The 57450-nt window shown below is 69.5% G+C and carries 51 protein-coding genes and 1 riboswitch (2 of these 52 only partly in view); of the genes, 19 read left to right on the top strand and 32 right to left on the bottom strand.

Annotated features, from left to right (window positions below):
- The 4 genes from BLV57_RS22075 to BLV57_RS22090 all read left to right on the top strand — a co-directional run.
- On the top strand, nucleotides 1-919 hold the 3' portion of the coding sequence (locus BLV57_RS22075) for a zinc-binding dehydrogenase (protein WP_091291614.1). It extends 47 nt beyond the left edge of the window; 919 of the gene's 966 nt are visible here — the last part of the coding sequence; its start codon lies beyond the left edge, outside the window; its stop codon occupies nucleotides 917-919.
- Nucleotides 920-1103: 184 nt separating this feature from the next.
- Nucleotides 1104-2153: an alpha/beta hydrolase gene (locus tag BLV57_RS22080; RefSeq protein WP_091291615.1), complete on the top strand. Its 1050-nt coding sequence runs from the start codon at nucleotides 1104-1106 to the stop codon at nucleotides 2151-2153.
- Between the two features lie 82 nt (nucleotides 2154-2235).
- A complete protein-coding gene (locus BLV57_RS22085; RefSeq protein WP_091291617.1) occupies nucleotides 2236-3300 on the top strand; it encodes an alpha/beta hydrolase in 1065 nt (354 codons plus the stop codon).
- Nucleotides 3301-3383: 83 nt separating this feature from the next.
- Nucleotides 3384-4802, top strand: coding sequence for an amino acid permease (locus BLV57_RS22090; RefSeq protein ID WP_091291618.1), 1419 nt, complete (start codon nucleotides 3384-3386; stop codon nucleotides 4800-4802).
- 79 nt (nucleotides 4803-4881) lie between these two features.
- On the opposite strand, the gene BLV57_RS22095 is transcribed toward BLV57_RS22090, so the two are convergent.
- Nucleotides 4882-5931, bottom strand: coding sequence for a nitronate monooxygenase (locus BLV57_RS22095; RefSeq protein ID WP_091291620.1), 1050 nt, complete (start codon nucleotides 5929-5931; stop codon nucleotides 4882-4884).
- A gap of 119 nt (nucleotides 5932-6050) precedes the next feature.
- On the opposite strand from BLV57_RS22095, the gene BLV57_RS22100 reads away from it, so the two are divergent.
- The 4 genes from BLV57_RS22100 to BLV57_RS22115 all read left to right on the top strand — a co-directional run bounded on the left by BLV57_RS22100 (nucleotide 6051) and on the right by BLV57_RS22115 (nucleotide 9869).
- Complete coding sequence (locus BLV57_RS22100; RefSeq protein WP_091291622.1) at nucleotides 6051-7823, top strand: family 20 glycosylhydrolase; 1773 nt, start codon at nucleotides 6051-6053, stop codon at nucleotides 7821-7823.
- A 119-nt stretch (nucleotides 7824-7942) separates the two neighbouring features.
- Nucleotides 7943-8389, top strand: a complete 447-nt coding sequence (locus tag BLV57_RS22105) for a pyridoxamine 5'-phosphate oxidase family protein (protein ID WP_091291623.1) — start codon at nucleotides 7943-7945, stop codon at nucleotides 8387-8389.
- 67 nt (nucleotides 8390-8456) lie between these two features.
- Nucleotides 8457-8936 (top strand): hypothetical protein, encoded by a 480-nt coding sequence (locus BLV57_RS22110; protein WP_143047117.1) that lies wholly within the window; start codon nucleotides 8457-8459, stop codon nucleotides 8934-8936.
- Nucleotides 8937-9071: 135 nt separating this feature from the next.
- On the top strand, nucleotides 9072-9869 hold the full coding sequence (locus tag BLV57_RS22115) for an SGNH/GDSL hydrolase family protein (RefSeq protein ID WP_091291626.1): 798 nt from the start codon (nucleotides 9072-9074) through the stop codon (nucleotides 9867-9869).
- 50 nt (nucleotides 9870-9919) lie between these two features.
- On the opposite strand, the gene BLV57_RS22120 is transcribed toward BLV57_RS22115, so the two are convergent.
- From BLV57_RS22120 to lepA, 3 genes are all read right to left on the bottom strand, one after another.
- Nucleotides 9920-10408, bottom strand: coding sequence for a beta-class carbonic anhydrase (locus BLV57_RS22120; RefSeq protein WP_091291628.1), 489 nt, complete (start codon nucleotides 10406-10408; stop codon nucleotides 9920-9922).
- A 91-nt stretch (nucleotides 10409-10499) separates the two neighbouring features.
- Nucleotides 10500-10754, bottom strand: a complete 255-nt coding sequence (locus tag BLV57_RS42910; RefSeq protein WP_143047118.1) for a hypothetical protein — start codon at nucleotides 10752-10754, stop codon at nucleotides 10500-10502.
- Between the two features lie 126 nt (nucleotides 10755-10880).
- Nucleotides 10881-12719, bottom strand: a complete 1839-nt coding sequence (lepA, locus tag BLV57_RS22125) for a translation elongation factor 4 (RefSeq protein WP_091291629.1) — start codon at nucleotides 12717-12719, stop codon at nucleotides 10881-10883.
- 125 nt (nucleotides 12720-12844) lie between these two features.
- On the opposite strand from lepA, the gene BLV57_RS22130 reads away from it, so the two are divergent.
- Nucleotides 12845-13417 carry a class I SAM-dependent methyltransferase gene (locus tag BLV57_RS22130; protein WP_245757450.1) on the top strand — a complete coding sequence of 191 codons (573 nt, stop codon included), beginning with the start codon at nucleotides 12845-12847 and terminating at the stop codon, nucleotides 13415-13417.
- Here the strand turns inward: BLV57_RS22130 and BLV57_RS22135 are convergent.
- Together BLV57_RS22135 and BLV57_RS22140 are read right to left on the bottom strand one after the other, a co-directional pair.
- Nucleotides 13414-13788: a VOC family protein gene (locus tag BLV57_RS22135; protein WP_091291632.1), complete on the bottom strand. Its 375-nt coding sequence runs from the start codon at nucleotides 13786-13788 to the stop codon at nucleotides 13414-13416. The two genes, BLV57_RS22130 and BLV57_RS22135, sit on opposite strands and share 4 nt — an antisense overlap.
- 23 nt (nucleotides 13789-13811) lie before the next feature.
- The gene (locus BLV57_RS22140; RefSeq protein ID WP_091291634.1) at nucleotides 13812-14681 is read right to left on the bottom strand and encodes a DMT family transporter; all 870 of its coding nucleotides are present in this window, start codon (nucleotides 14679-14681) and stop codon (nucleotides 13812-13814) included.
- Between the two features lie 167 nt (nucleotides 14682-14848).
- Between BLV57_RS22140 and rpsT the strand changes: the two genes are divergently transcribed.
- Nucleotides 14849-15109 carry a 30S ribosomal protein S20 gene (gene rpsT, locus BLV57_RS22145; protein ID WP_091291636.1) on the top strand — a complete coding sequence of 87 codons (261 nt, stop codon included), beginning with the start codon at nucleotides 14849-14851 and terminating at the stop codon, nucleotides 15107-15109.
- 692 nt (nucleotides 15110-15801) lie between these two features.
- Here the strand turns inward: rpsT and holA are convergent.
- Nucleotides 15802-16782, bottom strand: a complete 981-nt coding sequence (gene holA / locus BLV57_RS22155; RefSeq protein ID WP_091291639.1) for a DNA polymerase III subunit delta — start codon at nucleotides 16780-16782, stop codon at nucleotides 15802-15804.
- A 135-nt stretch (nucleotides 16783-16917) separates the two neighbouring features.
- Nucleotides 16918-17051, top strand: a riboswitch (SAM riboswitch).
- An 11-nt stretch (nucleotides 17052-17062) separates the two neighbouring features.
- Here holA and thrC point away from each other — a divergent pair.
- Nucleotides 17063-18334, top strand: a complete 1272-nt coding sequence (gene thrC, locus BLV57_RS22160; protein ID WP_091291995.1) for a threonine synthase — start codon at nucleotides 17063-17065, stop codon at nucleotides 18332-18334.
- A 1-nt stretch (nucleotide 18335) separates the two neighbouring features.
- On the opposite strand, the gene BLV57_RS22165 is transcribed toward thrC, so the two are convergent.
- The 7 genes from BLV57_RS22165 to nadD all read right to left on the bottom strand — a co-directional run bounded on the left by BLV57_RS22165 (nucleotide 18336) and on the right by nadD (nucleotide 24925).
- Complete coding sequence (locus BLV57_RS22165) at nucleotides 18336-20729, bottom strand: ComEC/Rec2 family competence protein (RefSeq protein ID WP_091291641.1); 2394 nt, start codon at nucleotides 20727-20729, stop codon at nucleotides 18336-18338.
- Nucleotides 20726-21478, bottom strand: coding sequence for a ComEA family DNA-binding protein (locus tag BLV57_RS22170; RefSeq protein WP_091291642.1), 753 nt, complete (start codon nucleotides 21476-21478; stop codon nucleotides 20726-20728). The genes BLV57_RS22165 and BLV57_RS22170 overlap by 4 nt, the downstream gene beginning before the upstream one ends.
- Nucleotides 21479-21653: 175 nt before the next feature.
- Entirely contained in the window at nucleotides 21654-22508 is an 855-nt protein-coding gene (locus tag BLV57_RS22175) for a DegV family protein (protein WP_091291644.1), read from the bottom strand.
- Between the two features lie 9 nt (nucleotides 22509-22517).
- Complete coding sequence (gene octT, locus BLV57_RS22180; protein ID WP_091291645.1) at nucleotides 22518-23228, bottom strand: diglucosylglycerate octanoyltransferase; 711 nt, start codon at nucleotides 23226-23228, stop codon at nucleotides 22518-22520.
- Between the two features lie 19 nt (nucleotides 23229-23247).
- Nucleotides 23248-23862: a histidine phosphatase family protein gene (locus BLV57_RS22185; protein ID WP_091291647.1), complete on the bottom strand. Its 615-nt coding sequence runs from the start codon at nucleotides 23860-23862 to the stop codon at nucleotides 23248-23250.
- Nucleotides 23862-24266: a ribosome silencing factor gene (gene rsfS / locus BLV57_RS22190; RefSeq protein WP_091291649.1), complete on the bottom strand. Its 405-nt coding sequence runs from the start codon at nucleotides 24264-24266 to the stop codon at nucleotides 23862-23864. The genes BLV57_RS22185 and rsfS overlap by 1 nt, the downstream gene beginning before the upstream one ends.
- Nucleotides 24267-24331: 65 nt before the next feature.
- Nucleotides 24332-24925 carry a nicotinate-nucleotide adenylyltransferase gene (gene nadD, locus BLV57_RS22195; protein ID WP_091291651.1) on the bottom strand — a complete coding sequence of 198 codons (594 nt, stop codon included), beginning with the start codon at nucleotides 24923-24925 and terminating at the stop codon, nucleotides 24332-24334.
- A 276-nt stretch (nucleotides 24926-25201) separates the two neighbouring features.
- On the opposite strand from nadD, the gene BLV57_RS22200 reads away from it, so the two are divergent.
- Nucleotides 25202-27307: a RecQ family ATP-dependent DNA helicase gene (locus BLV57_RS22200; RefSeq protein WP_091291653.1), complete on the top strand. Its 2106-nt coding sequence runs from the start codon at nucleotides 25202-25204 to the stop codon at nucleotides 27305-27307.
- Between the two features lie 43 nt (nucleotides 27308-27350).
- On the opposite strand, the gene BLV57_RS22205 is transcribed toward BLV57_RS22200, so the two are convergent.
- On the bottom strand, nucleotides 27351-27770 hold the full coding sequence (locus BLV57_RS22205; RefSeq protein ID WP_245757452.1) for a DUF6292 family protein: 420 nt from the start codon (nucleotides 27768-27770) through the stop codon (nucleotides 27351-27353).
- A gap of 79 nt (nucleotides 27771-27849) precedes the next feature.
- Nucleotides 27850-28284, bottom strand: coding sequence for an Hsp20/alpha crystallin family protein (locus tag BLV57_RS22210; protein WP_091291656.1), 435 nt, complete (start codon nucleotides 28282-28284; stop codon nucleotides 27850-27852).
- A gap of 94 nt (nucleotides 28285-28378) precedes the next feature.
- Between BLV57_RS22210 and BLV57_RS22215 the strand changes: the two genes are divergently transcribed.
- The 3 genes from BLV57_RS22215 (at nucleotide 28379) to argS (ending at nucleotide 32074) form a co-directional block, all read left to right on the top strand.
- Nucleotides 28379-28978, top strand: a complete 600-nt coding sequence (locus BLV57_RS22215) for an HSP18 transcriptional regulator (RefSeq protein WP_091291658.1) — start codon at nucleotides 28379-28381, stop codon at nucleotides 28976-28978.
- A 74-nt stretch (nucleotides 28979-29052) separates the two neighbouring features.
- Nucleotides 29053-30333 carry an MFS transporter gene (locus BLV57_RS22220; RefSeq protein ID WP_091291660.1) on the top strand — a complete coding sequence of 427 codons (1281 nt, stop codon included), beginning with the start codon at nucleotides 29053-29055 and terminating at the stop codon, nucleotides 30331-30333.
- Nucleotides 30334-30373: 40 nt separating this feature from the next.
- Entirely contained in the window at nucleotides 30374-32074 is a 1701-nt protein-coding gene (gene argS / locus BLV57_RS22225) for an arginine--tRNA ligase (RefSeq protein ID WP_091291662.1), read from the top strand.
- Here the strand turns inward: argS and BLV57_RS22230 are convergent.
- A complete protein-coding gene (locus BLV57_RS22230; RefSeq protein WP_091291664.1) occupies nucleotides 32071-33336 on the bottom strand; it encodes an FAD-dependent oxidoreductase in 1266 nt (421 codons plus the stop codon). The genes argS and BLV57_RS22230 overlap by 4 nt on opposite strands.
- A gap of 96 nt (nucleotides 33337-33432) precedes the next feature.
- On the opposite strand from BLV57_RS22230, the gene BLV57_RS22235 reads away from it, so the two are divergent.
- Complete coding sequence (locus BLV57_RS22235) at nucleotides 33433-34029, top strand: TetR/AcrR family transcriptional regulator (protein ID WP_245757453.1); 597 nt, start codon at nucleotides 33433-33435, stop codon at nucleotides 34027-34029.
- A gap of 72 nt (nucleotides 34030-34101) precedes the next feature.
- Here BLV57_RS22235 and proB read toward each other — a convergent pair whose 3' ends face one another.
- The 5 genes from proB to BLV57_RS22260 all read right to left on the bottom strand — a co-directional run bounded on the left by proB (nucleotide 34102) and on the right by BLV57_RS22260 (nucleotide 40327).
- Nucleotides 34102-35208 carry a glutamate 5-kinase gene (gene proB / locus BLV57_RS22240; RefSeq protein WP_091291668.1) on the bottom strand — a complete coding sequence of 369 codons (1107 nt, stop codon included), beginning with the start codon at nucleotides 35206-35208 and terminating at the stop codon, nucleotides 34102-34104.
- A complete protein-coding gene (gene obgE, locus BLV57_RS22245) occupies nucleotides 35205-36647 on the bottom strand; it encodes a GTPase ObgE (RefSeq protein ID WP_091291670.1) in 1443 nt (480 codons plus the stop codon). Before obgE ends, proB begins: the two co-directional genes overlap by 4 nt.
- A gap of 96 nt (nucleotides 36648-36743) precedes the next feature.
- Nucleotides 36744-37010 carry a 50S ribosomal protein L27 gene (gene rpmA / locus BLV57_RS22250; protein ID WP_091291672.1) on the bottom strand — a complete coding sequence of 89 codons (267 nt, stop codon included), beginning with the start codon at nucleotides 37008-37010 and terminating at the stop codon, nucleotides 36744-36746.
- Nucleotides 37011-37025: 15 nt separating this feature from the next.
- Nucleotides 37026-37340 (bottom strand): 50S ribosomal protein L21, encoded by a 315-nt coding sequence (gene rplU, locus BLV57_RS22255; protein ID WP_091291673.1) that lies wholly within the window; start codon nucleotides 37338-37340, stop codon nucleotides 37026-37028.
- 164 nt (nucleotides 37341-37504) lie between these two features.
- Nucleotides 37505-40327: a translation initiation factor IF-2 N-terminal domain-containing protein gene (locus BLV57_RS22260; RefSeq protein ID WP_091291675.1), complete on the bottom strand. Its 2823-nt coding sequence runs from the start codon at nucleotides 40325-40327 to the stop codon at nucleotides 37505-37507.
- Between the two features lie 494 nt (nucleotides 40328-40821).
- On the opposite strand from BLV57_RS22260, the gene BLV57_RS22265 reads away from it, so the two are divergent.
- A complete protein-coding gene (locus tag BLV57_RS22265) occupies nucleotides 40822-42243 on the top strand; it encodes a S8 family peptidase (RefSeq protein ID WP_091291998.1) in 1422 nt (473 codons plus the stop codon).
- Here the strand turns inward: BLV57_RS22265 and BLV57_RS22270 are convergent.
- Together BLV57_RS22270 and BLV57_RS22275 are read right to left on the bottom strand one after the other, a co-directional pair.
- Nucleotides 42240-44357, bottom strand: a complete 2118-nt coding sequence (locus tag BLV57_RS22270; RefSeq protein ID WP_091291677.1) for a S9 family peptidase — start codon at nucleotides 44355-44357, stop codon at nucleotides 42240-42242. The two genes, BLV57_RS22265 and BLV57_RS22270, sit on opposite strands and share 4 nt — an antisense overlap.
- A 20-nt stretch (nucleotides 44358-44377) precedes the next feature.
- Entirely contained in the window at nucleotides 44378-45034 is a 657-nt protein-coding gene (locus BLV57_RS22275) for a DUF4097 family beta strand repeat-containing protein (RefSeq protein WP_091291679.1), read from the bottom strand.
- A gap of 218 nt (nucleotides 45035-45252) precedes the next feature.
- Here BLV57_RS22275 and BLV57_RS22280 point away from each other — a divergent pair, with 218 nt between their 5' ends.
- Nucleotides 45253-45969 (top strand): helix-turn-helix domain-containing protein, encoded by a 717-nt coding sequence (locus tag BLV57_RS22280; RefSeq protein WP_091291681.1) that lies wholly within the window; start codon nucleotides 45253-45255, stop codon nucleotides 45967-45969.
- Between the two features lie 41 nt (nucleotides 45970-46010).
- Here BLV57_RS22280 and BLV57_RS22285 read toward each other — a convergent pair whose 3' ends face one another.
- The 4 genes from BLV57_RS22285 to BLV57_RS22300 all read right to left on the bottom strand — a co-directional run bounded on the left by BLV57_RS22285 (nucleotide 46011) and on the right by BLV57_RS22300 (nucleotide 51128).
- Nucleotides 46011-46838, bottom strand: a complete 828-nt coding sequence (locus BLV57_RS22285) for an ABC transporter permease (protein WP_091291683.1) — start codon at nucleotides 46836-46838, stop codon at nucleotides 46011-46013.
- On the bottom strand, nucleotides 46839-47645 hold the full coding sequence (locus tag BLV57_RS22290; RefSeq protein WP_091291685.1) for an ABC transporter permease: 807 nt from the start codon (nucleotides 47643-47645) through the stop codon (nucleotides 46839-46841).
- A complete protein-coding gene (locus tag BLV57_RS22295; RefSeq protein ID WP_091291999.1) occupies nucleotides 47645-48550 on the bottom strand; it encodes an ABC transporter ATP-binding protein in 906 nt (301 codons plus the stop codon). The genes BLV57_RS22290 and BLV57_RS22295 overlap by 1 nt, the downstream gene beginning before the upstream one ends.
- A gap of 76 nt (nucleotides 48551-48626) precedes the next feature.
- Nucleotides 48627-51128, bottom strand: a complete 2502-nt coding sequence (locus BLV57_RS22300) for a VMAP-C domain-containing protein (protein ID WP_176968745.1) — start codon at nucleotides 51126-51128, stop codon at nucleotides 48627-48629.
- A gap of 76 nt (nucleotides 51129-51204) precedes the next feature.
- Between BLV57_RS22300 and BLV57_RS22305 the strand changes: the two genes are divergently transcribed.
- Nucleotides 51205-51813 carry an adenylate/guanylate cyclase domain-containing protein gene (locus BLV57_RS22305; RefSeq protein ID WP_091291689.1) on the top strand — a complete coding sequence of 203 codons (609 nt, stop codon included), beginning with the start codon at nucleotides 51205-51207 and terminating at the stop codon, nucleotides 51811-51813.
- A 47-nt stretch (nucleotides 51814-51860) separates the two neighbouring features.
- On the opposite strand, the gene BLV57_RS22310 is transcribed toward BLV57_RS22305, so the two are convergent.
- From BLV57_RS22310 to BLV57_RS22325, 4 genes are all read right to left on the bottom strand, one after another.
- The gene (locus tag BLV57_RS22310; protein ID WP_091291691.1) at nucleotides 51861-55169 is read right to left on the bottom strand and encodes a phosphodiester glycosidase family protein; all 3309 of its coding nucleotides are present in this window, start codon (nucleotides 55167-55169) and stop codon (nucleotides 51861-51863) included.
- A gap of 93 nt (nucleotides 55170-55262) precedes the next feature.
- On the bottom strand, nucleotides 55263-55994 hold the full coding sequence (locus tag BLV57_RS22315) for a maleylpyruvate isomerase family mycothiol-dependent enzyme (protein WP_091291693.1): 732 nt from the start codon (nucleotides 55992-55994) through the stop codon (nucleotides 55263-55265).
- Between the two features lie 83 nt (nucleotides 55995-56077).
- Complete coding sequence (ndk, locus tag BLV57_RS22320; protein ID WP_091291695.1) at nucleotides 56078-56488, bottom strand: nucleoside-diphosphate kinase; 411 nt, start codon at nucleotides 56486-56488, stop codon at nucleotides 56078-56080.
- Between the two features lie 56 nt (nucleotides 56489-56544).
- Nucleotides 56545-57450: the 3' portion of an alkaline phosphatase D family protein gene (locus tag BLV57_RS22325; protein WP_091291696.1), read on the bottom strand. The gene runs 639 nt beyond the window's last position; only the last 906 of its 1545 coding nucleotides appear in the window; its start codon lies beyond the right edge, outside the window; its stop codon occupies nucleotides 56545-56547.

The following is a 57450-nucleotide window of genomic DNA, read 5'->3' on the forward strand; positions in this document are numbered from 1 at the left end:
GTCGCTGGTCGTCGGCGAACGCCCCGACCCCGAGGTGCCCGAGGGCTGGGTCCGCGTGGCCGTCAAGGCCGCGAGCCTCAACATGCACGACCTGTGGACGCTGCGCGGGGTCGGCATCAAGCCGGAGCAGTTCCCGATGATCCTCGGCTGCGACGGCGCGGGCGTGCTCGACGACGGCACCGAGGTCGTGCTGCACGCCGTCGTCAACGCGCCGGGCTGGCAGGGCGACGACACCCTCGACCCGAAGCGCACCCTGCTGACCGAGAAGCACCAGGGCACCTTCGCCGACTACGTGATCGTGCCGAAGCGCAACGTCATCCCGAAGCCGGCGGGCCTGTCCTTCAGCGAGGCCGCCACGATGGGCACGGCCTGGCTGACCGCGTACCGCATGCTGTTCGTGAAGTCGGGACTGCGACCGGGCCAGACGATGCTGGTCCAGGGCGCGTCCGGCGGCGTTTCGACGGCGCTGATCCAGCTCGGCCGCGCGGCCGGGTTCCGGGTCTGGGTCACCGGGCGCAGCGAGGAGAAGCGCGCGCTGGCCACCGGCCTCGGCGCGCACCAGGCGTTCGAGTCCGGGGCGCGGCTGCCTGAGCGGGTCGACGCGGTGTTCGAGACGGTCGGCAAGGCGACGTGGTCGCACTCGGTGAAATCGCTCAAGCCGGGCGGCATCATCGTGGTCTCGGGGTCGACCAGCGGGCCCGACGCGCACGCCGAGCTGCAGCGCGTTTTCTTCCTTCAGCTGCGGATCGCAGGCTCCACGATGGGCACCCGCGACGAGCTCGCCGACCTGCTCTCCTACGTCGACCTCAAGGGCATCAAGCCGCAGATCGGCCAGGAGCTGCCCTTCGAGCGTGCCGAAGAGGGCTTCAAGAGCATGTTCGAGGGCGACACAGCGGGCAAAATCGTGTTCACCAAGTGACCTTGACTTGGTCTAGACCCCTTCGTGATACGTCCGTGCCCCGTTAGGGGTACCCCTCATTTCCTCCGCAGGTCAGCAGCCAAAACCGCGTGACCAGCACATACGTATGTCTAAGATCGTTGTGACCTTTTCGTGACCTGTGATCTGCGCCCCAAAAGCAACATCCGATGTCTAACCTAGACACATGACCGCAACACAGCGGCCGGCGCCGGCTTCACCGGCCGGCCAGACGAAAGTGACCGACCCGACGTCCATCAGGGTGACGTACCGGCGTTTCGCCGGTGTGCGCACCCGTGTCCTCGAAGTCGGCCCACCGGCCGCCGACGGCGAAAGCGGGCGCACCACCCGCTTTCGACGCGGAGCAGCGCGGACGCCCAGCCGTCCGACCACTCCCCGTCTCGTGTTGTTCCACGGGTTCTGCGACAGCGCGGACACGTGGCGCCCCGTACTGACCGAACTCGCCAAGGCGGGCGTCCCGGCCATGGCGGTCGATCTCCCCGGCTTCGGCGAGGCCGATGAGCTGCGAGCCGGCGCCATGCTGCCGCAGCTCGACGCGTTCGCCGCCGCGGTGATCCGTGAGCAGTCCGTGCTCGGCCCGGTCGTCATCGCGGGCAACTCGCTCGGCGGCACGACCTGCCTGCGCGCCGCCCAGAACGACAAGCTCCCGATCGCGGGCGTCGTCTCGATCGCCGCGCCCGGTTTCGTCGACTCGTGGGTGGTCCGCGCGGTCGCCAAGTACCCGATCCCGCTGCGGCTGTACTCGTCGCTGCCGCTGCCCGTGCCGTCGTTCCTGGTGAAGACCATCGCCGAGAACGTGGTGCCGCACTTCCTCTACGCCAACGCGGGCTCCGCGGAGAAGGAGCACGTCAAGCGGTTCGTCGACCTGTTCCCCGACTACAAGGCCACCACCGTGCGCCTGGAGCAGGCCAGGCAGATGGTGACCGAGCTGGAGAACGCCTACCAGCTCGAGGCCATCTCGTCGCCGCTGCTGGTCGTGGTGTGCGGCAAGGACAAGCTGGTCAGCGCCGCCTCCGGGCGACGGCTGCACGCGCTGGTCCCGCACAGCAGGCTCCTCGTCCGCCAGGACTGGGGTCACTGCCCCCAGCTGGACGACCCGGCCGAGATCGCCGAACTGCTGACATACTTCGCCGCCGGCGTTACCCGTACGACCAAGTCCGAGCGCAAGCTGGTGGCCGTGTCGGACGTCGCCACCGCGCAGGAAGCGGTCGGCTGAGTCACCCCCCGTCCCACGCACCCGGCGGCCCGATCATGGGCTGCCGGGTGTTTTCGTTCGCCGTCACGAAAGGGATCCACGCATGATCGGCTGGAGAAAGCGCTTACTTCTGGGCGTGCTGAGTGCCGTGCTGGGTTCGGCGCTGCTCGCGCCGCCTGCCGCGACCGCGGCGCCGCCGGCCTGTCAGGACTACTCGGTGCCCGTGCTGCTCGGGCTGCTGCCGCAGACCATGCACGGCAGCCTGTGCGCACCGCCGGGCGCGACGACCGTCCAGGTGCTGGTGCACGGCGGCACCTACAGCGGGTACTACTGGGACTTCCCCCTCCAGCCGGAGGTCTACTCCTACCGCCGCGCAGCCAACGAACGCGGCTACGCCACGTTCACGATCGACCGGATCGGCTACGGCCAGAGCAGCCGCCCGCTGAGCACGCTGCTCACCGGTGTCGGCCACGCTTCGACCGTCCACCAGGTCATCCAGAAGCTGCGCGCGGGCCAGATCGGCGGCACGCCGTTCGGCAAGGTGCTCCTGACCGGGCATTCGCTCGGCAGCGGGACTTCGATCCTCGAAGCGGCCACCTACCACGATGTCGACGGCGTGCTGCTCACCGGCGTCACGCACCACTTGTCGGCCAGCGCGCTGCTCGAGGTCTTCACGTCAGGCGTCTACCCGGCCGCGCTGGACCCGAAGTTCGGGCTCGCGTACGAGGGCTACTACACAACCGTGCCTGGCAAGCGCCGCGACCTCTTCTACGGCCCGCACGACGACCCGGCCGTGATCGCACGCGACGAGCAGCTCAAGGAACCGGTCAGCCTGACCGAGGTCGCCGACCTCACCACGCTCGCGTTCACCGCGCCGGCTTCGCTGAACATCACCGCGCCGGTGCTGATCGCCAACGGCACCGACGACGCGTTGTTCTGCCAGGGCCTGCTGGCTTCCGACTGCGCGTCCGCGGCGAACCTGAAGGCACAAGAAGCGCCCTACTACTCGCCAGCGGCCTGCCTGCGGACCTTCGTGCTGCCCGGATCCGGGCACAACATCGCGCTGACCCCGGACACCGCGCGGTTCCGGGCGGCGGCGCTGGACTGGGCCGACACGTTCGTCGGAACGGACGCCGACAAGCGGCCATTGCCACCAGCAGCCTGCTGAGTTACTCACCCACTAGTACGGTGCGCTGTTAGGTCCGAAACCCGGGCCTGACAGCGCACCGAAGAAGTTGGGAGCCCACCGCCATGACCTCCGGGGTTTTCCGGCGAAAGCCGATTGAACAGATCGAGGATTCCTCGGGTGAGGGCGGGCTGACCCGCACACTCGGGCTGTGGCAGCTGACCGCCATCGGCGTCGGCGGCATCATCGGCGCGGGCATCTTCGCGCTGGCGGGCAGTGTCGCCGCCGGTGACAAGTCGGCTGGCATTCCCGGTGTCGGGCCCGCCGTGCTGATCTCGTTCCTGATCGCCGGTGTCGCGAGCGCGGCGGCGGCGTTCTCGTACGCCGAGTTCGCCGGGCTCATCCCCAAGGCGGGTTCGGCCTACACCTACGGATACGCCGTGCTCGGCGAGATCGTCGGCTGGTTCATCGGCTGGGACCTGCTGCTGGAGTACACCGCCATCGTCGCGGTGGTCGCGATCGGCATCTCCGGCTATTTCAGCTTCCTGTTGCAGCAGCTCGGGCTCGACCTGCCGTCGTGGATGCTCGGCGCGCCGGGCACCGGTGACGGGCACGTGGTCGACCTGTTCGCGGTCATCCTCTGCCTGCTGATCGCCTACCTGCTCAACCTCGGCATCCGCGCGGCCGCGCGGTTCGAGACCGCGATGGTCATCCTCAAGGTCTTCATCGTGCTCGTGGTCGTGCTGGTCGGCTTCTTCTACATCAAGACCGGCAACTACTCGCCGTTCGCGCCCGCCGGGTTCGGCGGCGCGGTGACCGGCGCGGCGACCGTGTTCTTCGCGGTGTTCGGCTACGACGCGATGAGCACCGCCGCCGAGGAGTCCAAGGACGCGCAGCGGCACATGCCCAAGGCGATCCTGTACTCGCTGGGCATCTCGATGGTGCTCTACGTGCTGGCCTGCCTGGTGCTGACCGGTATGCAGAACTACACCCTCATCGACCCGAAGAGCGGCTTCTCGAGCGCGTTCAAGTCGGTCGGGCTGTCCGGGCTGGCCACGGTGATCGCGATCGGCGCGATCGTCGGCATCATGACCGTGCTGTTCACCTTCCTGATGGGCGCGACCCGCGTCGGCTACGCGATGAGCCGCGACGGCCTGCTGCCCAAGTGGTTCGGCAAGACGCACCCGACGCGTCACGTGCCGACCCGGTTCACCTGGATCCTCGGCGGCGCGGCCGCGGTGATCGCCGGGTTCCTGCCGATCGGCGAGGCGGCGGAGCTGACGAACATCGGCATCCTGCTCGCGTTCGTGGTCGTCTGCGTCGCGGTGATCGTGTTGCGCTACAAGCAGCCCGACCTGCCGCGCACGTTCAAGACGCCGGGCATGCCGGTGGTGCCGCTGATCGGCATCGGCTTCTCGATCTGGCTGATCACCTACCTGCAGCCGGAGACCTGGCTGCGGTTCGCGGTCTGGTTCGTGATCGGCCTGGTGATCTACTTCGCTTACAGCAAGCGGAACTCGCTGCTGAACCGCTCAGCCGAGTAGACCGGACCAGCCGGGCGAACAGGTCTCCGACGGGATTTAGCGGGCTTTATCCCGGGAAAAGCACCCGGGATAAAGCCCGCTAAATCAGCTTGGCCGCACGGTCGACGGCCGCACGGGCTTCGTCGCGCAGCCGCGCGACGATCTCGGCGGCCGGGCCGTCGGTCGCGGCCGAGTAGGTCTGACCGGCCCACAGTGACATGGCCTCCGGGTCGTCGGCCTTCGCGGCGGCGGCCCGGATCGGCTTGCTCAGGTTGTTCAGCTCCGGGTACGCCGACGGCGCCTGCGCCGAAAGCTCGGTCATCACCCGGTTGACCAGGCCGCGCGCGGGGCGTCCGCTGAACGCGCGGGTGATGTCGGTCTTGCGGTCCGCGACCGCCAGCGCCTTGACCTGCGTCGGCTGGGTGCCCGCTTCGTCCGCGCGCAGGAACGCCGTGCCGAGCTGCGCGGCCACCGCGCCCGCGGCCAGCACCGCCGCGACGTCGGCGCCGTGCACCAGTCCCCCGGCGGCGATGAGCGGCAGCTCGGTTACCCCCTTGATAAGCCTTAGCGCGGCGAGAACGCCATAGATCTCCCCGCCGGTAGGCGAGTCGGGATCGTCTTTGAAGATCCCGCGGTGCCCGCCCGCTTCGAAGCCCTGCACGGCCAGCGCGTCGGCGCCCGCCTTTTCGGCTTCCAGCGCCTCTTCGGGCTTGGTGACCGTGACGATCACCTTGCTGCCGATCTCATGCAGCCGCCGCACGTCCTCAGGCCTGGGCAGCCCGAACGTGAACGAGACGACCGGCACTCGCTGCTCGACGACCACGTCGACCTTGGCCGGATAGCTGTCGTCATCCCAGGTCGGGGTGCCGGGCTCGACCTCGTAGCGGCTCGCTTCGGCCGCCATGCGCTCCTGGTGCCCGCTCAGGTCGGCGTCCGACGGCTTGCCGGGCACGAACAGGTTCACGCCGAACGGCTCGTCCGTGAGTTCCCGGGTCTTGGCGATCTTCTCGGCCAGCACCCGCGGGCTCAGCATCCCCGCGCCGAGGAAGCCGAAGCCGCCGGCGCCGGTCACCGCGGCGACCAGCTCGGGGGTGGACGGGCCACCCGCCATCGGGGCGGCGATGACCGGGAAACGCAAGCTCTCGAACATGGCCTGAGCGTACCCAGATCCCGAATTTCGTCCTTATTGGTCTAGACCTGTCCGATTCGAAGTGGCAGTATCCAGGCGGTTCCGGTTACCGGGACCTGTATGCCGCCAGGAGGATGTCAATGAAGATCCCAAGAGCGCAGCGCGGACGGAAGTGGGGCGTCGCCCTCGCCGTCGCGACCATGATCGGTGGCCTGACCGCGGCCACCCAGAACCCGGCCATCGCGGCCACCCCGCCGTTGCAGAGCATCGTGCCGGTCCCAGTCTCGGTCCAGGCCGCGGCCGGCGTCACCTTCCCGCTGGTGGCGTCGACCAAGATCTACACCGAGGCCGGTTCCGCACCCGCGAAGGAGGTCGGCGACTACCTCGCGGCCATCCTCCGCAAGTCCACCGGCTTCGCACTCCCCGTCGCCGACGCGCCGGCGACCCCGGCCGCCGACGGCATCACGCTGCTCCTGAACGGCGCGCCCGCGAACGTCGGCCAGCAGGGCTACCAGCTCGTCTCGACCGCCACGACGGTCGTCGTGCGCGCCATCACCGCCGACGGCCTGTTCGGCGGCGTGCAGACGCTGCGCCAGCTGCTGCCCGGCAAGATCGAGAGCGCGACCGTCCAAACCGGCCCGTGGGCGATCCCCGGCGCGACCATCCTCGACTATCCGCGCTTCGCCTACCGCGGCGCGATGCTCGACGTCGCCCGGCACTTCCACCCGGTCGCCAGCGTCAAGCGCTATATCGACCAGCTGGCCCAGTACAAGATCAACAACCTGCATCTGCACCTGGCCGACGACCAGGGCTGGCGCATCCAGATCGACAGCTGGCCCCGGCTCGCCACCTACGGCGGCAGCACCCAGGTCGGCGGCGGCGCGGGCGGGTACTACACGAAGGCGCAGTACAGCGACATCGTGGCGTACGCGGCCTCACGGCACATCACGATCATCCCCGAGATCGACATGCCGGGGCACACCAACGCGGCGCAGGCCTCGTACGCGGAGCTGAACTGCAACGGCGTCGCTCCCCCGCTGCGCACGGACATCGAGGTCGGCTACAGCTCGCTGTGCATCTCGAAGGACATCACGTACCAGTTCGTGTCGGACGTGATCCGCGAGATCTCGGCGCTGACCCCCGGCCCGTACTTCCACATCGGCGGTGACGAGGCCGCGGCCACCCCGCCCGCGGACTACCTGACCTTCATCAACAAGATCCTGCCGATCGTGGCGGCCAACGGAAAGCAGGCCACCGGCTGGCACGACATCGCCAAGGCGACGCTCCCCGCCAACGCGACACCGCAGTTCTGGGGCACGACCACTTCGGACAGTGGCGTCTCGAACGCGGTTTCCCGCGGCAGCAAGGTGATCCTGTCGCCTGCCAACAAGGCGTACCTCGACATGAAGTACAACGCGAGCAGCCCGATCGGCCTGTCGTGGGCCGGTTACATCGAGGTCCAGGACGCGTACAACTGGAACCCCGGCGCGTACCTGAGCGGCGTCGGCGAGTCGGCCGTCCGCGGCGTCGAGTCGCCACTGTGGACCGAAACGGTCAAGAACTCGGCGGACATCGAGTACCTGGCGTTCCCGCGCCTGTCCGCGCACGCCGAACTCGGCTGGTCGCCCTGGTCGACGCACGACTGGAACACGTTCAAGGTCCGCCTCGGCGCCCAGGCACCGCGCTGGAAGGCCCAGGCGATCAACTTCTACGCCTCCGGCCAGGTCCCCTGGGACAACGGCGGCGTGCCCGGCACGTGCACCCAGCCCGCGTGGAACGCCTCGTCGATCTACACCGGCGGCAATGTCGTGTCCCACAACGGGCACAAGTGGACCGCCAAGTGGTGGACCCAGGGCGAGGAGCCCGGGACGACCGGCGAATGGGGCGTGTGGCGCGACGACGGCAGCTGCTGATATTGCCCTCCCGTCTCCCACCACCACCCTCAACGGAGACGCTTCGCGTCACTGGTCTGCCCTTTGAGACGTACGCTCGCCCGGTTCCCTGCAAAGCCGGGCGGGCGTACCTTCATGTCATGGCGGCCGATCTGGATCTTGTCCGGAAGCTTTCCCTCGCCGAGCACGGCTTGGCGACCATCGCGACCACGCGAAGCGATGGCACCGTCCACGCGTCCGTGGTCAACGCCGGGGTGATCGACGACCCCGTCTCCAGCGCCCCGTCGGTCGGCCTGGTGGCCATCGGCGGCACCCGCAAACTCGCGCTGCTCCGCCGCGCGGGCCACGCCACGATCATCTTCCGGCGCGGCTGGGAGTGGGTGTCGGTGCAGGGCAACACCCGCCTGATCGGCCCGGACGACCCCGACCCCGCCTACGACCTCGCCCGGCTCCCCCAGCTGCTGCGCGACGTGTTCACCGCGGCCACGGGCACCCACGACGACTGGGACGAGTACGACCGTGTGATGGCCGAGGAGCGGCGGACCGCGGTGTTCATCGAGGCCTCGAAAATCATCGGCAACCGCTGAGCCCTCTGAAGCGTGTCAAGACTAGGCCGGAGGTGTCGGTCGAGCCTTCACGACAGGGAGCGGACGGATGACTCGAACAAGGCAATGGCGTCAGGTGGCGCCCAAGGCTTGGTGGCGGGCACCCTTCATCGTCGGCTACTCGCTGGCGATCCCGGTCGTCGCCGTCCTCGGTGCGTCGATGGGGGCCATCCAGTTCGCGTGGAGCACCGCGACCGTGGTGGCGATCGCCTACTTCCACTACCGAGCCCGGACGATCGGCATCTACACGAGCGACGACGGCGTTCGGCTGCGCGGACTGGTCAAGTCCCGCGAACTCGGCTGGGCCGACGTCGCGGAGTTCTTCCACCGTCCGTCCCGCTACGTCGGCTTCGAGCCGGTGCACGGCTCACTGTGGGTGGTGCTCGAGGACGGCGAGGAACTCAAGACGCCGGTCAAGATGCAGCCCGAGGGTGAGCCGCCAGGCAACACCACCGCCATCCTGGCGGAGCTCAACGGCGAAGCTCGGCAGGCGCACGCCAGGATCGCTGCCGCGGCGAAGCCGGGCTGATTACCCACGACTTTCGTCGGGACTCACTAACCTGACTGGCCGCATTTTCGAGAACTTTCACCGAACTCCCTTCTCCTGGGTCGGGCGGGTTGCTATTCGTAGTGGCGTCACCCCGACCTCTCCCCGGGAGAACCCTTGCGCGCCTTACGCTTCCTCGTCCCTGCGCTCCTGACCGCCGTCGCCGCACTCGGCGGCACCACGGTCGCGCACGCCGCACCCGCGAAGTACGTCGCACTCGGCGACTCCTACGCCGTCGGCGTGGGCACCTGGACCTATGACAACTCGAGCGACGCGTGCCGCCGTGGCCCGCTCGCCTACCCGCGGCTCTGGGCGGCCGCGCACCCCTCGACCACGTTCGTCGAGGCCTCCTGCTCGGGCGCGCGGACCGCGGACGTGCTCAACACCCAGGTGCCGAAGCTCACCGCCGACACCACGCTGGTCACCATCCAGGTCGGCGGCAACGACGCGGGCTTCGTCGACGTGCTCAAGCAGTGCATCCTCACGATCGACGACAAGGACTGCGTGAACCGCGTCGAGCAGGCCAAGAACATCGCGCGCACGACCGTCTCCCCCGCGCTCGCCACGACCTACGCCGCGGTGCGCCAGGCCGCTCCCTCGGCCAAGGTGATCGTGGTCGGCTACCCGCGGATGTACAAGATCGGCGGCAACTGCGGCATCTTCGGCCTCAGCGACACCGAACGCACCGCGCTGAACTCCGCCGCCGACGTGATCGCCGAGATCACCGCCGCCCGTGCCGCGGACGCCGGCTTCACCTTCCTCGACGCCCGCGGCACCTTCGACGGCCACGGCATCTGCACCTCGACGCCCTGGCTCACCAGCCTGGAGTGGAGCAAGCTCGACGAGTCCTACCACCCGAACACGGCAGGCCACCGCAGCGGCTACCTGGCTCCCCTCACGGCCATCACGGGCTGAGGCTCGTGCGCGTTGCGGACGGGCTCACCGGCCGCAACGCGCACGACCCCTTAGACGACTTCGTTGAGCTTGCCCGTCGCGACGTCGAAGACGAAGCCGCGGATGTGGTCCTTCTTCGGCACGAACGGGCTGTTCTTGATGCGGGCGATGGACTGCCGGACGTCGGTCTCCAGGTCGGAGAACGCCTCCGCGGCCCAGGACGGCTTGACGCCGACGTCTTCCTGGATGGACTTCTTGAACTCGTCGTCGGTGAAGGTGAGCATGCCGCAGTCGGTGTGGTGGATGAGGATGATCTCCTCGGTGCCCAGCAATCGCTGGCTGATCGCGAGCGACCGGACCTCGTCCTCGGTCACCACCCCACCGGCATTACGGATCACGTGCGCCTCACCCTCGTTGAGGCCGAGCACGCCGTAGACGTTGATCCTGGCGTCCATGCACGCGACGACCGCGACATGCTTGGACGGCGGCAGGGGCAGCGGGCCGGTGAAGGACTCGGTGTAGCGGGCGTTGTTGGCTAGTAGCTCGTCGGTGACGGACATCGCGCACACATCCCTGATATTCGGCCAGGTGGACGTCACTGAGTGCACTGCGATATGCGCATGACCGCAAACGTGCCCAGATTGTGGAAGATCAGCGACCGGCCAGCCTCCCGAGCAATTCATTCAGCACGACCCGGGCCGGGAACGGCTTGCCCGCTTCGAACGGTTCATCACCGACGGTTTTGGCCACGCGCTCATAGCGCTCTTCTTCAGGTTCCAGTCGATCAACGCGGTGCTCGGCGACAACACCTCGACGACCAAAATCGGCGTGGCGGGCAAGGTAGCGGCGTCCATCCGGCGGTATCGCTTCGAGGTCGTGCTCTGTCAAAGGAATGTTCGTTCTCATTGTCTCTGTCCTTCCGTTGCCGTGCCCCCAGCACACCAGAGGGGACCGACAGAAAAAGGCCGGATTCGAGCGAGCACGAAAAAGGTCCCCCGAAAGAGTGATCGGGGGACCTTTTTGCGAAGAAGCCTACTTCTTGCCCTTGGGCTCCTCAGTGGACAGTGCAGCGACGAAGGCCTCCTGCGGAACCTCAACGCGCCCAACGGTTTTCATCCGCTTCTTGCCTTCCTTCTGCTTTTCCAGCAGCTTGCGCTTACGCGAGATGTCACCGCCGTAGCACTTCGCGAGCACGTCCTTGCGGATCGCGCGGATCGTTTCCCTGGCGATGATGCGCGAGCCGATGGCCGCCTGGATCGGCACCTCGAACTGCTGGCGCGGGATGAGTTCACGCAGGCGTGTGGCCATCCGGTTGCCGTAGCCGTACGCGGCGTCCTTGTGCACGATCGCGGAGAACGCGTCGACGGTCTCGCCCTGCAGCAGGATGTCGACCTTGACGAGATCGGCGATCTGCTCGCCAGCCTCTTCGTAGTCGAGCGAGGCGTAGCCGCGGGTGCGGGATTTCAGCGTGTCGAAGAAGTCGAAGATGATCTCGGCGAGCGGCAGGTTGTAGCGCAGCTCGACGCGCTCCTCGGACAGGTAGTCCATGCCCAGCAGCACGCCGCGCTTGGTCTGGCAGAGCTCCATGATCGTGCCGACGAACTCCGACGGCGCCAGGATGCTCACCTTGGAGACCGGCTCGTGCACCTCGGAGATCTTGAGCCCGGTCGGCCAGTCGGACGGGTTGGTCACGATGACCTCGTTGCCGTCTTCGAGCACGACGCGGTAGACCACGTTCGGCGCGGTGGAGATGAGGTCGAGCCCGAACTCGCGCTCGAGACGGTCGCGGGTGATCTCCAGGTGCAGCAGGCCGAGGAAGCCACAGCGGAAGCCGAAGCCCAGCGCCACCGAGGTTTCCGGCTCGTAGGTCAGCGCCGCGTCGTTCAGCTGGAGCTTGTCGAGCGCCTCGCGCAGCTCGGGGTAGTCCGAGCCGTCCACCGGATACAGCCCGGAGTAGACCATCGGCTTCGGCTCGCGGTAGCCGGCGAGCGCCTCCTTCGCGCCGTGGCGCTCCGAGGTCACCGTGTCACCGACCTTCGACTGGCGGACGTCCTTCACGCCGGTGATCAGGTAGCCGACCTCGCCGACGCCGAGTCCCTTGCTGGGCTTGGGTTCCGGCGAGATGATGCCGACTTCCAGCAGCTCGTGCGTGGCGCCGGTGGACATCATCTTGATGCGCTCGCGCGGGGTGATCTTGCCGTCGACGACCCTGATGTAGGTGACGACACCGCGGTAGGTGTCGTAGACCGAGTCGAAGATCATCGCGCGGGCGGGCGCGTCGGCTTCGCCCTGCGGGGCCGGGACCTGCTTGACGACCGCGTCGAGGAGCTCGCCGACGCCGACGCCGGTCTTCGCCGAGACGCGCAGCACGTCGTCCGGCTCGCAGCCGATGATGTGGGCGATCTCGGCCGCGTACTTGTCCGGGTCGGCGGACGGCAGGTCGATCTTGTTCAGCACCGGGATGATCGTGAGGTTGTTCTCGAGCGCGAGGTACAGGTTCGCGAGCGTCTGCGCCTCGATCCCCTGCGCGGCGTCGACCAGCAGGACCGCGCCTTCACACGCCTCGAGCGCGCGGGAGACCTCGTAGGTGAAGTCGACGTGGCCGGGGGTGTCGATCATGTGGAGGACGAAGTCCTCGCCCTCGACCTGCCAGGGCAGCCGGACGTTCTGCGCCTTGATCGTGATGCCGCGCTCGCGCTCGATGTCCATGCGGTCGAGGTACTGCGCGCGCATGGCCCGTGCTTCGACCACGCCGGTGAGCTGCAGCATGCGATCGGCCAGGGTCGACTTGCCGTGGTCGATGTGCGCGATGATGCAGAAGTTCCGGATCTGAGCCGGGGGCGTGAAGGTCGTGTCGGCGAACGTCGTCAACGGGTTTCCTCGCGAAGGTCGGGGTGTGCCACCTCTATGGTCCCATGCCGCTCCGGGTGCGATTGGGGGTCATCCCCGATGCGTGACCGTCGCGTCCATGATGACCTCGATATATGACTGATTCCATGACCGAAATGCTGGACAGGGCCTTCGGACACCCCCGTGGCCTGCTGGGCAGGATCGGCGCGCTGCTGATGACCCACGGCAACGGCCCGACCGAACGTCACGTCGTCGAAGTGGCCAAGCTCACGCCCGAAGAAAGCGTTCTCGTCGTCGGGCCTGGCCCCGGCGTCGGGCTCGAGGCGGCGGCCGGGCGCGCCGGGCGCGTGATCGGCGTCGATCCGTCCGAAGAGATGCTCGGCCTGTGCCGCGAGCGCTGCGGTGACGCCGTCGAGCTGCGGAAAGGCACCGCGGAGGACACCGGCGAGGACGACTCGTCCGTCGACGTGGTGCTGAGCGTCAACAACGTGCTCCTGTGGGAGGACCGGGCGGCCGGCATCGCCGAGCTGTTCCGCGTGCTCAAGCCGGGCGGCAGGCTGGTGCTGTCGACGCACGAGAAGTGGTTGCCGGTGTCGCGGCACGTGCTGGCCGAGGAGCTGGAGACCGCTGGGTTCGTCGACGTGCAGACGTGGACGTGGGAGCCGCCGGGCTTCGGGGCCGCGCTCGCCGCCCAGCTTCGGGCTCGCAAGCCGCTCTAACGAAGATCGGTCCTCAAGGGATGCCCTGAGGGGATTTCCACCAGGAAGATCTTGTGGCCATCGGGGTCGGAGAGCCACGCCTCGTACAGGCCCCACGGCTCGACCCGTGCCTCACGGTCCGGCTGGAGCCCTTTCGCCGCCAGCTCGCGCAGCGCCGCGTCGAGATCGCGCACCTGCAGCCAGAGGTTCACATCGGGGCTCGGGCCCCGGTCCCCGCCGCCGACGATCTCCAGGAAGCCCTGGCCGAGGAAGAACACGGTGCCGCCGGGAAACTCGTAGTAGATCGCCAGGCCCAGCGTATCGCGATAGAACGCGAGCGAAGCCTCGTGGTCCTTGGGCCGCACCAGTATCCGGCTGCTCAGCACGTCCATGTGCTCATCAGTACCGGATCGGCTCAGGCGATCGCAATCGCGGTGATGCCTGCCAGCACGATCACCGAGCCCGCCAGCCTGCGGACGGCGTTCGCCTCACCCAGCACCAGCCACGCGGCCAGGCCGCCGAGCACGATGCTGAGCTCGCGGGCGGGTGCGACGAGGCTCACCGGCGCGACCCGCATGGCGTAGAGCACCAGCAGGTAGGCGACAGGCGAGAGCAGGCCGACGACCAGCACTTCCTTGCGATACGCACGCCACAGACGGACGGTTTCGGACCGGCGCCTGAGCGCGTACGGGGCGAGGAGGACGCTCTCCAGCACCGAGCCGAGCACGAAGTAGATGATCGGCGGCACCGCGACGTTCTTCACCGAATGCGCGTCCCACAGCGTGTAACCGGCGATGACGACGCCGGTGAGCAGGCCGTAGAAGACGCCGGCGCGCCGCGCGGCCGGGTCATGGTGCTCCCCCGTGCGCCCGGTGCTGATCACGAGCACGCCCGCCACCACCAGCAGCGCGCCGAGCAGCCCGACCAGGCCGGGCCGTTCGTGCAGGAAGACGACGGCGGCGACCACGGACACCAGCGGTCCCGTCCCCCTGGCCAGCGGATAGACCACGGAGAGGTCGCCCGCGTCATAGCCGCGCTGGAGGACGATGCCGTACGCGACGTGCAACACGGCCGAGCCGAGCGACGCGACCAGCCAGCTCCACTGTGGACGCTCGGATTCCGTGCACAGCAAGAAGATCGCGACAGGAAGGAAGGCGACGGCCGAGGTGGTGTAATAGAGGAAGACGAACGCGGCGCCGCCGTCACCGACCCGTTTGGCGGCCAGGTTCCACAGCGCGTGCACCAGTGCGGCGACGAGGACGAGGCCGAGCGCGGTGCCGTTCACTGATGATCACCCTACGCGGGGTGCCTGACCAGGTTGCAAGCGGTTTTCGGCGTCCTGTTAGGCTGGTCGCTCGTTGCCGTGTGGCATTCCGTCATGGAGGAAACCGGGTTCCCCGGGCCACTACGACGCGGCGGCGAAAACACCGGAAATGATTGAGGAGCGCCCGCGTGGCCAACATCAAGTCCCAGATCAAGCGCATCACCACCAACGAGAAGGCCCGCCAGCGCAACCAGGCGATCAAGTCGTCGGTGAAGACCGCGATCCGCAAGTTCCGCGAGGCCGCCGACGCCGGTGACAAGGACAAGGCCATCGAGGCCCAGCGTGACGCCGCCAAGAAGCTCGACAAGGCCGTCACCAAGGGTGTCCTGCACGCCAACCAGGCCGCGAACAAGAAGTCGGCGATCGCCAAGCGCGCCAACTCGCTCTGACGCACTGGTTTTCTGAAGTTTTCTCCGCTGGGCCCCGCCGTTTCGTTCGGCGGGGCCTAGCGTTTTTCGTACCCAAGGCTTGAGGGACGGGCTCAGGCCCGCGCCTGGACGAACGACACGCGTACGCAGGTAGACGACATGCGTGCATGGATAGACGACACGCGTACACAGGCGGACGACACACGTCCCTGGCTGGACGACACGCGTACGCAGATGGACGACGCGCGTACCTGGACGGACGACACGCGTACGCAGATGGACGACGCGCGTACCTGGACGGACGACACGCGGGCCTGGAGAGTCGGCGCGCGTACCCGGGGAGTCGGGACGCGGGCCTGAGGAGTCGGCGCGCACCCCAGCGGGTCGGCACGCGTGCCAGACGGGTCGCGACGCGGGCCTGAGGAGTCGGCGCGCACCCCAGCGGGTCGGCACGCGTGCCCGGCGGGGCGCGACGCGGTCTGGGAAGTCGGCGCGGGGGCCTGGGAGCGGCGCTCGGGCTGCCGGTTAGCAGGTAGGGCTGGGGAGTCGGCGCGCGTGGGTGTGGGTCACGGCTTGCCTGGACGTGGGACCGCGGTGTCTGGGCGTGGGGCATGCGGTGCCTGGAGGTGGGACACGGGGTGTCTGGGTGTGGGACACGAGGTGCGGGGGTGTGGGACTCGGGGGCGGGGTGGCCCGAGGGGGGCGTGGGTGGGTTAGGGCTCGGATTTGGCGGCGGCTACTTGGAGGACTGCGCGTTCCAGGGCGTAGTTGGCGTCGGCGGCGGCGCCTTTTACGTCGGCGTTGAGGCGGGCGACTATGCGCATGGCGTCGGCTAGGCCTGCTTGGTTCCAGCCTCGGGCTTGGCCTTGGGCCTTGCGGATCTTCCAGGGGGGCATGCCGAGTTCGCCGGCCATCTGGTTGGGGTTGCCCCGGCCCGCGCCGGAGACGCGGGCGATGGTGCGGACCGCGTCGGCGAGGGCGTCGGCGACCAGGACGTGGGGCACGCCGAGCTGCATGGCCCAGCGGAGGGACTCGAGCGCCGCGGCGCGGTCGCCGGAGACCGCTTTTTCGGCGACGGCGAAGCCGGTGACGTCGGCGCGGCCGCGGTGGTAGCGGCGGACCGCCGCCTCGTCGACCTTGCCGCCGGAGTCGGCGACGAGCTGGGAGGCCGCGGACGAGAGCTCGCGCAGATCCGAACCGACCGCGTCCATGAGTGCGACCAGACCTGCCGCGTCGATCTTGCCGCCGGCGAGGCGGACTTCGTTGCGTACGAAGGATTCCCGCTCGGCGGGCTTGGTGAGTTTCGGGCACTCGGTGATCACCGCGCCCGCCTTGCGCAGTGCGGCGGGCAGTGCCTTGGCGGCCTTGCTGCGGCCGCCGCCGGTGGTCACGACGATGAGCACGATGCCTTCGGCCGGGTTCTTGAGGTAGGCGAGCACGGCGTCCGAGATCTCCTGCGAGATGTCCTGCGCCTGCTCCAGCACGATGACCCGGCCCTCGCTGAAGAGCGAGGGGCTGACCATCTCGGCGAGCACGGGCGCTGTGAGTTCGGACACGCGCATCCGGGTGATGTCGGCCGTCGGGTCGGCGGCGCGGGAGACCTCGAGCGTGGCCTTCACGGCACGCTCGATGAGCAGTTCCTCCTCCCCGAGCACGAGATGGAGCGGCGACGGGGAGGCTGCTGACGCGGTCACGGTGACGATCCTGCCACTAGACCCCGACATCGCACTGACGGCTCCTCCGGGCGGGTACCGGTAGCCCGAGCTGATCGCCATGTCGTACGGTGTTACCCGAGGCGGTGCTGACGCAGCACGCCGACAATCGAATACCGCTCATCCAGAGGGGCAGAGGGAACGGCCCGACGAAGCCCCGGCAACCGGCGTACAGCCTGTCATTCCGCGTTCGCGGGATAGCTGACGATCACGGTGCCAATTCCGGCCCGCTTCGGCGGGGCAGATGAGGAAGGACCTCGCGATGACAGCAACCCTCGGCACGACTTCCACCACCAAGCGCACCCCGGACCTGGGCCGGGCCGTCGAGCTGGTGTCGAAGGAAGAGGGTCACCGTCAGCCACTCGCCCCCGAGTTCGTCTCCGCGGAGGACTTCTCCCCGCTCGAGGTCGCTTACGACTTCGGCAAGATCCGCCGTGAGGACATCGAAGCCGGACCCAAGAACATCTGGCGCTACAAGAACCTCCTCCCGGTCCCCTCGAACGTCGAGGAGATCCCCAACACCGAGCCGGGCGGCACCCGCCTGGTCGACGCCCGCAACCTCGCCAAGGCATTGGGCGTGCGCAAGCTCTGGGTGAAGGACGACACCGGCAACCCGACGCACTCCTTCAAGGACCGCGTCGTCGCGGTGGCGCTGGCCGCCGCCCGCGAGTTCGGGTTCACCACGCTGTGTTGCCCGTCGACCGGGAACCTGGCCAACGCCGTCGCGGCGGCCGCCGCCCGCGCGGGCTGGGACTCGGTCGTGCTCATCCCGAAGACGCTGGAAAAGGCCAAGATCCTCACCACCGCCGTGTACGACGGCGCGCTGATCGCGGTCGACGGCAACTACGACGACGTCAATCGGCTGGCGACCCAGCTGGCCGCCGAGAACGAGACCTGGGCGTTCGTCAACGTGAACGTGCGGCCGTACTACTCGGAAGGTTCCAAGACGCTCGCTTTCGAGGTCGCGGAGCAGCTGGGCTGGCGCATCCCCGAGCAGATCGTGGTGCCGATCGCCTCGGGCTCCCAGCTGACCAAGGTGGACAAGGGTTTCCGTGAGTTCGGGCAGCTCGGCCTGGTCGAGGCGAGCCCGTACAAGGTATTCGGCGCGCAGGCCACCGGCTGCTCGCCCGTCTCGGCCGCGTTCCGCGCGGGCCACGACACGGTGCAGCCGGTCAAGCCGGACACGATCGCCCGCTCGCTGGCCATCGGCAACCCGGCCGACGGCCCGTACGTGCTCGACGTGGTCAACCGCACCGGCGGCGCGATCGAGGACGTCAGCGACGAAGAGGTGGTCGAGGGCATCCGCCTGCTCGCCCGCACCGAGGGCATCTTCACCGAGACCGCGGGCGGCGTCACCGTGGCCACGGCGAAGAAGCTCATCGAGACCGGCAAGCTGGACCCGGACGCCGAGACCGTGCTGCTCATCACCGGCGACGGCCTCAAGACCCTCGACGCCGTCGAAGGCAAGATCGGCCCGCTGGCCACCGTGGCGCCGTCCGCAGACGCCGTGCGCGAGGCGCTCCGGAACCGCTGATTCACGGACCGGGGCCCCGGCGGCGCGACACCGCCGGGCCGCCCTGGTCCGCGAGCACGGCCACGTCCCCGTCGGCGTCGGTCCTGGTCACCAAGGCGCCCACCGCGGCCAGGGTGTCCAAAGTGGACTTCGCGGGATGGCCGTATCGGTTGCCCGCGCCCACACTGACCATCGCGACGCGGGGCGCGACGGCCGCGAGGAACTGCGGCAGCGAATAGCGTGAGCCATGGTGCGGGACCTTCAGCACATCGGCGCGTAATGCGTCACCGTCCTCCAGCAGGTCGGCTTGGGCGGCGAGTTCCACATCGCCGGTCAGAAGCACCTTGCCCGCCGCCGTTTGCGCTCGCAGCACAACCGAGGCGTTGTTGATCGCCGTGCCGTCCTGCTGATCGGCGCCGCGCTGGGTGACGTAGTGCGGGCCCAGCACATCGATCGCGAGCTCCGGCCACTCCAGGCGTTGGCCGATGGTGAGCTCGGCGAGCGGAATCCCGTGCCGTCGCGTGGTTTCTTCGACCTGGCGCCAGGCCCAGCCCGGTGCGCGGCCCGGTCCGACGGCGACCGCGCCGACCGAGCGGCCGTCGAAGACCGACGTGAGCCCGCCGATGTGGTCAGCGTGCAGATGACTGATGATCACGAGCGGAATCCTTTCCACACCAAGCCTTTTCAGGCATTCGTCGACCGGTCCCGGCTCCGGGCCGGTGTCGATCAGCACCGCGCGGCCGGGCTCGTCCGTCGCCAGCACGACCGCGTCTCCCTGCCCGACATCGCAGGTGACCATCGCCCAGTTCCCCGGCGGCCACGACGGCGCGACCAGTCGTGGTGGCACGAACACCAGCAGCACCACGGTCAAGAGCACCGCCAGCGCGATCCGTGACTTGCGGCGCCGCAGCACCAGCCAGATCGCCACCAGTACCACCACCGCGAGCACGCCGCCCGCCCAGCCGCCAGGCCACGGGACGACCGCGCCGGGCGCGCGGGCCGCGTGCCTCGCGACGGCGATCAGCCAGTTCGTCTCCGGCTCGGCCAGCATGACCAGCACGTGCGCCGCACCGGGCCAGCAGGTCGCCACGACCGTCGCGAACACGGTGAGCACCGTCGCGGGCGCGACCACCGGCGCCGCGACCACGTTGGCCACCACCGACACCAGGCTGAGCCTGCCCGCCATCCCGGCCAGCACCGGCGCCGTCACGACGAAGGCGGCGAGCGGCACCATCAGCCCGGCCGCGATCCCGGCGGGCACGCCGCGCCTGGTCAGCGTCTCGGCCCAGCGTGGCGCCAGCAGCACCAGCCCGGCCGTGGCCAGCACCGACAGCGCGAACCCGAGGTTCACGGCCATGGCCGGGTCGTAGACCAGGAGCCCGCACACGGCGACCGACAACGCCGACAGCACCGAGCCCGACCGGCCGAGCGCCAGCGCGAGCAGGCCTATCCCGCCCATCACCCCGGCCCGCAGCACACTCGGGTCCGGCCCGGCGAGCACCACGAACCCGGCCAGCGCCGCACCCGCCGCCACGGCGGAGAACCGTGGCCCGAGCCGGAAAACCCGCAGCAGCACCAGAATCGCACCGCAGACGATGGCGACGTTGCTCCCGCTGACGGCGGTCAAGTGCGTCATCCCCGCGGTGAGGAACTCGCGTTCCACCCGCGGCGACAGCGCGCTCGTGTCGCCGACCGCGAGCCCCGGCAGCAGACCGGCGGCCTCCTCTGACAGGCCTTGGCATGCCTTTCTCAGCCCGGCTCGCATCGTCTCGGCCACCCGCTGCCACCAAGGCGCGCCGCTCACCTCCACCGGCGGCCCGCGCACCGACACCACGGCGACCGTGAGCGAGGCGCCCTGGGTCGGCGGCGCGAGCACACCGGTGGTGGTCACGCGCTGGCCGGGCAGCAGTTCCAGCCAGCCCGCGACCGGCGCGATCAGCAGCACCCGCCCGGTCGAGGCCACCGGGCGCCCGGCGACCTCGACCCGCTCGAGCTCCGCCGCCAGCAGCACCGACCGGACGCCCGCCTGCATGCCCGCGAACCCCGCGCCACGGATCGGGCGCGGACGGTCGGTCAGTGCCACCCTGACCACCGCCGTGTCACCACGGGCCGCGAGCGGGCGGACCGCGTCCTGCTCCGCGCGGAGCAGCCGGATGGCGAGCGGGCAGGCCATCACGAGCCCGCACACGAGCAGGGCCGCGCCCATGGCGAAGAAGGTCGGATCACGGCCCCGGAACCTGACGATGACCACGATCGCGGTCAGTGCGGAGAGCGCGCCGCAGACCAGCGCCATCCACCAGCCGAACATCGCGCAGGCGAGGGTGCCCAGCCAGATCGAGATCGCCGCCGGAACCAGCCTGAGGTCGTGATGGGTGTCCGCCGGTTCGGGCTTGGTCCCGAGCTTCGGAGGTTTCATGACACACCCACCTGGTCACGCAGCTTCGAGAATTTCCCTTCTCCTATGCCATCCACGTCGCGCAGTTGCTCGACCGAGGTGAACCGGCCGTGCTTCGTGCGCCACTCGAGAATGCGCTTAGCCATCACCGGGCCGACGCCGGGCAAGGTGTCCAGCTGCTCGGCCGTGGCGGTGTTGAGATCGACCTTGGACGGCGTGCCGTCCGAGGGGGCGGCGCCGGCGGGCACCGGGACGCCGACCGCTATCTGCTCGCCGTCGGCGAGCTTGCGCGCCAGGTTGAGCCCGGCGAGGTCGACGCCGGGCGAGGGACCGCCCGCCTTGGCGACCGCGTCGGCGACGCGGGCTCCCGCGGGCACCGTGACCAGTCCGGGATTGGCCACCTTGCCGACGACGCTGACCACCAGCTCCGGCGGCGGGGCCACCACGGCCTTCGCGGCGACCGGGCTCGCGGACGGCAACGCGGGCGGGCTCTCGTGCGGCTCGGGATCACCGAGCAGCACGACACTGGTGAGCACGACGCTCACCACACCGGCGAGCGCGGCGGCGACCGCGAGCCGGCGACGGCGGACGGAGCCGGGCGCACCGGCCACCGAAGCGGGCAGCCATCGCTCGATCAGCCTGCCAGCGGGTGTCCCGCGAGCGGGGTGGATTCGGGTTTCCTGGTCCGCGGCCTCGGCTCGCGACGAGGCCTGTGCGGCCAGCTGGACCAACTGGGGTGAGCCCGGTTCACGGGCGGATCGGTCGAACACACGATCGACGTTAGGGGGCTTGGGGTGGGCGGGGCCAGTGAGGAGGGCGGGCGCTGTGGATAAGTGGGTGGATGTGGACAAGTCGGGGAGGGGCGGGGCGCTGGCGGGGGTTTTTGTCGGGGTGGTGTGCTATACGAGCGGGAGCACCGGTCAGCGACGGCAGAAAGCGTTGTGGCTAAAGGGTTTTGGTCATGCGCTGGACGACAACGCCCAAGACGCCGGGGCCGGTGTGGGCGCCGATGACCGCGCCGAGTTCGGAAACCACGCAGCCGCCGGAACGCGGGATCCGTTCCTCGAGGCGGTTCGCCAGTTCCACGGCCCGCTCGGGGGAAGCGAGATGGTGCACGGCGAGTTCGACGTCGTCCGAACCCGCGGCGTTGACCGCCAGTTCCACCAGCCTGGCGATCGCGCGGTTCATCGTGCGGACCTTCTCCAGCGGCAGGATGCGGCCCTCCGCCATGTGCAGCACCGGTTTGACGGCCAGCGCGGTGCCCAGCAACGCGGCCGCCGGGCCGATCCGCCCGCCTCGCCGGAGATGTTCGAGCGTCTCCACCACGAACAGGGTTTCCGAGCACCGGGCCGCCGCGACCGCGGCGGCTTCCACCTCGGCCGGTGACGCGCCGTCGGCGGCGGCGTTCGCGGCGTGGAGGGTGGCGAAACCCAGGCCCATCGCGGTGGTGCGGGAGTCGACGATGCGCACCCGGTCGGGCCCGACCTCCTGGGCGGCCAGCACGGCGGCTTCCCAGGTGCCGGACAGCTCACGCGAGAGATGCACCGAGACGACCGCGTCCGCGCCGTCCGCGAGCGCCTGCCGGAAAACGGCCACGAACTCACCGGGAGTCGGCCGTGACGTGGTGACGATCTTGCGGGTGCCGAGCGCCTCGGCGAGCGCCACGGGGCCGACTTCGACGCCGTCGAGCGCGGTGACGCCGTCGATGAGGACATGCAGCGGGACGACCCGTATCGAATGCCGGTCTGCGAAGCCCTCCGGCAGGTGGGCTGTGGAATCCGTGACAACGGCGACCGGCACGCGGTCAGCCTACGGTGCCGAGGGCAGCAATGGCTTGATCAGGTCGGCCATGGCATGGCCGACGTCGGTGTGGCCTTCCCAGCCCCAGTGCATGCCGTCGGGATTGCCGCGCCCGCTCAGCACGTGCTCGCCGACCACCGAAGCCAGCTCGAGCATCGGCACGCCCGCCTTCCGCGACCACGCGGTCATCGCCGCGGTGGCCCCCGCCCTGGCCGTGTGCACGCGGCCGTAGGAGGCGGCGCGGTGGACGCTGGGCAGCATGCCGATGATCGGCAATGTCGGCCTCAGCACGCGCAACGCGCCGACGGCCGTGTCGAGATAGTGAACGGTCAGCTTCGCGGGCAACACCGCGGGTCTCCCCCGCGTCAGCCGGGCAAGCCAGGGTTGCGCACCCAGATAGGTCTTGCGGACGACCCGGCGAAGCGGGTCGGGCCGCAGATAACGCAGGCCCGTCCGCAGATAGGTCGGCAGCGGCGACGGCAGCGTGTCCATACTGCCCACCGCGAAGACGACGGCGTCGGCGTGATGCAGCTCCGCCCAGACACGCGGGTCGCCGGTGAGCGACCACCACGCGTCGCGGGCCGTCCAGCCGAGGCCTGCGACCAGATCGGCGCTGCCGCCCAGCGCCTCGGCCATGACGTTGGGCCAGATCCGCGCGTCGTCGGCCGGGAGTCCGCCGTCGGGCCCGTAGAAGCAGAGCGAGTCGCCGAAGACCAGCAGGCGGGGCGACCTGCGGTCGTTAACCGGTCATCCCGGCGTTGTAGGCGTGCAGCCGCCAGATCCCGTCGCGTCTGCCGAGCTCGACCCAGTGGCAGTTCGCGATACCGCCTAGCGTCGGCCAGGTCGCGATCGGCAGGCCGAGCAGCCGCGCGGTCAGCGCGATGATCAAGCCGCCGTGCGTGGCGAGCAGCACTGTGTCGTCCGGCTCGCTGCCGTCACGCTGCAGGTCGAGCACGACCTCCTGCGAGCGGTTGGCGACGTCCACTCTGGACTCGCCGCCCGGCGGCGCCCAGGTCGAATCCAGGCGCCAGCGCTGCCGCTCACCCGGGTACGCCTCGTCGACCTGTTCGCCGGTAAGACCTTGCCACTCACCGAGATGCGTCTCGCGGAGCCGCTTGTCGATGCGCAGCGGGACACCGATGCCCTCGGTGAGCACCGTGGCGGTGTCGGTGGCCCGACGCAGGTCGGACGCGATGACCAGGTCGGGGGAAAACCGCGCCAGCGCGGGCACGGCGAAACGCGCCTGGTTCCAGCCGATCGGCGTCAACGCCGAGTCCAGGTGGCCCTGCATCCGGCCGGCGGCGTTGTAGTCGGTCTCGCCGTGCCGCCACAGCACCAGGCGCTTCACGGTCACTACGCCCCTTGCCCCTCGGCCGCGTCCTCCTCGGCGGGTGCGATCTCCAGGCCTTCGACCTCGATCTGGGGGCAGTCCTTCCACAGCCGCTCCAGGCCGTAGAACGAGCGCTCCTCCTGGTGCTGGACGTGCACGACGACGTCGACGTAGTCCAGCAGGACCCAGCGGCCCTCGCGGGCGCCTTCCCGGCGGACCGGCTTGTGGCCCTCCATGCGGAGCTTCTCTTCGACGTTGTCGACGATCGAGCCGACCTGGCGTTCGTTGGCCGCGGAGGCGATGACGAAGGCGTCGGTGATGACGAGCTGGTCGGACACATCCAGCACGACGACGTCGCTGGCCTTCTTGTCCGCCGCCGCGTGGGCGGCCGCTATGGCCAGCTTTCGTGCCTCGGACGTGGCTACCACAGTGCTCCCTCGGGTATTCGGATATGCCCGCTGAGGGTACCGGGCCGGTCCGACGAGCCCGAAAGCTACTGGTCGGCGCGATAGAGGCGGCGCTTGTCGATGTAGCGCACGACACCGTCGGGAACGAGGTACCAGACCGGCTCGCCCTTCTCGACGCGTTTGCGGCAGGCCGTCGACGAGATCGCCATCGCGGTGACCTCGATCAGGCTCACCTTGCCGCTGGGCAGATGGTGCGAGTTGAGCCGGTAGCCAGGCCTGGTGACGCCGATGAAATGCGCGAAGTCGAAGAGCTCGTCGGCGTTTCGCCAGGTCAGGATCTGTTCGAGGGCGTCGGCGCCGGTGATGAAGAAGAGCTGGTCTTCGGGATACTCGGCGTGCAGATCGCGCAGGGTGTCGACCGTGAAGGTCTGGCCGCCGCGGTCGATGTCGACCCGGCTGACCGAGAAGACGGGGTTGGACGCGGTCGCGATGACCGTCATCAGATAGCGGTCCTCGGCCTTGGTGACGACGCGATCGCTCTTCTGCCACGGCTGGCCGGTGGGGACGAAGATCACCTCGTCGAGGCCGAAGCGCGACTGAACCTCACTGGCCGCGACCAGGTGGCCGTGGTGCACGGGGTCGAAAGTGCCGCCCATGACCCCGATCCGCCGTGGTGACATGAGAGCGCAGCCTAAATGACCGCGGTGGCGGGCGCGAAGCGGTCCGAGCCGGAAACGCGGTGCGTGGTGTGGCCTCCCCGCTCCCCGGTAAAGGCTTCCCCACGCACCGCGCTCGACCGGCGGCCTGGGGGAACCGTCGGGTGCAATCACCCTTGCGGGGCCTACACGTGAGGGAGAGTGCCGCCGCCCGGTTCTATGACGTTCCGCGAGATTGTGATCTGGGTCACAGGCATGCCCCGAATAGGAACTGTCGGACCCATGGGGTAAGCCTGCAGTGTGGACACCAACGCACTCCGCGAGCGGGCCGAGACTCTCCTGCAGGCTTTGGCAGGCGAGTCGGCGACGCTGCGCGAAGACCAGTGGACCGCCATCGAGGCGCTCGTCGCGCACCGGCGGCGCGCGCTCGTGGTGCAGCGGACCGGCTGGGGCAAGTCGGCGGTGTACTTCCTCGCGACCGCGCTGCTGCGTGAGCAGGGCGCCGGGCCGACGGTGATCATCTCGCCGCTGCTCGCGCTGATGCGCAACCAGATCGCGGCCGCCGCGCGCGCCGGGATCCACGCGACCACGATGAACTCCGCCAACGTGCAGGAGTGGGACACCGTGCAGGCGCTCATCGCGGGCGGCGAGGTCGACGTGCTGCTGGTGAGCCCGGAACGGCTCAACAATCCCGATTTCCGCGACACCGTGCTGCCGAAGCTGACCGCCACCGCCGGGCTGCTGGTCGTCGACGAGGCGCACTGCATCTCCGACTGGGGCCACGACTTCCGGCCGGACTACCGGCGCCTGCGCACGCTGCTCACCGATCTGCCCGAGGGCGTGCCGGTGCTCGCCACCACCGCGACGGCCAACGACCGGGTGGTCACCGACGTCTCCGATCAGCTCGGGATCGGCACCGGCACGGACACGCTCGTCCTGCGTGGACCGCTCGACCGCGAAAGCCTGCGGCTGGCCGTCTGCGCGCTGCCGACCGCGCAGGCACGGCTGGCGTGGCTCGCCGAACATCTCGACGAGCTGCCCGGCTCCGGGATCATCTACACGCTGACCGTCGCGGCGGCGCACGACGTCGCGAGCCTGCTGGCCGACCGCGGCTACACCGTCGCCGCGTACACCGGGAAGACCGAGCCCGCCGACCGCGCGGCCGCCGAGGACGACCTGCTGGCCAACCGGGTCAAGGCCTTGGTCGCGACTTCCGCGCTGGGCATGGGTTTCGACAAGCCGGACCTGGGTTTCGTCGTGCACCTCGGCGCGCCGTCCTCCCCCATCGCGTACTACCAGCAGGTCGGCCGTGCGGGCCGTGGTGTGCAGCGCGCCGAGGTGATCCTGTTGCCCGGCAGCGAAGACCGGGAGATCTGGGCCTACTTCGGCTCGCTCGCCTTCCCCAGCGAGGCCAGGGTCACGCAGGTGCTCACCGCGCTGGCCGGCGCCGACCGTCCACTGTCGACGGCCGCGCTGGAGCCGATGGTCGAACTTTCCCGGTCACGGCTGGAAATGGTGCTCAAGGTGCTTGACGTCGACGGTGCCGTGCGCCGCGTCAAGGGCGGCTGGGAGAGCACGGGTCAGCCGTGGAATTACGAGGCGGAACGGTATGAGCGCGTCGCCGTCGCCAGGAACGCCGAGCAGCAGGCGATGCTGGACTACCAGCAGACCCCCGGCTGCCGGATGGAGTTCCTGCGCCGTCAGCTCGACGACCCCGAGGCCGCGCCCTGCGGCCGATGCGACAACTGCACCGGAGAGTATTGGCAGGCAACGGTTTCCGCCGAGTCGGTGCGCTCGACCGAGCAGCGGCTGCAGCGACCGGGCGTGGATGCCGACCCGCGCAAGATGTGGCCGACGGGAATGTCCGGGCTCGGCGTTCCGTTGTCCGGCAAGATCCCGGCCGGTGATCAGGCCGCGCCGGGACGGGCGCTGGGCCGGTTGACCGACGTCGGCTGGGGCACGCGGCTGCGCGAGCTGGTCGGGCCCTCGGCAGGCGACGGCGAGGTGCCGGATTCGGTGTTCGACGCCTGCGTCGCGGTGCTTGCGTCGTGGAAGTGGGAGCAGCGGCCGGTGGCCGTGGTCGGGATCCCGTCGGTCACCCGGCCGACACTCGGCGACGACCTGGCGCTACGGCTTTCGGCCATCGGCAGGCTGGAGTACCTCGGCACGCTCGCCGCCGACGGCCCGCCGCCGCGGCAGGCGAACAGCGCGCAGCGGCTGGCGGACCTGTGGCGGCGGCTGAGCCTGCCCGCGGACGTGGCCGCGCGGGTCGCCTCTCTCGACGGGCCGGTGCTGCTGGTGGACGACTTCATCGACACCGGGTGGACGATGACGCTCGGCGCGCGCCTGCTGCGGCAGGCCGGTGCGCCCGCGGTGCTGCCTTTCGCTTTGGCGACAACGGCTTGAGTGAGTCGTGAGTGGTATTGCCGGTTAGAACCGGCCGTACCACTCACGACCAAACACGGAGTTCCTCGGCGAGGCCGGGGCCCGCTTCGCGGATGGCGGGCGGGTCAGGGCGGCCCGCGGTGTGGTCGTCGGCGCGCAACGCGGCGACGAACCGGGCGACCTCGTCCGGTGCGGGCACCACGGACTCGCCGCCGAGGTAGCTCAGCACGATGAGGTCTTCGCCGGAATGGGTTTCGATGGCGGCGGCCCAGCCGTGCCGCTCATCCCAGAGCAGGGCCAGGTCGCGGCCGGGAAACCGGTCGAGCCGCCAGTCGAGCGCGAGATAGGCCGAGCGCGGCAGGTCGCAGTCGATGGTGCAGGACTCCAGTCCGACACCCAGCCTGGCCGCGACCGCGCTCAGATACTCGCGTAGTCCCAGGGAGACAACGGGATCATCGAGGCTCAGGTCGATCGAGTGGGTCACTGGTGCAGATCGCTTTCCGTGCGCGGGGGACAGAGCGAAGGCCGGGTGGCCGCACCGGCGGGCGCGGCCACCCGAGCACTCACGCCTTGATCTCCTTGCGCTCTTCGGCCTGCGAAATGGCGATGCGGCGCGGCTTCGCCTTCTCCGCGATCGGAATGCGCAGCGTCAGCACACCCGCGTCGTAGGCGGCGTCGATGTGCTCGGTGTCGAGGGTGTCACCGAGGAAGAGCTGGCGGGAGAACACGCCCAGCGGCCGCTCGGAGACCTGCATCTGCACGTCGTCACCGCTCGGCAGCGGCCGGCGTTCGGCCTTCACGGTGAGGACGTTGCGTTCGACGTCGAGCTCGATGGCCGACGGGTCCACGCCAGGGAGATCGAAGCAGACCACGAACTCGTCGCCGGCGCGGTAGGCGTCCATCGGCATGACGGCGGGCTTCGACCAGGTGCCCGTGGAGCCGAAGACCTGCTGGGCGAAGCGGTCGAAGTCGCGGAACGGGTCGGTGCGCATCAACATCGGGTTCCACCTCCTGTTGTCCGGTCTGGTGTCAACACGCACTACTGTTCTAACATGTCATCCAAACGATGACAAGTAGGAAGTCGTCAAAAGGATGACAATCATGGATCCACTCGAAGCACTGACTGAGATCCAGAGCGTGCGAGCCGGCGAAGCGGACGCCGAACAGCTGCTCTGGGCGCTGACCACCTTGCGCCTGCTGCGCGATGAGCTGGCGACCTGGGAGCCGGAGCTGATCACCGCCGCCCGCACCAGCGGCACGAGCTGGGCGGCGCTGGCACCGGCACTCGGGGTGGCGAGCCGCCAAGCCGCCGAACGCCGGTATTTGCGGCTGCAGCCTTCCGTCACCGGTGAGACCACCGGCGAGGCGCGGGTCGACGCGCAGCGCGACAAGCGCGCGGGGGACCGCGCGGTGGCGGCGTGGGCGCGCGAGAACTCGGCGACGCTGCGGAAACTCGCCGGTCAGGTCAGCGCGCTCGGCGGGCTGGGCACGGCGGCCCAGCGCAGCGCCGACCGGCTCGGCGCCGCGCTCGGCGATGACGACGCCGCCGCGTTGCTCGCCCCGCTGAACGACGCGCAACCGCATCTGACCGAGCGGCACGGCGCGCTGGCCGACCAGGTGACCGCCATCACCGAACGCGCGGACCGGCTGCGCCGCGACGCGGCCAGCCTCCGCCACGACCGGGGTAAATGACGGCCGGTCAAGCACTTCCCGGATAGTGGGGCATCTGGCAAAGTGCCGACCACTGAACGTGGAGGTGGCCGGACGTGGTGGTTGAGACACAGGTCGAGCATCGGCTGCCGGTGCGGAAGCTGTTCGCGGCGAGTGTGGGGAACGCGCTCGAGTGGTTCGACTGGACCATCTACGCGACGTTCAGCATCTACTTCGCCACCGCGTTCTTCCCGGCGGGCAATGACGCGCTGGCGCAGATCAACACCTTCGCGACGTACGCGCTGGCGTTCTTCTTCCGGCCGCTCGGCGGAGTGCTGCTCGGGCGGTTCGCGGATCTGAAGGGGCGCAAGCCCGCGATGATCCTCACCATCGTGCTGATGGCGGGCGGGTCGGTGGCGATCGCGCTGCTGCCGACGTTCGCGCAGGTGGGGTGGCTGGCGCCGATCCTGCTGCTGCTCGCGCGGGTCGCGCAGGGGCTTTCGCTCGGCGGCGAGGTGTCGAACGCGTCGGCGTACCTGGCCGAGATCGCGCCGAAGGAACGGCGGGGCCGGTACTCGGCGTTCTTCTACATCTCGACCGGGTCGGCCGTGCTGGTGGCGTCGGTGCTGGGATTCGTCCTGTCCAAGACGATGAGCAAGGCCGATCTGAGCTCGTACGGCTGGCGGATCCCGTTCCTGCTCGGCGGGATCCTCGGCCTGATCGGGCTGTGGCTGCGGCGGAGCCTGGCCGAGACCGAGCAGTTCGAGCGGAACCGGGAGAAGGCCGAGAAGGTCAAGCACCCCTTGCTGCTCACCATCAAAGAGCACCCGAAGGCGGTCGGCCAGGTCATTGGTGTCTCCATGCTGTCGACGCTCTGCTACTACACCTTCTTCAGCGCGCTGACGCCGTTCGCGGTCACCACTCGTAAGGCCGACGCGGTGGACGTGTTCCTCGCGCTGTCCATCGCGACCGCGATGTTCGTGGCGTTGCAGTACCCGATGGGCGCGCTGGCCGACCGGATCGGGCGCAAGCCGCAGCTGCTGGTGTGGTCGGCGGCGACGGCGATCGTGATCGTGCCGCTGTCCACTTTGGTCAAGCCAGGGTTCTGGAACCTGCTGGTCGTCTTCTGCGTGGGGCTGGCGCTGTACACGGCGATGACCTCGATCGCGCCCGCGATCATGAGCGAGCTGTTCCCCACCGAGCTGCGCGGGCTCGGGATCGGCGCCTGGTACAACCTGACGGTCGCGTTGTTCGGCGGGACCGCGCCGCTGGTCATCAAGCTGCTGTCGAACGCGGGCCTGTCGACGGTGTTCTTCTGGTACGTCGCCGCGGGCGCGGCCATCGCGTTCGTGGTGATCTCGCGGCTGCCCGAGACGAAAGCCAGCGAGCTCAGGTAAACGATTCGACCTCAGTGTCACCACCGGCTACGGTGCGCGCATGAACAGCGACCTCGGCATGGAGCTGGCTGGGCGGGTCACCCGTGCCATCCAAGCGGCGACAGGATTGGTGCTCACTCACGAAGAGGCACTGGTCCGACCGTCCGCTCGCGCCGGTGTCGACTATCAATGCGACGGCGCGATGAGCCTGGGCAAGAAGCTCGGCAAGGCGCCGAGGGAGATCGCCGCGCAGCTCGTCGAGCAGCTGGATTCCGATGACCTGATCGGTGAGGCGACCGTCGCCGGGCCGGGGTTCGTCAATCTCGTGCTGGGCACGGAAGCCTTGCAGGACAAGGCGAACGCGTTGCTCGATGATCCCAGGTTCGGGGTGACCGAGGCAAAGCCGCGGCGGATCGCGATCGACTACGGCAGCCCGAACGTCGCGAAGGAAATGCACGTCGGGCATCTGCGCTCGGCCATCATCGGCGACGCGCTCGCCAGGATGCTGCGGTTCGCCGGGCACGAGGTGCTCCCCCACAACCATCTCGGCGACTGGGGCACGCCGTTCGGCATGCTCATCGAGCATCTGCCGGAGGTCACCGGCGACATCGCCGACCTCAACGCCTTCTATCGCGAGGCCAGGGCCCGGTTCGACGCCGACCCTGAATTCGCCGACCGGGCTCGGAAACGGGTCGTGCTGCTGCAAAGCGGTGACGAGCCGACGCTGCGGCGCTGGCAGCAGCTGGTCGATGAATCACTCAAGCACTTCGACGAGGTCTACGAACTGCTCGGCGTCAGGCTCACTCGGGAAGACGTCTACGGCGAGAGCTTCTACAACCCGTATCTCGACGGCGTCGTGGAAGCGCTCGAAGGCATCTCCGAGATCAGCGACGGCGCGGTGTGCGTGTTTCCGGAGGGCTTCACCAACCGGGAAGGTGACCGGCTGCCGCTGATCGTGCGGAAACGGGACGGCGGCTACGGGTACGCGGCCACCGACTTCGCCACGTTCCGGTACTGGACCGGCGAACGGGGCGCGACCGACCTGCTGTACGTCGTCGGCACCCCGCAGGCCCAGCACTTCGCGATGCTGTTCGCCGTCTGCCGCCAGGCGGGCTGGCTGACCGGCGAGCATCACGCCGAACATCTCGGCTTCGGGTCCGTGCTGGGCGAAGACGGCAAGATGATGAAGACCAGGGCGGGCAAGTCGATCCGGCTGGTCGAGCTGCTGACCGAGGCCGTCGACCGGGCCGCCGCGATCGTCGCCGAGCGGAGCACGCTGCCCGAAGCCGAACAGGCCGCCGTGGCGCGCGCTATCGGCATCGGCGCGGCGAAGTACGCCGATCTGTCGAGTGACCGCGAGCGGGACTACACCTTCAGCTATGACCGGATGCTGGCGATGGAGGGCAACACCAACGTCTATCTCCAGTACGCCAACGCGCGCGGCCGGAGCATCCTCGCCAAGTCCGACGAAGACGGCGGGCCGATCCTGCTTACCGAGCCTCAGGAACGTGAGCTGGTTCTTACGCTGCTGCGGTTCCCCAGCGCTTTCGCAACCGCGCTGGAGAGCTACGCGCCTCATAAGCTGTGCACGTACCTCTACGACCTCGCGACGGCGTTTTCCCAGTTCTACACGCATTGCAACGTGCTCAAGGAGGAGAACGCCGAGGTCAGGAAGTCCAGGCTTTCGCTGGCCCGCCTGTCCTCGGACGCTCTCGTGCTTGGGCTCTCGCTGCTCGGTATCGAGACGCCGCAGCGTCTCTAGTCCTTCTGATCGGCGAACATGCGCCGCTTCAACGGCGGCACCGCCTCGATGAAGCGGAACATGCCCTTCGCCATGGTGCGGCCGACGCGGTTCTCCGACACGAACTGCTCGGCCGCCTTCAGTGACGTGCGCACCGCCTCGAAGCCGTAGTCACGCATCTTGTTCTCGTACAGGGAAACGGCTTCTGTGACGGTCATGTCGCCGAAGGAGGCCGCGACCAGGTTGCGGCACAACAGCTGCGCATCACGCAGCGCGGTGTTGGCGCCGATGCCGCGCATCGGCGTCATGCTGTGGATCGCGTCGCCGAGCAGGGTGACCGACGAGGTCGGCCATGGCTCGACCTGCTCCGAGGTCATGATCCGCATCAGCGTGATCGTGCCTTCCGGCGACTCGGTGACCATGCGCACGAAGGCGGGGTGCCACGCCTCGATCTGCTCGAGCACGGCCCGCTTCAACGCCGCGCCGTCCATTTCGGACAGACCGGCGGCGTATCGCTTCGCGCTCGCGCCGTAGGCCCACATGACGTAGCTGCCGGTGTTGTCGAACAGCACGTCGTCGACCTCGGCCGAGCCGTCGTTCTCGCCGCCGTCGAACTCGTGCGGCGCGGTGAAGAAGCCGCAGCCATGGGGCGGGAACACGCTGTTGGGACCGTCGATCAGCCGCTCGGGCACCAGCTTGCGCGTCTCGTCGGTGAGTGGGAACTTCCCCGCGATGGCCCGGATCCCGGTGTCGACGCGCTTCGCGTGCGGCAGGAACTGCTTGCGCACCCGCGAGTTCGCGCCGTCCGCGCCGACGACCAGGTCCGCCTCGGCGGTGGTGCCGTCCTCGAAGTGGCAGAGCACGCGATCCTTTTGCTCGTAACGGCAGAACGTCTTGTCGTAGTGCAGCACGTCTTCGAGCCCCGACGACAGCACCTGATGCAGCGTGATCCGGCTGACGCCGTGATGCGCGTTGACCGGATCCGGGCTGGAACTCAGCTCGCTCTCGATCCTCATCAGCTCGGCCAGCTGCTCGGTGAGGAACACGTAGTCGCCGCCGCGCTTGCTCGTGGTCTCGACGAACCGCCGCCACAGCTTCGGCGGCAGGCATTCGTGCAGCGCGGCCGCGCCGTGTGGGTTGAGGTGCACGCGATAGCCCTGCAGGCGCTCGGTGCGGGTGCGGCTGCGCTCGTACACGGCGACGCTGATGCCGGCCTCGCGCAACCCGTGCGCCAGGCACAGGCCACCTGTACCGCCGCCAATGATCGCCACGTGGAAAGTCATTGCTACCCCCTGGTCTCGTTGGTGAGACCACTATCAACCGGATGGATGATTAAGTCAACTGGCTGTTTGATTGAGTCATCGACTAGGCTGACCGGTGTGACTCCCCGTAGAGCGCCCGCCGAGCGGCAACGCGACCCCGAGCGCACCAAGGCGAAGATCCTCGAAGCCGCCAAGGCGGAGTTCGGCGCGAAGGGATACGCGGCGGCACGCGTGAGCGACATCGCGGACCGCGCGGGCGTCAACAAGCAGCTGATCTCGTACTACTTCGGCGGCAAGGAAGGCCTGTACAACGAGCTGACCGCGTCGGGCTACCGGAACAACTCGGCGATCACCGATCCGGCGACGCCGTTGGCCGAGGTGCTGCGCCAGTTCGTCTTCGTCGGGCCGTCGGACCGGGACGCGGCGAGACTGTTCGTCTGGGAGAACCTGGAAGACAGCGACGTCGGCTTCGACGCGCAGCGTGAGTTCATGCAGCGACAGGTCGAGTACATGCGCGCCCGGCAGGCCGCCGGGGACTTCCCGGACGACCTCGATCCCGGGTTCCTGCTGCTCGCGCTCATTTCGACGGCGAGCGCGCCGTTCGCGTTCGCGCGCGTGGCGCGGGCCGCGACCGGCCTCGATCCGACGTCGCCGGAGTTCACCGAGGCCTACGCCGAGCAGATGACCCGGCTCGTGAAGCAACTAGCGAAGTAGGACCCAAAACGGGATAAAGCGGGCTTTATATCGGGGAAAGCACCCGATATAAAGCCCGCTTTATCCCGGTCCTCAGCGCAGCGGGACTAGGTCGTCGGCGTGGACGACCTCGCGGCGCTGCTCAGCGGGGAGTTCGTGGCTGGAGCGGCCGATGAGCTCGGGCAGTTCCGCGGCGTCGAAGCCGGCGACACCCCGCGCGACCACACGACCGGCCGGGTTGGCGAGGTCGACGACGTCGCCCGCCTGGAAATCGCCTTCGACGCCGGTGATCCCGGCCGCCAGCAAGGAGCGGCGGCGACGGACGACCGCGGTGACCGCGCCGTCGTCGAGCTTGAGGACCCCGCTCGGGTCGGCCGCGTAGCCGAGCCAGAAACGGCGCGCGGAGAGGCGGGAATCGGCGGCGGCGAAAGCGGTGCCGACGTCGGCCGAGGCGAGTGCTTTGCCCGCGTCCGCGGCGGAAGCGAGCAGGACCGGGATGCCAGCGCCCGCGGCCGTGCGGGCAGCGGCGAGCTTGGAGACCATGCCGCCGGTGCCGAGGCCGGAGCTGGACATGCCGACGGTGATTCCGTCCACATCGGACGGTCCGTTGACCTCGGCGATCTTGCGCGTGGCACCGTCGCGGGGATCCCCGTCGTACAGGGCGTCCACATCGGACAGGAGCACGAGCGCGTCGGCGCCGATGAGGTGCGCGACCAAGGCGGCGAGACGGTCGTTGTCGCCGAAGCGGATTTCTTCCGTGGCAACGGTGTCGTTCTCGTTGACGACCGGGACAGCACCCAGCGCGAGCAGCCGGTCGAAGGTGCGCTGCGCGTTGCGATAGTGCGCGCGCCGGACGACGTCGTCGGAGGTCAGCAGGACCTGGCCGACCGTGAGCGAGTACCGGCCGAACGACTCGGCGTACGCGTGCGCCAGCGCGAGCTGGCCGACACTGGCCGCGGCCTGCTGGCTCGGCAGGTCACGCGGGCGCTTGGCCAGCGACAACGGGGCGAGTCCCGCGCCGATCGCACCAGAGGACACCAGCACGACCTGGCAGTCGCGGGCGATGCGCTCGCACAGCGCGTCGACCAGCGCGTCGAGCCGGGAGACATCGAGGCCGTCCCCGGCCGTGGTCAGCGCCGACGAGCCGACCTTCACGACCAGGCGCCGGGCCTCGACGATCGCCTGCCGGGTCGCGCTCACTCGCCGTCCAACTCGTCGGGTCCGTCACGGCGGATGCGGCGGGCCTCCTTGCGCTCGGCCGCGCCGATCCGGTTGTTGTTCTCCAGCCGGGCGTCGGTGCCGCGGCCGGTCATCATGGCCGCGACGCCCGGCGTCGACGGCTCCCAGTCGAACTGCACGTCGCCGATGGTGACCGGGCTGCCGGGCTGCGCGCCCAGCTTGGCGAGCTTGTCCTCGACGCCGAGCCGGTTGAGGCGGTCGGCGAGGTAGCCGACGGCCTCGTCGTTGCCGAAGTCGGTCTGGCGGATCCACCGCTCCGGCCGGTTGCCCTTGACGATGAAGGCGCCCTCTTCGTCCGGGTCCTCGATGACGGTGAACTCGTCCTCGTTGATCGCCTTCGGCCGCACGACGACCTGCTCAGGCTCGGGCTCCGGCTGGTCGGCGCGGTACTTCTCGACGACGGCGGCGAGCGCGAACGTCAGCTCACGCAGGCCGGCGCGGGAAGCGGTCGAGATCTCGAACACCGGCAGGCCGCGGGCTTCGAGTTCGGGCTTGACCATCTCGGCCAGCTCGGCCGCCTCGGGGATGTCGATCTTGTTGAGCACGGCGACCCGGGGCCGGTCGGCCAGGTCGCCGCCGAGCGCGGGCGTATAGCGCGCGAGTTCTTCCTCCAGCGCGTCCACATCGGACAGCGGATCGCGGCCCGGCTCGAAGGTCGCGCAGTCGATGACGTGCACGAGCACCGCGCAGCGCTCGATGTGGCGCAGGAAGTCCAGGCCGAGGCCCTTTCCTTCGCTGGCGCCCGGAATCAGGCCGGGGACGTCGGCCATGGTGAAGACGACCTCGCCCGCGGTGATCACGCCGAGGTTGGGCACGAGTGTCGTGAAGGGATAGTCGGCGATCTTCGGCTTCGCGGCGGACAGCACGGAGATCAGCGACGACTTGCCTGCCGACGGGAAGCCGAGAAGGCCGACATCGGCGACGGAGCGCAGCTCCAGCACGAGGTCGCGCTCTTCACCGGGCTCGCCGAGCAGCGCGAACCCGGGCGCCTTGCGGGCCTTCGAGGACAGCGCGCGGTTGCCGAGGCCACCGCGGCCGCCCTGCGCGGCGACGAAGGTGGTGCCCGCGCCGATGAGGTCGGCGAGGATCTCGCCGTCCTCGGTCATCACGACCGTGCCGCTGGGCACGTGCATGGTGAGGGTCTCCCCCGCCGCGCCCTGGCGGTCGTCGCCCGCGCCCTGCTTGCCGTTGCCGGCGCGGGCGTGCGGGCGGAAGTGGAAGTCGAGCAGCGTGTGCACGTTCGGGTCGACGACCAGGAGCACGTCGCCGCCGTTGCCGCCGTTGCCGCCGTCGGGGCCGCCGAGCGGCTTGAACTTTTCGCGGTGCACCGAGGCGCAGCCGTGCCCACCGTCGCCCGCGGCCAGATGAATGACCGCGCGGTCAACGAACCGGGACGCCATGGGAACTGCCTCTCTGCTTACGAAAAAGATCTACCTACAAAACAAACGAGGGGTGGCACCGGATATTCCGGCCCCACCCCTCGTCAGAGGTCTAACTCAGGCGTCGACCGTCTCGGACGGAACGATGTTGACCGTCTTGCGGCCACGCTTCGTGCCGAACTGGACCGCGCCGGCGGCGAGGGCGAACAGCGTGTCGTCGCCGCCACGGCCGACGTTCACGCCGGGGTGGAACTTGGTGCCGCGCTGGCGGATGAGGATCTCGCCGGCGTTGACTTCCTGGCCACCGTAACGCTTGACCCCGAGCCGCTGGGCGTTGGAGTCACGACCGTTGCGGGAGCTGGAAGCACCCTTCTTGTGTGCCATGGCTGCTCGGGTCCTTTACTGGTTGATGCCGGTGACCTCGACGCGGGTCAGCTTCTGCCTGTGACCCTGGCGCTTGTGGTAACCGGTCTTGTTCTTGAACTTGTGGATGCGGATCTTGGGACCCTTGGTCTGCTCGACGACCTTGCCGGTAACCGAGACCTTCGCCAACGCGTCCGCGTCCGTGGTCACTTCGCTGCCGTCCACAACGAGGATGGCGGGGAAGGTGTGCTCGGTACCAGGCGCGCCCTCGAGCTTCTCGACCTCGACGACGTCGCCGACGGCCACCTTGTACTGCTTGCCGCCGGTCTTGACGATCGCGTACGCCGACACGGGAGTCTCCTGCTTACTCGACAACGGGTGGGGGATTGTGCGGACGGCCCGCCGTGGGAGGAGCGGTCCAGGTCCTGCACAATGCGGCCCGCTCTACTGGCGGGCCGCATTACAGGTTACGTGCTGTGCTGCACAGGGGTCACACCGGGGTGGTCAAACCCTGTTCACGAAGGGTTCTCCGCGCTGACCGGCGGGCCTGCCGGGCGGGAAGCCGCCCTGCGGGGCCGCCGCCTGGCCGAACGCACGGCCGGAGCCGGGACGCTGACCTCGGGAGCGGGCTCTTCGGGGATGAAGTCCGTAGTCGCCGACGGAGCGGCTTCCACCTGGGCTTCTTCCGTGCTCTCCTCGGTCTCGGGCGCCTCGGCGGCCTCAGCCACCTCGGTCACCTCGACCGTGGTTTCGGGGGCTTCTTCGGCCTCGGCGGCCTCAGTAGCCTCAGCAGTCACTTCCTGTGACGGCTCTTCGGTGACCTCGACGGCGTGGCCGTTCAGCGCGGCGTGCTCCTCGTCCTTCGCCTTGGCGGCGTTGGCGATGGCCTGCACGGCCGAGACGACCGACTCACGCTGCTCCGGCGTCGGAGCAGCCGGGACTTCGGCCACCTTCGCGGCGGCGTGCTGCTCGGCCTCGTCGGCCTTGCCGCCGCCCCGGTTGCGCGAGCGGCGCGAACCGCCGCCACCGGACGACTGCTGCTGCTGGTTCTGCTGCTGGCCGCCACCGTTGCCATTGCCACCGCCCGGTGTGCGCTGCGGCTCGGACGTGACGACCACGCCACGGCCCTTGCAGTGCTCACACGAGGTGGAGAAGGCCTCCAGCAGGCCGGTGCCGATCTTCTTGCGGGTCATCTGCACCAGGCCGAGCGAGGTGACCTCGGCCACCTGGTGGCGGGTGCGGTCCCGGCCGAGGCACTCGGTCAGGCGGCGCAGCACCAGCTCGCGGTTGGACTCGAGCACCATGTCGATGAAGTCGATGACGATGATGCCGCCGATGTCACGCAGCCGGAGCTGGCGGACGATCTCCTCGGCGGACTCCAGGTTGTTCCTGGTGACCGTCTCTTCGAGGTTGCCGCCCGACCCGGTGAACTTGCCGGTGTTGACGTCGATGACCGTCATCGCCTCGGTGCGGTCGATGACCAGGTAACCACCGGAGGGCAGCCAGACCTTGCGGTCGAGCGCCTTGGTGATCTGCTCGTCGATGCGGTGGTCGTGGAACGCGTCACCGGTGCCGGTGTAGCGCTTGAGGCGGTCGGCGAGGTCCGGCGCCACGTTCTCGACGTAGGTGTGGATGGTCTCCCACGCCGTGTTCCCCTGGATCTCCAGCGTGGAGAAGTCCTCGGTGAACAGGTCGCGGACGACCTTGACCAGCAGGTCGGGCTCTTCGTAGAGCAGGGTCGGCGCGCTGGACTTCTTGCCGGTGCTCGCGTCGGCCTTCTCCTTGATGACGTCCCACTGCGACTTGAGCCGCGAGACGTCCCGGCCGAGCTCCTCCTCGCTGATGCCCTCCGAGGCGGTGCGGATGATCACACCGGCGTCCTCGGGGACGATGCGCTTGAGGATGTCCTTGAGGCGGCGACGCTCGTTCTCCGGCAGCTTGCGGGAGATACCGGTGGCGCCACCGGCCGGGACGTAGACCAGGAAGCGGCCGGGCAGCGAGATCTGCGTGGTCAGGCGGGCGCCCTTGTGGCCGACCGGGTCCTTCGTGACCTGCACGAGGACGCTGTCGCCACTGGACAGTGCCTGCTCGATCTTGCGCGCCTTGCCTTCGAGGCCGGCGGCGTCCCAGTCGACCTCACCGGCGTAGAGCACGGCGTTGCGGCCGCGGCCGATGTCGATGAACGCGGCCTCCATCGAGGGCAGCACGTTCTGCACGCGGCCCAGGTAGACGTTGCCGACGATCGAGCCGGTGCCCGACGAGGTCACGAAGTGCTCGACCAGCACGCCGTCTTCCAGCACGCCGATCTGCGTGGACTCGCCGCGCTCGGCGACGACCATGGCGCGCTCGACCGACTCGCGGCGGGCGAGGAACTCGGCCTCGGACAGGATCGGCGCGCGGCGGCGACCGGCCTCGCGGCCGTCACGGCGGCGCTGGCGCTTGGCCTCCAGCCGCGTCGAGCCGCGCACGCTGCGCACCTCGTCGCGGGCGGGGCGCTCACGCTCGGGGCGCTCGGTCGCCTCGCCCTTGGCCGGGCGGGTGTGCACGACCGTGTTCGGCGGGTCGTCGCTGGTGGCGACGTCACCGTCGTCCTCGCCGCCCTTGCGGCGGCGACGGCGGCGACGGCGCTTGCTGCCGCCTTCGGCGTCCCCGCCGTCGGCATCGGCTTCGGCGTCTTCCTCGGCGACGACCTCGACGACCGCTTCGGCGTCTTCGTCGTCGGACTTCTCGGCGGCGGGCTCGGACTGCTCCTCGCCCTCTTCGCCCGCGGTGTCCTCGGCGCCCTTGCCACGGCCACGGCCACGGCGGCCGCGACGACGGCGGCGGCGACCGGAGTCGTCACCGTCCTCGGCGGTGTCGGCGCCCTCGGCCTGGGGCCGCTCTTCCTCGGTGTCCTCGTCCGCCTCGGCGACGAGCTCGGGCTCCGGCTTGCGCGCGGGCTTCGCGGCCGCGGGCTCCGGCGGCAGGAAGATCGGCGACGGCGCGGCGAAGACCGGCACGTGCGCGGCGACCCGGCGCTTCGGGGCGGGCTCGGGCTCGGGTTCCGGCTCGACGACGGGCTCTGGCTCGGCGACCGGGGTCACTTCGGCCTCGGGCTCGCCTGCGAGGCCCAGCGACTCGGCGAGCTTGATCGCGACGTCGCGGGACACGCTGGACTGCGCGCTCCGGACGCTTTCGCCCAGTTCAGCGAGCTTGGTGAGCAGTTCGCGGCTGTTCGAATCGAGCAGCTTGGCCAGCGCGTGCACGCGGATCCTGGCGGGCAGGCCGTCCAGCGGACCGGTCGTGGATGTGGCGGTATTCCCGCCGGTGTTCTCGGCGGGTGTGTCCGCGTTCGACATATATCTCCTCCGCCCCCGGGCGCGTCTGCCGAATTTCACCGGCATTGACGCGGCCGCGCAGGGGCCCCTTTCTGTTCGTTCCGCCGTGGTGGTCACCGACGACGGGAATCCTTGCCTTCGACCGTTGACGTCGCCGGGTCTCCGGCGGCCGCGCACGGCTTGAGGTCCACTTCGGCGGGGCCCTCGCCGCCCACCTACCACGCCTTCGTCGAGCCGCTTGCAAAGCAGCGACGAGCGCGGAGCTCGCGAGGTCCTTCACCGGGTCGTAACGCCGCAGGCGGCGCCTGCGGACCTGACGACCGATTCGAGTATCCCACACGACCGACCGCTCGCCGTGTGGCCGGTGACACGGGCGAGTCACCATCAGGTCACCATGGGCAGTCGCGACCCACCTCTCGGGCGAACTTTCCGCCAGCGCTTGTCCGCCCGTCGATCGGTGGTTACCGTGCGGCTTCAGGCAGGTGGAAGGCCATTCGATCGAGTGGGGAGGTGCGGTGCGCGTGCTGGCACGACCGCTGGTCGCACTGGGCTGCGCCTCGCTGGTGATCGCGCTGGTCACCGGCCCCGCCGTCGCCGACGAGGCCCCTTCGTCCTGCCCCTCCGCCGGGCGCGCGCTGCGCTACGTGACCGTGTTCCCGCGGGGCACCACCGAGGCCGAGGCCGAGTCGCAGATCACCACCGCCTGTGGCGCCACGACCGTGTACTACCCGCAGATCGCCGTCGGCGTGGCGACCTCGCCCGATCCGCGCTTCGGCGAGCGGTTCGGCGCCGACCGCGCGTTCAGCGCGCAGGCCGAGCGGCTCGCGGCGCAGCAGAACCTGGCGGTGAAGCCGACGCCCGCCCGCTCCGAACTCCCCCAGACCGACCCGGCCAAGGTGCCCGCCACCGACCGGGCCGACGAGCAGTGGGACATGAAGGCGATCAACGCCGTCGCGGCCAGGGCCGTCAACCCCGGCAAGCGGTCCGTGGTGGTCGGCGTGCTCGACTCCGGCGTCGACCCGGCACACCCCGACCTGGCGCCCGCGCTGGCGGCAGGCGAGTCGGCTGGCTGCCTGACCGGCGCGCCCGACACCAGCCCCAAGGCCTGGGCCCCGACGACCTCGGCGCACGGCACCCACGTCGCGGGCACCATCGCCGCGGCCGATGACGGCAAGGGCATCACCGGTGTCGCGCCCGGCGTGCGGATCGCCTCGGTGAAGGTGATCGACGACCGGGGCTACGTCGACCCCGAAGCCGCCGTCTGCGGGCTGATGTGGGCGGCCAAGCAGCACATGAAGGTGACGAACAGCAGCTTCTTCGTGGACCCGTGGGCCTTGTCGTGCGCGCACAACAAAGATCACCGGGTCGTGCGAGAGGTGCTCGCGCGCGCCGTCGAATACAGCACCTCCGCCGGGACGCTGAACGTCGCGGCGGCGACGAACGAGGCGGTCAACCTGACCCCGTCGCCGCGGTCCGGGTCGGCCAAGGCCACCGGCTGCGAGGCGCTGCCCGCCGGGCTGCGCGACGTGGTGGCGGTCTCGGCCGTCGGCGCCGACCGGGTCAAGGCGGGCTACAGCTCGTACGGGCTGGGCGTGATCGATGTCACGGCGCCGGGCGGCGATCCTGGCGAATGCGTCCTGTCGACCGTGCCCGGCGGCTACGCGCCGCTGTGCGGGACCTCGATGGCGGCCCCGCACGTGACCGGTGTGGTCGCGCTGCTGGCTTCGGCGCACCCCGGTTACGGTCCGCGACAGCTGCGCAAGACGCTCGACGCCCAAGCGCAGCCGATCGCGTGTCCCGACGACTACGACCTCACCGGCGACGGCACGCAGGACGCGTACTGCGCCGGTTATGAGGGGTACAACGGTTTCTACGGGCACGGCATGGCCGACGCGATGGCGGCCGTCGCACCCGCCGTGCGCTCGCTCGCCGGTTAGGCGAACATCTCGGCCAGCAGCTCGGGGCCGATCACGATCGGCGCCGGACGGTAGGCGGGCGGCTTCGTCCCCATCAGCTCGCGCACCAGGAAGTCCCAGGCACGCGTGCGGACGTAGGCCAGGCAGTCGATGAACGTGTGCTCGGCGCCGGGCACGATCAACAGTTCGAAGTCCTTGTTCGCGGCGACGAGCCGGTCGGCCAGCCGCAGTGTCTGAGCGGGGTGCACCTGGTCGTCCATCTCGCCGTGGATGAGCAAGAGCTTGCCAGCCAAGCGATCCGCGATGTCCACATTGGACGCTCGGGCCCACGCCTCCGGGTTGTCCGCGCCGTCGTAGGTCTCCACGAAGGCGAGGTTGAAGGTGGGGGCGTCGTGTGAGCCGGACATCGCGACACCGGCCTTGTACAGCTCGGGGAAGTCCAGCATCGCCCTGGCCGCGGCGAACCCGCCGCCGGAGTGGCCGAACGCGCCCACCCGGTCGAGGTCCATCCACGGCCGGGTCTCGGCCAGCTGCCCCAGCGCCGCGACGTGGTCGACCAGGCTGCCCGCGTCGGCGAGCTTGGCCTCGTGGAACGCCTTGCTCCGGCCGGGAGTGCCGCGGCCGTCGAGCGCGACGACCACGAAACCCAGCGCGGCAAGGGGTTCCGCGTCGAGTCCCATGCCGCCGGGGTCGAAGCACGGGGCGACCCTGGTGACCTGCGGGCCGGGATAGACGTTGTCCACCACCGGATACCGCCGGGCGGGGTCGAAGCCGTGCGGCCGGTAGAGCACGCCGTAGATGTCGGTCACCCCGTCGGCCGCCTTGACGCGGAACCGTTCCGGCGCCGACCAGCCGGTGGCCTCGAGCTGGGTGATGTCGGCGCGTTCCAGCTCGACCAGCACCCGGCCTGCGCGGTCGCGCACCGTGGTCACCGGCGGGGTGTCCACAGTGGACGCCGAGTCGACGAAGTACGGCATGCCGTCCGGGATCGTGACGACATGGTCGAGATCGTCGTCGGTGAGCTTGGCGAAACCGGTGCCGTCCAAGCCGATCCGGCACACCGTGCGCCGGTACGGGTCCTCGGCGACCAGGCCGGAGGCGGTGAAGTACACCGCCCGCTCGGCTTCGTCGACGTGCAAGATCTGGCGCACCGCCCACTCGCCTGCCGTGACCTGGCCGAGGAGTTCGCCGGTGTGGAGGTCGTAGCGGTAAAGGTGACCCCAGCCGTCGCGCTGCGAGTACCAGAGCACCTCGCCGTCGAGCACCCGCACGATCGGCGGATCGGTCCGCCACTGGTTGGGCTCGACCCGGGTCGTCCCGGTCTCGCTGAGGACGGTCGTGACCGCGCCGGTGGCCGGGTCCAACCGGCGCAGGGTCAAGGTGCGCAGGTCACGGGGCTGGTCGAGGTAGTAGACCGCCGCGCCGTCCGGCGCCCACCACGCCCACTTGGCGGTGATCGGCGAGAGCACCGGCATGAGCAGTGGCTCGGCCTGCGCCCTGACCACCGAGCCGTCGGTGACGTCCAGTACGACCAGTTCCGCCAGCGGCAGGTGCTCGTCGCCTGGGTAGGCGTAGCGCTGGGTGTGCGTGACCGGGACGCCGCCGTCGGCGGGCCTGGCCTCCACCAGGTGGGTCTGCCGGACGGCGCGCTCGTCGGTGCGGTGCGCCAAAACCTTGGTGGAGTCGGGCGACCAGGCCACCGCGGGCGGCAGGTGTGGCAGGCCGATCTTGTGCAGCAGGGTGGGATTGCTCGTGCAGTCAGGGCCGGTGCCGTATTCGTGGCCGGGCTCGCCGTCGGTGGTCAGCGCCCACTCGCGGCCGTCGGTGAGCGAGCGGGCCCACAAGTCGTGGCCTCGCCGCGAAACCGCGACCTTGCCGTCGGGTGAAGGCACTTCCAGCGGGTTGCCCGGCTGCGCCGCCGGGAGGGCGGACGGGTCGAAGCCGGGATCGCGGGTGCCCGCCGCCGGGTCGACCAGGACGAACCGGTGACCGGCGCCGGTGTTCACCGCGTACCAGAAGCGGGTGCCGCCGTCGATCCACTGTGGCCTGACCTTGTCGCCGACGACGAGTTCGCCGGGGCTGGCCGGGCGGCGGAGAAGTCGTTCCGCCGCCCGGTAATCCTGCGTGGTGCTCACGTGGTGGTCTTCTTTCTGGTTCAGAGGCTGCTGGCGGCGATGTCGCCGTGCGCGGTGGTGGCGCGGATGACGAGGTCGGCGACACCGTTGTTCTTGAGCGAGTTGTGGATCCGGCCGTACGAGGTGCCCGCGTCCAGCGAGGCGGAGACGCCGGCGGCCGCGCCGATCGAGACGTCGCCGGACTGGGTGCTCAGGGTCACCGTGCCGCGCGTGGCCTCGTCGATCTTGATCGAGCCCTGCTCGGTGGTGATCTCCGCGGGGCCGGTGAGGCGGCCGACCGTGACGTCACCGGCGTGAGTGGTGACGCGGGCACTCGTCGCCTCGTCGATCTTGATCGAGCCCTGCGCGCCGTCGAAGGTGACGTCGCCGAAGCGCCCGACACCGCGGAAGTCCGCGGCGGCGGCCTTGGCGTCGACCCGGGAACCGGCGGGCAGCTGGACGGTCACCTCGACGGAACCGGTGTTGCCGAGGACCTTGCTCTTCGCCTCGATCCGCAGAACGCCGCCCGCGTAGTCGACCGTGGTCTGCTCGGCGACCTTCACGTCGCGGGCCTTCGAGGCGTCGGCGGGCCGGACCTCGACCACGGTGTCGGCCCGGTCGGCGGCGATGACCTGAACGCGCCCGGCGGGGATGTCGATGAGGGTGGAGATCGCGGTGGGGGTGTCGAACTTCTGCATGATGTTCAGCTCCTGTGCTCGTTGTTTCTGATGATGGAAACGCTACGTTGCGTTCGCAGATCGAGCAACAGCTTCGTTGCGAAGAACTCTTGTTTAGGCAGTTCAAAGGCTTACAATCGTTGCAATGGATCTGAATTCAATGCAACGTCGCGCCGCGTTGCGTTGCAATGGTTGGGAATTGAACGCTATGCTGGGCGCTCAGCCGGAAGGAGATCGCGATGCCGGGAGGCAGGCTCACCCAGCAGGAGCGCCAGCAGATCGCGCTGGGCGTGGCCGACGGCCTCGCGTACGCGGAGATCGCGCGGCGGCTCGACCGTCCCACCTCGACGATCACGCGCGAGGTGATGCGCAACGGCGGCCCGACGGGATACCGCGCCGACTTGGCGCATCACGCCACCGAACGCCGCACGCACCGCCGCAGGCAGACCGCGCCGCGCGGACAGGCCTCTCCCCCGCTCGAGCACGGCCGGGACGCCGACGCCGTTCGCGAGTACGAGGAGTCGTTCGTCGCGCTGCTCATCCAGCAGGGCCTGCCGAAGATGATGGCCGGGGTGCTGACCTGCCTCTACACGGCGGATTCCGGCACGCTCACCGCGGCCGAACTCGTCCAGCGGCTCCAGGTCAGCCCGGCGTCGATCTCGAAGGCGGTCACGTTCCTCGAAGGCCAAGGCCTGATCCGGCGCGAACGCGACGAACGCAGGCGCGAGCGGTACGTCGTCGACGATGACGTCTGGTATCAGTCGATGATCGCCAGCGCCCGCACCATCGCCCAGCTTTCCGAGACCGCGCGGCAGGGCGTCACGGTGCTCGGCGCGAACACCCCGGCGGGCGTCCGGCTCGAGAACATCTCCCGCTTCACCGCTTTCGTCGGCGAGAGCATCACGCGCGCCGCGGAACAGGGCCGCGACATCCTTTACGGCACAAAGGAGTCGTGAGTGCCGCGGCCGGTTCTAACCGGTCAAAACACTCACGACTCTTACTTCAGGAGGAGGTGGCCGAGGCGCTTCGAGGTGGCCCAGATGCCGAGTCCGGCCATGGCCAGCAGGTAGGCGAGATTGCCGAGCATGGACGGTTCGAGCACGCCGACCGAGAGCGCGCGCATCAGCTCGACGCCGTGGTACAGCGGGAAACAACGGACCACGATCTGGAGCGCCTCCGGATAGACCGACAGCGGGTAGAAGGTGGTCGAGAACAGGAACAGCGGCATCAGCACGAGCTGGATGTAGTCGAACTGCGAGGTCGACCGCAGGAAGCTCGCGCCCGCCATGCCGATCGAGGCGAACGCGAACGAGATCAGCAGCGCGACCGGCACCAGCAGGAGCGCCCACGGGCTGTGGACGAGCCCCATCACCGCCATCACGCCGAGGAAGCCGAGCGCGTAGATGCCGCCGCGCACCACGGCCCAGGAGATCTCGCCGATCGCGACGTCGAACGGGCCCATCGGGGTCGACAGGACCGCGTCGTACAGCTTGGAGTGCCGGAGTTTGAAGAACATGTTGTACGTGGAGTCGAACACGGCGCCGTTCATCGCCGCCGACGCCATGAGCGCGGGCGCGACGAAGGCGACGTAGCTCATCGTCTGGCCGCCGGGTCCGGCGACCTCGGTGACCAGCCTGCCGAAGCCGTACTGGAAGGCCAGCAGGTACAGCACCGGCTCCAGCGCCCCGGACAGGAACATCAGCCAGATCCGGGAGTAGACGAGGATCGACCGCTCCACGAGCGCGCTCGCACGGCCCGCGTACATCGCGGCGGGCAGCACGCGCAGCAGCAGCCCGCGGCGCCCGGTCTGTTCGAGGATGCTCATTCAGACCACCAGCCGACGGTAGAAGTTCCGGCGGGCGAGGTACGCGCCGGCGCCGCTCAGCGCGCACAGGAACGCGAAGTGACCCAGCAACGCGAGAGGTCCAGGCCCGGCGCCCATGGCTCCGCGCGCGAGCTCGTTTCCGTGCCACAGCGGGGAAATCCAGGTGAGCCAGCGCAGGAACAGCGGCAGCTGGGAGATTGGGAAGAAGGTGCCGCTGAACAGGATCATCGGCATCAGCACGAAGCGGAACAGCATCCCGAACCGCTCCCCCTCGTCATGGGTCGCCGCGGCGAACGCCATGATCGGCGCGGCCGTCGCCATCCCGGCGAAGACGCCGATCACGATGACCAGCAGCACCCCGGCATTGGCCCAGGCGCCGAAGAACGCCGCGACCACCGCGTACGTCACGGCGGCCAGCAGCAGCCGGATACCGATCCAGATCGCGTGCCCGCCGCACACCTGGCCGGGACTGACCGGGGTCGCGGTGGCGGCGACGAAATGCCGTTGCCACTTGAACCCGGACAGCACCGCGTACGTCGACTCGCCGACGGCGAACTGGATCCCGCCCGCGACCAGCAGGCACGGCGCGATGTACTGCAGATACGGCAGGCCGCCGGTGGCGGGCCCGGCCTCCACCTGGGACCCGAAGCCGAGCCCCATCGCACCGAGGAACAGCACGGGCTGCAGGCCGCTCGAATACAGCGTCGCCCGCCAGTAGCGTCGATACCAGGTCCAGTAGGCCTCGACCTGCGCCCAAGCGCCCGCCCACGCTCCCGGCACCCGGCCCGTCGACCGCGCGGTGGTCATCACTCCACCAGCGATCGGCCGGTGAGGCGGAGGAACACGTCCTCCAGGCTGCTGCGCCGGACCAGGCTCGACACCGGCCGGTGCCCCTCGGCGTGCACCCGCTCCAAGGTGGCCTCCCCCTGCGGCGTGTAGAGCAACGCCCGGTCGGCCAGCACCTCGACGCGCTCGGCGAACCGGCTCAGGTCGGGCGCCGCTTCGCCAGGCGGGAACCGCAGCTCCAGCACCTCGCGGGTGGAGTACTTGGCGATCAGCCCCGACGGCGAGCCCTCGGCGACGATCCGCCCGTTGTCCATGACGACCAAGCGGTCGCAGAGCTGCTCGGCCTCGTCCATGTAGTGGGTGGTGATGATGAGCGTGACCCCGTTGGCCTTGAGCCGGAACAGCCTGTCCCACAACAGATGCCGGGCCTGCGGGTCGAGCCCGGTGGTCGGCTCGTCGAGCAGCAGCAGCTCGGGATCGTTGACCAGCGAGCGCGCGATGGTGAGCCTGCGCTTCATGCCGCCGGAGAGCGCTTCCACCTCGGCGTTCTCGCGATCGGACAGCTGCGCGAACTCCAGCAGCTCCCCCGCCTTCTCCTTGACGTGCGCACGCGAGAGGCCGAAATAGCGCCCGTAGACCTGGAGGTTCTGCCGGACGGTGAGCTCGGTGTCGAGGTTGTCCTGCTGCGGGACCACGCCGAGCCTGGCGCGGATCTTCGGCCCGTCGACGCTCGGGTCCATGCCGAGCACCTTGAGATCGCCATCGGACCGCGGCGAGACGGTGGCGATCATCCGCATGGTCGACGACTTGCCTGCCCCGTTCGGCCCGAGGAACCCGAACGCCTCGCCCCGCTTGACCTGCACGTCGATCCCGCGCACGGCTTCGAACTCGCCGAAACGCTTCACCAGCGCCTTCGCCTGCACCATCGGTTCGTCGTGATCCACGCTTCGCAGCCTAAGACCCACCACCGACACTTTTCGACCGCTTTACGTTCAGCGCAGGTCAGCCCGCGCTCCGCTCGGTCGGCCTGGCCCGGACGAGCTCGTCGAGCCGTCGCACGGAGTCGGTATCACCCTCGATCAGGCGGATCATTTCGACCAACTCGGTCAAGCCACCCTCGTGCCGTTCGCACGCACGCAACAGCGCGATGATCTGAAGACGGTCCTGGGAGTGATGCGGGACTGCCTGGGCTATTTCGGGGCGCAGCATGGTGAACAGCCGTAACCGGACGGACGCGTCACGAACGGCCGGAATGGCGAGCATCGCTTCGGCCACGGCGAGAAACCCGGACTTCGTCGAGCCCACCTCGCCCAATCGCCGCACCCACGCGGACAACTGGGTTTTCATCGCGGTCACGGAAATCGGGCGATACGCCTCCGGATTCGCGTCCGCTCGGGCACGAATGGCGTCCCTATAAAAGGAATCGCTGGCGACGACGGTCAATGCCGCATCGGCCCCTTTCGCGTCCTTGGCTTCCAGGAGCCGAAACGCGGTTACGAGCGCCGCGCCGGCGAACCCATTCTGATCGACGAGAACCTCACCCGAGGTCACGGCGAGTCGCACCCGCAATTGCGCCTCGAAGACATGGGTCGCGTTGTGCAGTCTCAGTCCGGCGAGCAATCGGTCGGGCAGCCTGTCGGCGAACCAGCTCGTGGGGAATTCCGGCTTGGCCATGATGAACATGCCATCCCCGCGGTCTTCGACACGGCACTCGTTCCAGTAGATCCCCGACTCGTCGAACGCCGTCCGCACCACCTTGAACAAGCCCTCGCGAACGGCTGCCAGATGCGGCCGTGTCCGCATGGGATCGGTGAATCCCTCGGCATCCAGCGCCACGACCGTCACGTGATCATCCCGTGGCGGGCTCGGCTCGGCGGGCGCGAAGGACACCAGCCTGGTCGGATCGTCCCACAGCAGCACCAGCCCCGGCGCGACTTCGCCTTGCCGCGCGGCGAGCTGGGCGGTGTGCAGACGCTCGGGAAGCGCGAGCAGGCCGTCGTCTTCGGTGAGCCTGCCGATGGCCTCTCTCGCGTCCTCCACGCTCGCGCCGCCTCGATGCCAGACGACGGCGGGCAACCCGGCCCGCAGCGCCGCGGTCAGTTCGTCACCACCCGGCTCCGGCTCGCTCGACGGCGGTCTCGACAACACCATCGACGTCCACCGCGCATCGCTCAGCACCTGCTCGACGTTCGCCGCCTGCTCACGGCTGCCCGCGTACACGTGATCGGCGGACGGATGGCTCTTGAGCATGTCCCAGCGCCTGCGCCACACCCGGTGCCAATGGGACGCTCTCATGCGTTCCAGCGAACGCACCACGATCGGGTAGTCGAGGTTCAAGGGGCGGGGGTGCCCTGAATCGTGCTCCTTGCACCACTCGTGGATCGGCAGATCCAGCAGCGAGCGGGGTAGCACGAACTCCACGGCGACCTGGCTGTCCAGGTTCGCCCACGATCGCTCGGCCTCGACGATCAGGCGATCGACATGGTGTTCCAGATTCGACCGCTCGACCGTATGCGGTCCGCCGCGTGGCGGCGGCCACTCCTCCGGGCGTTCCTGCCGCCACTCGGAAACCAGGTACCGATCCCGGTCGACCGCATCCGGCTCGATCGCGATCATCAGGTACAGCCGCGCGTCGCCGGTCCGCCGGCGGCCGGTTGTCCGCACGGGCAGCGCCGACTCGAGGCCGAGCCGCCGCGCCTGCACGTCGTTCCAGTCCCGGAGCGCTGCCGCCAGGTCGTCGTCGACATGACCGGCGAGGAACTCGAGAAAGGCCAGGGCAGGCGGAAGGCTGTCTTCGGGCGCGGCGAACTCGGACAGCACGACGAAGGCCGCCCACGCGTCCGCGTCACGCTCCAGTGGCACCTGATGGCCGACGGCCTGCGCCGTGACTGACGCCAGCTCGGGCGTGGTCACGCCGGAAAGCAAGCCCCGAAGCCGGTTCAGTCCTTCGCCGGGCACCAGTGTCATCGCGGAAACCGCGCCGCGCAGCAGTTCGTACTCACGTGAGGCCGGCCGTAACATCCGGACCGCGTCGACCAGTGCCGCCATGCCACCGTCGGTCCGCGCGCAGACGTTGACCAGCTCGATCAGCGCCTCGCGGTGATCGAGCCGGTCGGGCACCGCCAGCGGGCGTCCCAGTGCGTCAGAGGTCAGGTCGACCAGCAGCCGCAGCGGATCGCCGAGCCCGGCCTCCACCAGCACCGTGACCACGGTGTCCCGCATCGAGCTGTCGACCGCACCGGCGAGCAGCTCACTCTCGCGGACGCCGAGCACACGGGCGAGCACCGCGACCTCGTCCGCGGTGAGGTACTTGCGCACTCCTGTTTCGATCTTGGCGACGGTGCCACGGGTCAGCGGCAGCCCTGCCTGGGTGCACTCGTCGGCCAGCCGCTGGGCGGACCAGCCCTTCGCGGTGCGCAGCCGCCGCACCCGGTCGGCGACGAGCCCGGTGACCGTCGTGTCCTGCATGTACCTCCGCCCGCCAGCCGTGCGGCCCCTGCTCAATGTAGCAGCATATTGCGATCTTGTTCCGAATCGGAACATACTGAGCCGACACGACGAGTCGACCGGAGGTGGCGTAGTGAACCTCCGGGCTCGCCAACCCGAACCTCGCTACCGCTCGATACTGGGTGCGGACATCGAGCACTCCACCGGGCACCTCAACACCGACAAAGGCGTGCTGCGCCAGGTGATGTACGACCTGTTTGACGAGGCGCTGGACGGCGCGGGCATCACCAAGGAGCATCGCGACAAGCCGCTCGATCGCGGTGACGGCTTCTTCGCGCTGATCCACGCGACCGACGAGGTGCCCAAGACGCTGATGCTGAACTCGGTCATCCCCACGGTGAACCGCCTGCTGACCGACCACGGACTCCGGCATCCGGAGCACCGGTTCAAGCTCCGGATCGCGGTACACGCGGGTGAGGTGCACCGGGACGACAACGGCTGGTTCGGCGAAGCCATCGACCTGACCCACCGGCTGCTGAACGCCATGGAACTGAAGCGCACACTGCGCCGGACCGACGCGTCGCTCGTGCTTGTCGCTTCCGACGACATCTACCAAGGCGTCATCAGACACGGCTACGACGGCATCGACGCCGACACCTTCGAGGCCCGGATCCGGGTCCGGCTCGGCGGCCGTTACCACCGCGGCTGGGTTCACATCCCTGTGCTGACAACAAGCTCGTGAGCGTTCCGGGCGGTTAGAACCGCCCGGAACGCTCACGACCCCAGTCGTCAGCCGACCTGCACGACCAGGCTTTGGCTCACGCCGTTGACAGTCACCGTCAGCCGAGCCGTCCCTGGGCGGATGGCCGTCAGCACGCCAGTCGCCGGGTCGAACGCCGCGATGTCCCACGGCGCCGCGCGCGGCCCGATGCGGGTTCCCCACGCGCCCGTCCACGTCGCGCTCACCGGGTACGCGACCGGCACCTGCCGCCCTCCCTGGGTGAGCACGGCCGAGACCGCCGCCGCACCACCGGGAGCCAACGTGGCGGGCCCCGAGATGCTCAGCGAGTCCACGTTCGGCCGGGTCTCGAAGCGCACCGGCTCCCGCCAGTCGGACGGGTCCATCCGGACGAGGGTCCAGCCCACGAAGCCGCCGTCGCCGGGCGCGGCCGCTGGCGCCTTGCCCGAGTTGCCGTTGATCAGGTACGGCACACCGTCCACACGCGACAGACTGAACACGCCGGCGTGTGAGGCGATCGCGCCGGCCGGTTTTCCTGACGCACGCTCGAAATCGGTGAGCCAGGACGTCAGGAGCGAGGCCTCCTTGCGGTCGGTCAGCTGCGAGCCGCCCGTCGGGCTCGGGTCCTTGACCGGGTGGTGCATCGCCACGACGACGCCGCGCACCGCGGGGTCGGCCTGCGCGCCGTCGAGGGCCGAGCGCAGCAGGCGGACTTGGTCGAAGCCGCCGCCGCGGAGCGTGCCGCGTGAGGAATCCAGGAGTATCAACCGGATCCCACGCACGTCGACCACGCGATGCGTTTCACCGAAGGCGGCTTGGAACTCGGCGAGTCCGTGGCCGCCGTCGGCTTCGTGGTTGCCGGGGACGTAGTACCAGGGGACCTTGCCTTCGAGTTCCTCCGTCAGCAGGGACTTGGCCAGCGCGAAGTCCGGTGCGGTGCCGCGATCGACCAGATCGCCGTTGATGAGGACCAGGTCCGGCTTGGCCGCGACGGCTTCGCGGAGCGCGCGGCGGGCCTGGACGGCCATGGCCGGGTTGTCCGAGGTGAACTGGGCGTCGCTGACGACGGCGATGCGCAGGCCGCCCGTGCCCGCTAGGCCGAGCGCCGGGTCGTGCGGGAGCGGGTCGGCGGGCACGTCGGCCGCCGGGGCGACCGAGAAGGTCAGGTCGTCGAAGACCAAGCGGCCTTCGTATTGCTGGTCCGGGATGTTTTCGACGGCGTAGAACCGGGTGAGCCGCTGCCCGGCCGGCAGCGCGGCGGGCACGACGGCCTCGGCGTAGCGCCAGCCGGTCCAGTCGACGCTCAGCGAGAAGTCGACGATCGAGGGGACGTTGGCGGCGTCGCGGAGTTCGCCGCGGACCCAGGCGCCCTTGCCGTCGCCGTTGATCCACAAGCCGATCTTCTGCGTGCCCGCCGGGACGGCCAGTGGCACGGCCGCCGTGACATAGGCGGCGCGCGTCGCGTTGGTGCCGGTCAGGCGGTAGTCCAGTGCCAGGCCTTGGCCGTCGTGGCCGGGCGCCTCGGACAGCGCGGCGCCGACGACAGCCGGGTAGACGCTCGCGCTCCAGCCGGTGGGACCGTCCAAACCGGACGCGATGCGGGACTCGGTGCCCACCGAGGTGCTGAGGTGCGTGGACAGCCCGGCCGCGGTCGCGGTGATGACCGACGCGCCGGTCGTTTTCAGCGCGGTCACGGCGAAACCGTCGCCGGACGGCTCGACGCGCACGAGCGAGTGGTCGTAGTCGAGCTTGACGTCGTCCGGCTCGATCCAGGTGCCGTAGCCGTCCGCGTCGTAGCCGAACACCTTGAACGTGCCGCGTGCCGAAGCGCCGGAGAGCGCGACCTGCTCGGTGCTCGTGGCCAGCCGGACCGCCTTGCCCAGCACGGAAAGCCCGAGCCGTCCGCGCGCGAGCCCCTGTCCGACACGGACTTCGACGTCACCGGGCTCGTGCGCGGTGAAGACGCCCCGCGTGACACTCCCCCGCGCCGGGCTCGTGGTGAACCACTGCGGCTGGGCGGCGACGGGCGCGCCGGTTTCGTCGTGGCCGCCCGCGAAAAGCTTGCGGGTCAGGCCAGGCAGCACGCGGCGGGCGTCGGCGGTGTCCTCGACCGGGCGCGGCGCGAACGCGGTCAGTTTGCCGGTGCCCGCGGCCGTCGCGAAGCCGATGCCGTTGGGCACGACGCGCTCGCCGCCGTCGGACGGCGAGTTGTGCACGGTCGGCGCGGATTCGCCTTCCTCGCGGGCGATCAGCGTCGACGAGCCGCCGCCGTCGAGGTTGATCGCGTCGGACGCACCGAGCGACTTCATGTGCCTGGCGAGTTCGAGTTCGGTCATGCCGCGGCTGTCGATCTGGCGGCCGTCGATGGTGGCGAGCCACATCTTCCGGCCGTCCGCCGAGAACCCGACGGCCGTGCGCGGGTGCATGGCGACCGAGTCGACCGGCTGGATCTGCCCGTTCTTGACGAGCACCTTGTTGCCGCCGACGGCGACCGCGATCTTCCCGGCGTCACTGCGCGGCGCGAAGCCGACGCCCACGGGATCGCCGGCCCGCACCGCGCTCAGCGCGTCGGCTCCGGCATCCCTGGCCAGCAGGACCGTGCTGCCTGCGGGAATCGGCCCGTCCACCGGCTGGGTGCGCACCGCGGTGACCAGGCCGCCGCGGATCTCGATCTCGCGCACCCTCGTCGCGCCGGTGACCGCCGTCCGCCGCGAAGACGTGCCCCACAACGGGGTGTAGATACCGAGGGAAGCGACCTCGGGACTGTTGAGGTTCGACGCGGTCAGCACCTGGCCGCCGGGCAGGGTGACCGACGCTTCGAGGAAGATTTCCGCGAGCCGCGCGCGCCCCGCTTCCGTGACCGAGGCGGTGAAGTTGTGTCCCGACGCGGGCGCCGTCTGGAGCTGGCTCTTGTCGATGCCGACGCCGATCGGCGCGCCGGAGGCGTTGATGTCGAAGAAGTCGCCGTTGACGCCCGCGACGGAGCCGGTCCGGGTGACCTGCTGCGAGAGCGGTGTTCTCGCGGAGACCGTGCCGGGGCTCAGATACGTGGGGCGCAACGACTTCACCGTGAGATCCACGGCGAGCGTGTCGCCGCGGATCCAGCCGAGCGGGTCGTAGCGGTCGAACTCGGTGAGGTTCAGCCCCGGCGCGACCGGCGAGGTGGCGCTGCTGGTGAGCAGGCCGTCGTCGGGCTCGGCGGTGGCGTAGGTGACGGGACCCTCGTGCGCCGAAGAGGCCGACGGCGCGGCTTCGACGGGCGGCGGGCCGAGCGGGGCGGACAGCGGGTCGGCGGTGGCGGGCGCGGTGAGGACGGACCCCAGCACGGCCGTGAGCGCAAGCAGGCGTGACTTCTTCACGAGCTACCCCAGCATCGAGTGAATGGTTGAGAACAAGCTCACCTGATCAGGAGGGCCGTGAGAAGACCTGCGGGTGAACGCTCCCCGAACGGCCTACGGCGTCATTCGGGAAGTGAGGAAAGCGGTGGCCGCGGCCGTGTCCCCGGACAGCTCGACGGAGTCGATCGAGTACCGCTGCCAGAGCAGGAGCAGCAGGTCCTGGGCGGTGCCCTGAGCGGTCGAACCGGGTTCGCCGCCGGCTTCGGCGACAGCGGGGACTTCGCCCGCTTCGACGGCGGCGAGGAACCATTCGTCGCCGGTGTCGGTGGCGCGCAAGGAAAGCGCGGTGGTCAGCGGCGGCGGGGCGTGCCAGCGGGTGACGCGCGGCAGCATGGTCGTCAGGACTTCGTCGATGCCGTCGGCGGCGACGACCGGCGGCAAGTCGAGATGCTCACCGACCGCGGCAGCGGCGTCGAAGAGGTGGACGGCCACCTCCTGGGTCTGGCGGCGGAACCAGAACGCCTTGACCTTTTCGCCCTGCCCGAAGTGCCAGCCGGGCGCGGCGGGATCGGCGTCGCCGAGTGCTTCGAGCAGGCCGCGGGCGGCGTTTCCGTACCAGTCGGCGAGTTCGCTGCCGGGGTCGCTGTCGAACTCCTGCGGCTGCGGTTCACCGGTGATGATGATCTTGGTTGCCCACAGGTGCACGTTGCCGAGGTGGATCGCCAGGTCACGCAGCCGCCAGTCGCCGCAGGATGGCACGGGGGCATCGGCGTCCCCGGTGCGGACGACGCGTTCGAACTCCCCCACCAGGTGGCGCAGGTGCGGGAGATACTCGGCGGGCTGCATGCGAACCTCCAGGCCGGTGGGATTTAGCGGGCTTTATCCCGGGAAAAGCACCCGGGATAAAGCCCGCTGAATCACGGAGTGTTTCAGAGGTCGGGGAACCAGAGCTTGAGCTCGCGCTCGGCCGACTCCGGCGAGTCCGAGCCGTGCACCAGGTTGTACTGGGTCTCCAGCGCGAAGTCGCCGCGGATGGTGCCGGGGGTGGCCTTCTCGACCGGGTCGGTGCCGCCGGCGAGCTGGCGGAACGCGGCGATCGCGCGCGGGCCCTCGACGGCGAGCGCGACGAGCGGGCCCGAGGTGATGAACTCGAGGAGGTCACCGAAGAACGGGCGCTCCTTGTGCTCGGCGTAGTGCTCCTCGGCGACCGAGCGCTCGACGGTGCGCAGTTCCAGCGCGGCCAGCTTCAGGCCCTTGCGCTCGATCCGCGAGACGACCTCGCCGACCAGGCCGCGCTCGACGCCATCGGGCTTGACCAGAACCAGGGTGCGTTCAGTCACGACGGTATTTCTCCTTGAGTGGATTTCGTGTAGTCGAGCGGAGCTTATCCGGCTGGTCAGCGACGCTGCGGCCGCAGGGTCTTCGACCAGAGCGAAACACCCGTGGCGTCACGCAGGTCAACGGTCAGCGCGCCGCTGTGCCCGTCGATGTTGATCTCGCCGAAATGCTGGAATCCGTCGGCAGGCGAGGTGTTCGCGGCCGGTGGCGCGTGCACGAAAACGGCCTGCGGCCCGAACGTCGGGTCGAGCGTGTTCGGGCCGAAGGCGCCGGCGTTGAGCGGCCCGGACACGAACTCCCAGAACGGATCGAAGTCCTGGAAGGTCGCGCGATCCGGCGAGTACTCGTGCGCGGCCGTGTAGTGCACGTCCGCGGTCAGCCAGACCACGCTGCGCACCTTGCGCTTGCGGATCTCGCTCAGCACCCAGGCCAGCTCGGTCTCGCGGCCGCCGGGCGCGCCGGGCAGGCCGTTCGCGACGCCTTCGATGTCCTTGCCGTCCGGCACGGTGAGCCCGATCGGCAGGTCGGCCTGGATGATTTTCCAGGTCGCGGTGCTGCGGTCGAGCGCGTCGACGAGCCAGCGCGCCTGCCTGTCGCCGAGGATGTGGCCGGGCTTGGTGCGGTCGGAGGTGTTGGCGTCCTTGTAGGTCCGCATGTCGAGCACGAAGATCTCGGCACGCGCGCCGTAGCGGAAATGCCGGTAGACCCGGCCGTCGACGGCCTCGCGCCGGTCGATCGGGTGCCATTCGTGGAACGCCTGGAAGGCACGCGGGGCGAGCACGTCGACGCGCTTTTCGGTGTATTCGGGGCGGTCGTTGAGGATCTCGCCGGGGTACCAGTTGTTGACGACCTCGTGGTCGTCCCACTGCACGTAGCTCGGCACCGACGCGGCGAACCGCTTGAGGTTCTCGTCGAGCAGGTTGTACGCGAATTGGCCGCGATACTCGTCGAGTGTCTCGGCGAC

This window comes from Amycolatopsis xylanica (genome assembly GCF_900107045.1).
GTDB classification, from domain to species: Bacteria; Actinomycetota; Actinomycetes; order Mycobacteriales; family Pseudonocardiaceae; genus Amycolatopsis; species Amycolatopsis xylanica.

What these genes read in the sequence shown, in the direction of transcription:
- nadD (WP_091291651.1), bottom strand. Translation starts at nt 24,925, where the DNA reads ATGTCACCACGGCGGATCGGGGTCATGGGCGGCACTTTCGACCCCGTG.
- BLV57_RS22165 (WP_091291641.1), bottom strand. Translation starts at nt 20,729, where the DNA reads ATGAAACCTCCGAAGCTCGGGACCAAGCCCGAACCGGCGGACACCCAT.
- obgE (WP_091291670.1), bottom strand. Translation starts at nt 36,647, where the DNA reads ATGGCGTCCCGGTTCGTTGACCGCGCGGTCATTCATCTGGCCGCGGGC.
- BLV57_RS22105 (WP_091291623.1), top strand. Translation starts at nt 7,943, where the DNA reads ATGGCGGCCGATCTGGATCTTGTCCGGAAGCTTTCCCTCGCCGAGCAC.
- BLV57_RS22280 (WP_091291681.1), top strand. Translation starts at nt 45,253, where the DNA reads ATGCCGGGAGGCAGGCTCACCCAGCAGGAGCGCCAGCAGATCGCGCTG.
- BLV57_RS22210 (WP_091291656.1), bottom strand. Translation starts at nt 28,284, where the DNA reads ATGTTGATGCGCACCGACCCGTTCCGCGACTTCGACCGCTTCGCCCAG.
- BLV57_RS22100 (WP_091291622.1), top strand. Translation starts at nt 6,051, where the DNA reads ATGAAGATCCCAAGAGCGCAGCGCGGACGGAAGTGGGGCGTCGCCCTC.
- BLV57_RS22080 (WP_091291615.1), top strand. Translation starts at nt 1,104, where the DNA reads ATGACCGCAACACAGCGGCCGGCGCCGGCTTCACCGGCCGGCCAGACG.
- argS (WP_091291662.1), top strand. Translation starts at nt 30,374, where the DNA reads ATGAACAGCGACCTCGGCATGGAGCTGGCTGGGCGGGTCACCCGTGCC.
- BLV57_RS22230 (WP_091291664.1), bottom strand. Translation starts at nt 33,336, where the DNA reads ATGACTTTCCACGTGGCGATCATTGGCGGCGGTACAGGTGGCCTGTGC.
- BLV57_RS22095 (WP_091291620.1), bottom strand. Translation starts at nt 5,931, where the DNA reads ATGTTCGAGAGCTTGCGTTTCCCGGTCATCGCCGCCCCGATGGCGGGT.
- BLV57_RS22130 (WP_245757450.1), top strand. Translation starts at nt 12,845, where the DNA reads ATGACCGAAATGCTGGACAGGGCCTTCGGACACCCCCGTGGCCTGCTG.
- BLV57_RS22260 (WP_091291675.1), bottom strand. Translation starts at nt 40,327, where the DNA reads ATGTCGAACGCGGACACACCCGCCGAGAACACCGGCGGGAATACCGCC.
- BLV57_RS22090 (WP_091291618.1), top strand. Translation starts at nt 3,384, where the DNA reads ATGACCTCCGGGGTTTTCCGGCGAAAGCCGATTGAACAGATCGAGGAT.
- BLV57_RS22135 (WP_091291632.1), bottom strand. Translation starts at nt 13,788, where the DNA reads ATGGACGTGCTGAGCAGCCGGATACTGGTGCGGCCCAAGGACCACGAG.
- BLV57_RS22285 (WP_091291683.1), bottom strand. Translation starts at nt 46,838, where the DNA reads ATGAGCATCCTCGAACAGACCGGGCGCCGCGGGCTGCTGCTGCGCGTG.
- BLV57_RS22290 (WP_091291685.1), bottom strand. Translation starts at nt 47,645, where the DNA reads ATGACCACCGCGCGGTCGACGGGCCGGGTGCCGGGAGCGTGGGCGGGC.
- thrC (WP_091291995.1), top strand. Translation starts at nt 17,063, where the DNA reads ATGACAGCAACCCTCGGCACGACTTCCACCACCAAGCGCACCCCGGAC.
- BLV57_RS22275 (WP_091291679.1), bottom strand. Translation starts at nt 45,034, where the DNA reads ATGCAGAAGTTCGACACCCCCACCGCGATCTCCACCCTCATCGACATC.
- BLV57_RS22295 (WP_091291999.1), bottom strand. Translation starts at nt 48,550, where the DNA reads ATGGTGCAGGCGAAGGCGCTGGTGAAGCGTTTCGGCGAGTTCGAAGCC.
- BLV57_RS22215 (WP_091291658.1), top strand. Translation starts at nt 28,379, where the DNA reads ATGACAATCATGGATCCACTCGAAGCACTGACTGAGATCCAGAGCGTG.
- BLV57_RS22085 (WP_091291617.1), top strand. Translation starts at nt 2,236, where the DNA reads ATGATCGGCTGGAGAAAGCGCTTACTTCTGGGCGTGCTGAGTGCCGTG.
- BLV57_RS42910 (WP_143047118.1), bottom strand. Translation starts at nt 10,754, where the DNA reads ATGAGAACGAACATTCCTTTGACAGAGCACGACCTCGAAGCGATACCG.
- rpmA (WP_091291672.1), bottom strand. Translation starts at nt 37,010, where the DNA reads ATGGCACACAAGAAGGGTGCTTCCAGCTCCCGCAACGGTCGTGACTCC.
- BLV57_RS22315 (WP_091291693.1), bottom strand. Translation starts at nt 55,994, where the DNA reads ATGCAGCCCGCCGAGTATCTCCCGCACCTGCGCCACCTGGTGGGGGAG.
- BLV57_RS22120 (WP_091291628.1), bottom strand. Translation starts at nt 10,408, where the DNA reads ATGTCCGTCACCGACGAGCTACTAGCCAACAACGCCCGCTACACCGAG.
- BLV57_RS22110 (WP_143047117.1), top strand. Translation starts at nt 8,457, where the DNA reads ATGACTCGAACAAGGCAATGGCGTCAGGTGGCGCCCAAGGCTTGGTGG.